53 protein-coding genes, 2 tRNA genes and 1 rRNA gene (1 of these 56 running past the window's edge) are annotated in these 57671 nt (G+C 55.0%); 25 read left to right on the top strand and 31 right to left on the bottom strand.

The window, feature by feature from the left end:
• The 5 genes from EDF82_RS10930 to EDF82_RS10910 form a co-directional block, all read left to right on the top strand.
• A protein-coding gene (locus tag EDF82_RS10930; protein WP_123755590.1) for a LysR family transcriptional regulator crosses the window boundary here: on the top strand, positions 1-565 show its 3' portion. 329 nt of this gene lie to the left of the window's left edge; 565 of the gene's 894 nt are visible here — the last part of the coding sequence; the start codon falls outside the window, past its left edge; it ends in the stop codon at positions 563-565.
• 648 nt (positions 566-1213) lie between these two features.
• On the top strand, positions 1214-1762 hold the full coding sequence (locus tag EDF82_RS10925) for a fimbrial protein (protein ID WP_123755589.1): 549 nt from the start codon (positions 1214-1216) through the stop codon (positions 1760-1762).
• 64 nt (positions 1763-1826) lie between these two features.
• Positions 1827-2510 (top strand): molecular chaperone, encoded by a 684-nt coding sequence (locus EDF82_RS10920; RefSeq protein WP_123755588.1) that lies wholly within the window; start codon positions 1827-1829, stop codon positions 2508-2510.
• An 8-nt stretch (positions 2511-2518) separates the two neighbouring features.
• Complete coding sequence (locus EDF82_RS10915; protein WP_123755587.1) at positions 2519-5032, top strand: fimbria/pilus outer membrane usher protein; 2514 nt, start codon at positions 2519-2521, stop codon at positions 5030-5032.
• A complete protein-coding gene (locus EDF82_RS10910; RefSeq protein ID WP_123755586.1) occupies positions 5032-6102 on the top strand; it encodes a fimbrial protein in 1071 nt (356 codons plus the stop codon). The genes EDF82_RS10915 and EDF82_RS10910 overlap by 1 nt, the downstream gene beginning before the upstream one ends.
• Before the next feature lie 69 nt (positions 6103-6171).
• Here EDF82_RS10910 and EDF82_RS10905 read toward each other — a convergent pair whose 3' ends face one another.
• Positions 6172-7161 (bottom strand): aldo/keto reductase, encoded by a 990-nt coding sequence (locus EDF82_RS10905; protein WP_123755585.1) that lies wholly within the window; start codon positions 7159-7161, stop codon positions 6172-6174.
• Between the two features lie 25 nt (positions 7162-7186).
• A complete protein-coding gene (locus EDF82_RS10900; RefSeq protein ID WP_123755584.1) occupies positions 7187-8038 on the bottom strand; it encodes an aldo/keto reductase in 852 nt (283 codons plus the stop codon).
• Positions 8039-8384: 346 nt separating this feature from the next.
• On the opposite strand from EDF82_RS10900, the gene EDF82_RS10895 reads away from it, so the two are divergent.
• Positions 8385-8789, top strand: a complete 405-nt coding sequence (locus EDF82_RS10895; protein WP_123755583.1) for a hypothetical protein — start codon at positions 8385-8387, stop codon at positions 8787-8789.
• The gene (locus EDF82_RS10890) at positions 8786-10102 is read left to right on the top strand and encodes an FKBP-type peptidyl-prolyl cis-trans isomerase N-terminal domain-containing protein (RefSeq protein WP_123755582.1); all 1317 of its coding nucleotides are present in this window, start codon (positions 8786-8788) and stop codon (positions 10100-10102) included. Before EDF82_RS10895 ends, EDF82_RS10890 begins: the two co-directional genes overlap by 4 nt.
• Before the next feature lie 22 nt (positions 10103-10124).
• Here the strand turns inward: EDF82_RS10890 and EDF82_RS10885 are convergent, their stop codons facing one another.
• Positions 10125-11591 (bottom strand): heavy metal sensor histidine kinase, encoded by a 1467-nt coding sequence (locus tag EDF82_RS10885; RefSeq protein WP_123755581.1) that lies wholly within the window; start codon positions 11589-11591, stop codon positions 10125-10127.
• 15 nt (positions 11592-11606) lie between these two features.
• Complete coding sequence (locus EDF82_RS10880; RefSeq protein WP_123755580.1) at positions 11607-12296, bottom strand: heavy metal response regulator transcription factor; 690 nt, start codon at positions 12294-12296, stop codon at positions 11607-11609.
• Positions 12297-12667: 371 nt separating this feature from the next.
• Here EDF82_RS10880 and EDF82_RS10875 point away from each other — a divergent pair, with 371 nt between their 5' ends.
• Positions 12668-13717, top strand: coding sequence for a LacI family DNA-binding transcriptional regulator (locus EDF82_RS10875; RefSeq protein WP_123755579.1), 1050 nt, complete (start codon positions 12668-12670; stop codon positions 13715-13717).
• A 33-nt stretch (positions 13718-13750) separates the two neighbouring features.
• Here the strand turns inward: EDF82_RS10875 and EDF82_RS10870 are convergent, their stop codons facing one another.
• The 4 genes from EDF82_RS10870 to EDF82_RS10855 form a co-directional block, all read right to left on the bottom strand.
• A complete protein-coding gene (locus tag EDF82_RS10870; RefSeq protein ID WP_123755578.1) occupies positions 13751-14170 on the bottom strand; it encodes an RbsD/FucU family protein in 420 nt (139 codons plus the stop codon).
• A gap of 192 nt (positions 14171-14362) precedes the next feature.
• Positions 14363-15127: an SDR family NAD(P)-dependent oxidoreductase gene (locus tag EDF82_RS10865; protein ID WP_123755577.1), complete on the bottom strand. Its 765-nt coding sequence runs from the start codon at positions 15125-15127 to the stop codon at positions 14363-14365.
• Between the two features lie 208 nt (positions 15128-15335).
• Positions 15336-17210: a TRAP transporter large permease subunit gene (locus tag EDF82_RS10860; protein ID WP_123755576.1), complete on the bottom strand. Its 1875-nt coding sequence runs from the start codon at positions 17208-17210 to the stop codon at positions 15336-15338.
• Between the two features lie 74 nt (positions 17211-17284).
• Positions 17285-18241 (bottom strand): TRAP transporter substrate-binding protein, encoded by a 957-nt coding sequence (locus EDF82_RS10855; RefSeq protein WP_227540124.1) that lies wholly within the window; start codon positions 18239-18241, stop codon positions 17285-17287.
• Positions 18242-18837: 596 nt separating this feature from the next.
• Between EDF82_RS10855 and gabD the strand changes: the two genes are divergently transcribed.
• On the top strand, positions 18838-20286 hold the full coding sequence (gabD, locus tag EDF82_RS10850) for an NADP-dependent succinate-semialdehyde dehydrogenase (RefSeq protein ID WP_123755574.1): 1449 nt from the start codon (positions 18838-18840) through the stop codon (positions 20284-20286).
• Positions 20287-21310: 1024 nt separating this feature from the next.
• On the opposite strand, the gene crl is transcribed toward gabD, so the two are convergent.
• From crl to gpt, 3 genes are all read right to left on the bottom strand, one after another.
• Entirely contained in the window at positions 21311-21709 is a 399-nt protein-coding gene (gene crl, locus EDF82_RS10840) for a sigma factor-binding protein Crl (RefSeq protein ID WP_123755572.1), read from the bottom strand.
• 57 nt (positions 21710-21766) lie between these two features.
• Entirely contained in the window at positions 21767-23011 is a 1245-nt protein-coding gene (gene frsA, locus EDF82_RS10835; RefSeq protein WP_123755571.1) for an esterase FrsA, read from the bottom strand.
• Between the two features lie 106 nt (positions 23012-23117).
• Positions 23118-23576 (bottom strand): xanthine phosphoribosyltransferase, encoded by a 459-nt coding sequence (gene gpt, locus EDF82_RS10830; RefSeq protein ID WP_004858267.1) that lies wholly within the window; start codon positions 23574-23576, stop codon positions 23118-23120.
• Between the two features lie 257 nt (positions 23577-23833).
• On the opposite strand from gpt, the gene pepD reads away from it, so the two are divergent.
• A complete protein-coding gene (pepD, locus tag EDF82_RS10825; protein ID WP_123755570.1) occupies positions 23834-25291 on the top strand; it encodes a cytosol nonspecific dipeptidase in 1458 nt (485 codons plus the stop codon).
• A gap of 34 nt (positions 25292-25325) precedes the next feature.
• Here pepD and EDF82_RS10820 read toward each other — a convergent pair whose 3' ends face one another.
• The 9 genes from EDF82_RS10820 to EDF82_RS10780 form a co-directional block, all read right to left on the bottom strand.
• Positions 25326-25781, bottom strand: coding sequence for a GNAT family N-acetyltransferase (locus EDF82_RS10820; protein WP_123755569.1), 456 nt, complete (start codon positions 25779-25781; stop codon positions 25326-25328).
• 2 nt (positions 25782-25783) lie between these two features.
• Positions 25784-26839 (bottom strand): DNA polymerase IV, encoded by a 1056-nt coding sequence (gene dinB / locus EDF82_RS10815; protein WP_123755568.1) that lies wholly within the window; start codon positions 26837-26839, stop codon positions 25784-25786.
• Positions 26840-26974: 135 nt separating this feature from the next.
• Positions 26975-27190 (bottom strand): (Na+)-NQR maturation NqrM, encoded by a 216-nt coding sequence (nqrM, locus tag EDF82_RS10810; protein ID WP_195723683.1) that lies wholly within the window; start codon positions 27188-27190, stop codon positions 26975-26977.
• Between the two features lie 2 nt (positions 27191-27192).
• Positions 27193-28416 carry an NADH:ubiquinone reductase (Na(+)-transporting) subunit F gene (gene nqrF / locus EDF82_RS10805; RefSeq protein ID WP_123755566.1) on the bottom strand — a complete coding sequence of 408 codons (1224 nt, stop codon included), beginning with the start codon at positions 28414-28416 and terminating at the stop codon, positions 27193-27195.
• 11 nt (positions 28417-28427) lie between these two features.
• Positions 28428-29024 (bottom strand): NADH:ubiquinone reductase (Na(+)-transporting) subunit E, encoded by a 597-nt coding sequence (gene nqrE, locus EDF82_RS10800; protein WP_123755565.1) that lies wholly within the window; start codon positions 29022-29024, stop codon positions 28428-28430.
• Between the two features lie 6 nt (positions 29025-29030).
• Positions 29031-29669 (bottom strand): NADH:ubiquinone reductase (Na(+)-transporting) subunit D, encoded by a 639-nt coding sequence (locus EDF82_RS10795; RefSeq protein ID WP_123755564.1) that lies wholly within the window; start codon positions 29667-29669, stop codon positions 29031-29033.
• Positions 29662-30456: a Na(+)-translocating NADH-quinone reductase subunit C gene (locus EDF82_RS10790; protein ID WP_123755563.1), complete on the bottom strand. Its 795-nt coding sequence runs from the start codon at positions 30454-30456 to the stop codon at positions 29662-29664. The genes EDF82_RS10795 and EDF82_RS10790 overlap by 8 nt, the downstream gene beginning before the upstream one ends.
• A complete protein-coding gene (locus EDF82_RS10785) occupies positions 30449-31687 on the bottom strand; it encodes an NADH:ubiquinone reductase (Na(+)-transporting) subunit B (RefSeq protein WP_123755562.1) in 1239 nt (412 codons plus the stop codon). Before EDF82_RS10785 ends, EDF82_RS10790 begins: the two co-directional genes overlap by 8 nt.
• A gap of 3 nt (positions 31688-31690) precedes the next feature.
• The gene (locus tag EDF82_RS10780) at positions 31691-33034 is read right to left on the bottom strand and encodes a Na(+)-translocating NADH-quinone reductase subunit A (RefSeq protein ID WP_123755561.1); all 1344 of its coding nucleotides are present in this window, start codon (positions 33032-33034) and stop codon (positions 31691-31693) included.
• A gap of 412 nt (positions 33035-33446) precedes the next feature.
• Between EDF82_RS10780 and dpaA the strand changes: the two genes are divergently transcribed.
• Positions 33447-34187: a peptidoglycan meso-diaminopimelic acid protein amidase gene (gene dpaA, locus EDF82_RS10770; protein ID WP_123755559.1), complete on the top strand. Its 741-nt coding sequence runs from the start codon at positions 33447-33449 to the stop codon at positions 34185-34187.
• On the opposite strand, the gene EDF82_RS10765 is transcribed toward dpaA, so the two are convergent.
• Both EDF82_RS10765 and lpcA read right to left on the bottom strand, forming a co-directional pair.
• Positions 34158-34925 carry a class II glutamine amidotransferase gene (locus tag EDF82_RS10765; RefSeq protein ID WP_123755558.1) on the bottom strand — a complete coding sequence of 256 codons (768 nt, stop codon included), beginning with the start codon at positions 34923-34925 and terminating at the stop codon, positions 34158-34160. The genes dpaA and EDF82_RS10765 overlap by 30 nt on opposite strands.
• A 127-nt stretch (positions 34926-35052) precedes the next feature.
• On the bottom strand, positions 35053-35634 hold the full coding sequence (lpcA, locus tag EDF82_RS10760) for a D-sedoheptulose 7-phosphate isomerase (RefSeq protein ID WP_123755557.1): 582 nt from the start codon (positions 35632-35634) through the stop codon (positions 35053-35055).
• Positions 35635-35871: 237 nt separating this feature from the next.
• Between lpcA and fadE the strand changes: the two genes are divergently transcribed.
• The 7 genes from fadE to EDF82_RS10725 all read left to right on the top strand — a co-directional run bounded on the left by fadE (position 35872) and on the right by EDF82_RS10725 (position 44824).
• Positions 35872-38316, top strand: a complete 2445-nt coding sequence (gene fadE / locus EDF82_RS10755; RefSeq protein ID WP_123755556.1) for an acyl-CoA dehydrogenase FadE — start codon at positions 35872-35874, stop codon at positions 38314-38316.
• A 152-nt stretch (positions 38317-38468) separates the two neighbouring features.
• Positions 38469-39239, top strand: coding sequence for an amidohydrolase (locus EDF82_RS10750; protein ID WP_123756211.1), 771 nt, complete (start codon positions 38469-38471; stop codon positions 39237-39239).
• Positions 39240-39628: 389 nt separating this feature from the next.
• Complete coding sequence (locus EDF82_RS10745) at positions 39629-40756, top strand: AI-2E family transporter (protein WP_123755555.1); 1128 nt, start codon at positions 39629-39631, stop codon at positions 40754-40756.
• A complete protein-coding gene (locus tag EDF82_RS10740) occupies positions 40746-42269 on the top strand; it encodes an efflux transporter outer membrane subunit (protein WP_123755554.1) in 1524 nt (507 codons plus the stop codon). The genes EDF82_RS10745 and EDF82_RS10740 overlap by 11 nt, the downstream gene beginning before the upstream one ends.
• The gene (locus EDF82_RS10735) at positions 42266-43360 is read left to right on the top strand and encodes an HlyD family secretion protein (protein ID WP_123755553.1); all 1095 of its coding nucleotides are present in this window, start codon (positions 42266-42268) and stop codon (positions 43358-43360) included. The genes EDF82_RS10740 and EDF82_RS10735 overlap by 4 nt, the downstream gene beginning before the upstream one ends.
• 8 nt (positions 43361-43368) lie before the next feature.
• A complete protein-coding gene (locus tag EDF82_RS10730; protein WP_123755552.1) occupies positions 43369-44397 on the top strand; it encodes a DUF2955 domain-containing protein in 1029 nt (342 codons plus the stop codon).
• A gap of 1 nt (position 44398) precedes the next feature.
• Positions 44399-44824 (top strand): ion channel, encoded by a 426-nt coding sequence (locus EDF82_RS10725; protein ID WP_123755551.1) that lies wholly within the window; start codon positions 44399-44401, stop codon positions 44822-44824.
• Between the two features lie 74 nt (positions 44825-44898).
• Here EDF82_RS10725 and EDF82_RS10720 read toward each other — a convergent pair.
• A tRNA-Asp gene (locus EDF82_RS10720) sits at positions 44899-44975 on the bottom strand.
• Between the two features lie 132 nt (positions 44976-45107).
• A complete protein-coding gene (gene dnaQ / locus EDF82_RS10715) occupies positions 45108-45839 on the bottom strand; it encodes a DNA polymerase III subunit epsilon (protein ID WP_195723679.1) in 732 nt (243 codons plus the stop codon).
• On the opposite strand from dnaQ, the gene rnhA reads away from it, so the two are divergent.
• On the top strand, positions 45793-46371 hold the full coding sequence (gene rnhA / locus EDF82_RS10710) for a ribonuclease HI (protein ID WP_187042133.1): 579 nt from the start codon (positions 45793-45795) through the stop codon (positions 46369-46371). The two genes, dnaQ and rnhA, sit on opposite strands and share 47 nt — an antisense overlap.
• On the opposite strand, the gene EDF82_RS10705 is transcribed toward rnhA, so the two are convergent.
• Positions 46368-47090 carry a class I SAM-dependent methyltransferase gene (locus EDF82_RS10705; RefSeq protein ID WP_123755548.1) on the bottom strand — a complete coding sequence of 241 codons (723 nt, stop codon included), beginning with the start codon at positions 47088-47090 and terminating at the stop codon, positions 46368-46370. The genes rnhA and EDF82_RS10705 overlap by 4 nt on opposite strands.
• 33 nt (positions 47091-47123) lie before the next feature.
• On the opposite strand from EDF82_RS10705, the gene gloB reads away from it, so the two are divergent.
• Together gloB and mltD are read left to right on the top strand one after the other, a co-directional pair.
• Positions 47124-47879, top strand: coding sequence for a hydroxyacylglutathione hydrolase (gloB, locus tag EDF82_RS10700; protein WP_123755547.1), 756 nt, complete (start codon positions 47124-47126; stop codon positions 47877-47879).
• 72 nt (positions 47880-47951) lie between these two features.
• Positions 47952-49316, top strand: a complete 1365-nt coding sequence (mltD, locus tag EDF82_RS10695) for a murein transglycosylase D (protein WP_123755546.1) — start codon at positions 47952-47954, stop codon at positions 49314-49316.
• Between the two features lie 48 nt (positions 49317-49364).
• Here the strand turns inward: mltD and EDF82_RS10690 are convergent, their stop codons facing one another.
• The 3 genes from EDF82_RS10690 to EDF82_RS10680 all read right to left on the bottom strand — a co-directional run bounded on the left by EDF82_RS10690 (position 49365) and on the right by EDF82_RS10680 (position 52308).
• Entirely contained in the window at positions 49365-50135 is a 771-nt protein-coding gene (locus EDF82_RS10690) for a class I SAM-dependent methyltransferase (protein WP_123755545.1), read from the bottom strand.
• 84 nt (positions 50136-50219) lie between these two features.
• Complete coding sequence (locus tag EDF82_RS10685; protein ID WP_123756210.1) at positions 50220-51017, bottom strand: endonuclease/exonuclease/phosphatase family protein; 798 nt, start codon at positions 51015-51017, stop codon at positions 50220-50222.
• Positions 51018-51120: 103 nt separating this feature from the next.
• Positions 51121-52308 carry an MFS transporter gene (locus tag EDF82_RS10680; protein WP_123755544.1) on the bottom strand — a complete coding sequence of 396 codons (1188 nt, stop codon included), beginning with the start codon at positions 52306-52308 and terminating at the stop codon, positions 51121-51123.
• 104 nt (positions 52309-52412) lie between these two features.
• Between EDF82_RS10680 and yafC the strand changes: the two genes are divergently transcribed.
• Complete coding sequence (gene yafC, locus EDF82_RS10675; RefSeq protein WP_123755543.1) at positions 52413-53306, top strand: DNA-binding transcriptional regulator YafC; 894 nt, start codon at positions 52413-52415, stop codon at positions 53304-53306.
• 47 nt (positions 53307-53353) lie between these two features.
• Here the strand turns inward: yafC and dkgB are convergent, their stop codons facing one another.
• Positions 53354-54157, bottom strand: coding sequence for a 2,5-didehydrogluconate reductase DkgB (gene dkgB, locus EDF82_RS10670; RefSeq protein ID WP_123755542.1), 804 nt, complete (start codon positions 54155-54157; stop codon positions 53354-53356).
• Between the two features lie 450 nt (positions 54158-54607).
• Here dkgB and EDF82_RS10665 point away from each other — a divergent pair, with 450 nt between their 5' ends.
• From EDF82_RS10665 to EDF82_RS10655, 3 genes are read left to right on the top strand one after another with little or no spacing between them, the layout of a single operon-like run.
• Positions 54608-55588, top strand: a complete 981-nt coding sequence (locus EDF82_RS10665; RefSeq protein WP_227540123.1) for a C4-dicarboxylate TRAP transporter substrate-binding protein — start codon at positions 54608-54610, stop codon at positions 55586-55588.
• Between the two features lie 52 nt (positions 55589-55640).
• Positions 55641-56111, top strand: a complete 471-nt coding sequence (locus tag EDF82_RS10660; RefSeq protein WP_123755541.1) for a TRAP transporter small permease — start codon at positions 55641-55643, stop codon at positions 56109-56111.
• Positions 56108-57388, top strand: coding sequence for a TRAP transporter large permease (locus EDF82_RS10655; RefSeq protein ID WP_123755540.1), 1281 nt, complete (start codon positions 56108-56110; stop codon positions 57386-57388). The genes EDF82_RS10660 and EDF82_RS10655 overlap by 4 nt, the downstream gene beginning before the upstream one ends.
• A 64-nt stretch (positions 57389-57452) precedes the next feature.
• Here EDF82_RS10655 and EDF82_RS10650 read toward each other — a convergent pair.
• Both EDF82_RS10650 and rrf read right to left on the bottom strand, forming a co-directional pair.
• Positions 57453-57529 (bottom strand) — tRNA-Asp (locus tag EDF82_RS10650).
• Between the two features lie 55 nt (positions 57530-57584).
• Positions 57585-57671 (bottom strand): 5S ribosomal RNA (gene rrf, locus EDF82_RS10645); the annotation flags it as partial.

Here is a 57671-nt window from a genome sequence, read left to right as displayed (position 1 = left end):
GCCGAAGCTGAAACCGTTTCTGCGGGAATACCCGGAAATCAATGTCGAGCTGGTGGTGGATAACGGCTTCGTGGATATCGTGGATGGCCGTTTCGATGCCGGTGTGCGGCTAGGGGAAAGCGTCGATAAAGACATGATTGCCGTCAGAATCGGCCCGGATATGCGCATGGCGGTGGTGGCTTCCCCCGACTATTTTGCCGCCAACGGCACCCCGGAAACGCCCCATGATCTGCAGCATCACCGCTGTATCAATATGCGCCTGCCTACCGCCGGTGGCCTGTATCACTGGGAGTTCGAGCGCGAGGGTAAACCGCTGCGCGTGCGGGTTGAGGGACAGCTGACCTTCAATCTGCTGTCAGAAAGGATTGATGCGGCGCAGTCCGGCTTTGGCATCGCCTGCGTACCGGAAGATGTGATTGCAGAGTCGGTCCGTTGCGGAGCGTTGGTTCAGGTACTGGAGGCATGGTGCCCCGCTTTCCCCGGCTACTACCTCTACTACCCCAGCCGAAAGCAGCATCCGCCGGCGTTCGCGCTGATGATTGATGCGCTGCGCTATAGCGAGTAACGATGACGAATACCGGGCCGACGGTGACCCGCCAGCCCGTTGCGACTACCGCCCTACCCGCGCCTGAAGCTCTGCGGGATAGCGCTCGCTGCAATGTTTATCGTATCAGCCACGGAGTAATCTACTGCAAATCATCCGGTGAAAGAATCATGTATTTTGATAAAAAACACGGGAGTTCATGTTAATATTTTCGTTCCTTTAATCCTCCCAGTAAAAAAATACCCCCCATTCTGAAACACCGCACCAATTTAATTGGTTAAATATCAGCCAAAACAATATCATCCAGGGCCAAAACATTTAAATTCTGTACCTTTTATTTTATGAACAGGAAGAACTGGCTCATCTCAACTTGTGCCACAGAAAAGCCACTCCCATCTTCACTTAAGTTCGAACCAACAAACAAAACCCATACATATCAATGCAATAAATAAAACACCAAACAAAAAATAAGATTTCATAAGATCTGAGTTAACCCCACCCCACCTGAAGTTAATTGAACTAAAAAGAATAAATATTATTTCAGTTTCAATTTAACGCACCAACCGTATCCTAGGTGACGAAAACAATATTAATTGTTGTGTTTGCTTTGTGCAGATACGCATTAATGATTAACCAGCACCATTAATAGCCTCGAAGGAAATATATCGAATGAAATTATACCAATTTGGCAAAATTGCCTTAGTGCTCGCCGCTGCGGGTTTATCAAGTGTCGCGAATGCAGCAGACGGTACTATTAATTTTATCGGCACCATCTCAGCCGCTGCGTGTTCTGTAAATAATACTGCAGGGACCTCTTCAACCAGCGGAACCGTGGATTTTGGTCAGGTCAGCAATATCACTCTGGCCACGGCAGGAGCATCGACGGTCAGTACGCCATTCAGCATTGAGCTGACCGAGTGTGCCGTTGAGAACGCACCTAAGATCACCTTCACCGGGACTTCTCTGGGCTCTTCTGCCCGACCTGAACTCTTTGCATCCGGCATCACCGGCGTCGGTATCCGTATTGAAGACGCCGGCGCCAGCGGCACCTACTACACCACCGACGTATCGAACAGCAACACCGGCCTCTCCTTACTGGGCGAGGATGTAGTGTCAGCAACCGGCAAATTCAACGCCTATCTGGTCAGCGATACCGCCACGGCAAAAACCGGTGGAGATATCGATACCAACGTGACCTTCACTATCGATTACAGCTGATAACGTTCGGTGATGGCCGGTAATAACCTTGCTTTACCGGCCTTTTTTATTCCGGAGCCAGACAATGACCTTAAAATACGCAATGTGCCTCTTTGGTGCCGCACTTCTTCCTTTATCTGTACTTGCTGACGGACTCACTCTGGGTGGCACCCGCCTTATTTATGATGCGGCAAAAAAAGAGGCCAGCATTGCCCTTGAAAACCGAGGGAAAAGTACGCCTCAACTGGTACAAACCTGGGTGTCCGACAAGAACCGCAACACCCAGGCGATTCCTTTCGTCACCACGCCACCGGTCTCCAAGCTAGGGCAGAACGACACTATCGCTATACGCGTGGTCTACGTCGGGCAATCACTGCCCAATGACCGTGAAACGCAGTTCCAGCTTAACGTTCGTGCCGTCCCCGCCACAGAGCGGAAAAACAACCCGCAGCGAATGGTGATCGCCACACAGAACATTATCAAGCTGATTTATCGCCCGGTCGGACTGACGTCTGAAGCGGCTTCCCGGGCCGGGGAAAGTCTGAAGGTGAATTCGGTCAGCGGCGGAGTGCGTTTTGATAACCCGACGCCGTATGTCGTCTCTCTCGCAAGCGTCGTCATCAACGGAAAGAAAGTTGAACGCCCGGGGACAATTCAGCCCTATAGCCAGCTTCTGGTGCCCTCACCAGCAGGCACGCCTTCTACGGTTATCTGGCGCACCATTAATGACTTCGGCGGCATCACACAAGACGTCAAGTTCACGTTCTGAGGACGACCATGCGCAAACTGTTATCCGCAGGGCAACTCACAGCCCTGACGGCAGCCATCTTTTGTGTGCTGTACGGGAGTCGGAGCGTCCGGGCCGAACTCTATTTTAACGTCAACTCCCTTAATCTTACGGATGAACAGAGACAACAAATCGATCTGGATCTTCTGTCACGTACCGATATCCAGATGCCCGGAGAGTACGACGTAAACGTGCGCGTCAACCGCAGTGACGCTGGCCGATACCGGATGAATTTTGTCGCCTGTGATAACCGATTATGCCCCGAACTCACCCCCGAGCTGCTCGGCACGCTGGGTGTCAAAACGCAGGTTATTCCCGGCATCAAGAACCTTGCTCCGGACGCCATTATTACCCACCTGGAGGCGTTACTTCCCGGAGCGGAGACACCGTTTGATTTTGGACGCGGTATTCTGGATATCAGCATTCCTCAGGCGGCGATGGATAACCGTGCTCGTGGGTATATTCCCCCGGAGCAATGGGACGATGGCCTGCCCTTTCTGTTTACTTCCTACAGTGCCAGCGGGTCGGAAAATCACAACAGAAACCTCGGACAAAACACCAGTACCCAGTATGTGAATTTCCGCAGCGGGGCCAATTTTGGCGCATGGCGTCTGAGAAACACAGGCTACTATCAGGCCAACGCTGCCCGCGGCCAGTGGCAGAATCTGGAAACCCGGCTTGAGCGCGACATCCGCAGCCTGCGCTCGCGCTTAGTGATGGGCGATACCAGCAGCCCCGGGATTATCTTCGACAGTTTCAGCTTTCGGGGCGTCAGCCTGAGCACACAAGACAGTATGCTGCCCGACAGCCAACAGGGCTATGCGCCGCAGATAACCGGCGTGGCGGTGACTAATGCCACGGTGGAAATCAGACAGAACGGCAACCTGCTTTACCAGACCTTTGTCTCTCCGGGGGCATTTATCATCGATGACCTGTATGCCACCTCTACCTCAGGCGACCTTCAGATAACCGTACGCGAAGAGGATGGTTCAGTCCGCAGCTGGACACAGTCCTTCGCCTCACCGCCGATATCAATACGCCAGGGTGCGCTTAAATATTCGGCTACCGCAGGCAAGTTTGGCGCACATTACTATCACAGTCGCGATACGCAAGCGCAGCGCTTTATACAGGCTGAATTTCTGTATGGCGTACTGAACAGTACATCGTTGTATGCAGGCCTTATCGCAGCGGAACACTACCGTTCCGGTATGCTGGGCGTGGGACAGGCTCTGGGAATTTTGGGAGCACTGTCGCTCGATGTTACCCATGCGCAGACTCATTTTTCCAGCGGAGAAAAGCAGACAGGGCAATCTTGGCGCGCCCGCTACAGCAAGCGTTTTGAAGTCACAGGCACCAGTATGACGCTCGCCGGATACCGTTATGCTACGGATGGATATTATGACTTTGATGAGGCCAGTAACAGTTACCACACCGCAGAGAGAGTCAACCGAACGATACTCAAAAGTCGGGCACAACTCAGTCTCAGTCAGGATCTTGGTCCTCTGGGTTCCCTGGCGTTGTCCGCTAATCAGCAGGAATACTGGAACGGATACAGCCGTAGTCGCAGTCTGACTGGCGGCTGGAGCAAAACGTTCAACGGCGTAACGGTAAACCTTAGCCAGACCCAAAGTAAAAGCTGGCGCTCCGGGAAGACGGATAACGTGACCTCCTTCAGCATCAGCCTGCCCATTGGTCAGTGGCTCTCTGGCCACGGCAGTTCCATCAGAATGAATACCAGCTACACACGCTCTGATTCCGGCAGCGCAACCCTCAATAGCACCCTGTCAGGCACGGCGCTGGCAGGACGAAATTTATCCTGGGCGGCCTCGCAGGGTTACCGCCAGGAGGGGAGCCAGGAAAGGAACAGCACCGCACTCTCTGGCACCTACCGTGGCGGATTGGGCTCATTAAGTGTTGGCTACTCTAACTATTATGGCGAGAGCCGCCAGTTTAACTGGGGAGCTCAAGGAGCCGTCGTGGTGCACCCTCACGGCGTGACTTTATCTCCCCCTCTCTACGAAGGCAGCGCCTATGCCCTCGTTCGCTCGCCCGGAGCGGATGGCGTCAGGGTGAAAAATCAAATCGGTCTGACCACCGACTGGCGCGGATATGCGGTAGTCCCTTCAATGATGGCCTACCGGGAAAACCGCGTCGGTCTGGACACCGCCACTCTGGGAGAAAACGTGGACCTGAAACAGGCCGAGGTCAAAGTAGTACCGACCCGAGAAGCGCTGGTACTGGCCGACTTTAACACCAGCAAAGGTTACCGCAGCCTGTTGACACTGAAGCACGCAGGCCAGGCCGTTCCGTTCGGGGCGATGGTCAGCGCCGGCGACAGCCAGGGCATTGTCGGCGACGGTGGTCAGGTCTACCTGTCCGGTATGGCCGATGGTACAGCGCTGACGGTGGTGTTATCGGCCGATCGCAGTTGCTCCGGGATTTTTGAGGAGAAAAAGGCGATGAAAGTGAACGGATTAATGATGGCAGAGACGGAGTGTCTGTAATGAAAATAAAACGATATCTGCCGCCAGCGCTTGCCGGCATAGCGTTACTGACCTTGAGCAACCAGGCGCTAGCTGAATGTCAGTGGTTAGCAGGGAAATCGGCGGCGGCCTATACCTATTCACCGCCCATTGGCCTGGTGGGTAGTTCACTACTCAGTTACATTATTCATCAGGATTATATCTCCGGCCCCACTCTTGCAGCAATGACAGGCGCAGCCAATGTTTATACTGACATTATTCAGTGTACCTCTGAGGAGGACCTGATAACATTTGAAGGTGGAGATTTTCCTACCGGGGAATTAGTCGCTAACTCACAATTTAAATTTATCCGCCCGAATAATAATGTCCGTGTCGGTTTCGTATTTCGCTCGTCTAAATCTGAGGGTTACTGGGTGTACCCTGACAGAACGACGGGAGCCCCAACCGCACAAACTCTGGCCCAGCTTTACGCTCTGAATGGGACCAGCTTTTCTGAACGAAACGGACGTCTGTCGTGGTCAGAGATCATTGTCAAAGGAGGCTATAATATTAATATCTATGCCTTTAAAGCCGGTGGCTCTGTTAATTCCGGGCATCTGCCTGCCGGGCTCTTCGGTAGTATAAAAGTCGGTTTGTTAACCGTATTGAATATAAATTTCAGCGGCGTTGACGTGACCGCGGCATCCTGCGAAATAAAAGATTATCCTGCTGAGGTGCCGCTAGGGATAGCCTATAAGCAGCGCTTTCCCAATCCGGGCGATACGCAGAATGAAACAACATTCAGTATCAGTCTGGCCTGTGAAGATACGCGACTTTTACCGGCTCTCGCCTTTGAAGGGGCGACAGACAGCACCCACAAGACGGTATTTAGCAACACCACAGGCGAAGGTTATGCGGCAAATGTGGGGGTTCAACTTATGCGAAACGGCAGCGTAATCACCCCTGGCGCGTTAACGCCAGCCACGCTTGGTAGCGTCACGTCGACTGCCGCTATGGCATACGACTTCAGCGCCCGTCTGTTTCGCTTAAATGGCAACATGACTTCCGGGGCGGTGGAAGTACCGGTCACATTTACCATCACCTATGAATAGACTCAGCGTTCTGATGTCATCAATAAGCCAGGAATAACGGGCCGACGGTGACCCGCCAGCCCGTTGCGACTACCGCCCTACCCGCGCCTGAAGCTCTGCGGGATAGCGCTCGCCGACAATCTTCACCGTATCGAGCGCCTGGGTAATCTGCTGCAGATCCGCTGGCGAAAGGACAACATCTGCCGCCCCCAGGTTCTCCTCCAGACGATGCAGTTTAGTGGTCCCCGGGATCGGCACGATCCACGGTTTTTGCGCCAGCAGCCATGCCAGCGCGATTTGCGCCGACGTCACGCCTTTCTCTGCGGCCAGCTCGCCGAGCAGCGCAATCAGCCGTTCGTTCGCGGCGATTGCCTCGGCGGCAAAACGCGGCACTTTACTGCGGAAATCATCGGCCCCGAAGGTCGCCCCTGGCTTAATCGCGCCGGTCAGGAACCCCTTTCCTAGCGGGCTGAAGGGAACAAAGCCGATCCCCAGCTCTTCCAGCAGCGGTAAAATCGCCTGCTCAGGCTCGCGCCACCACATCGAATATTCACTTTGCAGCGCGGCAACCGGCTGGACGGCATGCGCCCGGCGAATGGTCTCCACCCCGGCCTCGGACAGGCCAAAATGCTTAACCTTCCCTTCCGCGATCAGCATTTTTACGGTGCCGGCGACATCCTCGATCGGCACATCCGGATCAACCCGGTGCTGATAGAGCAGATCGATAACATCCGTTTTAAGGCGGCGCAGCGACCCCTCGACCGCCGCGCGAATATGCTCCGGACGGCTGTTGAGGATCTGCTGCTTGTTGTCATCGCCGAAGGTAAAACCGAATTTGGTGGCGATCACCACCTGGTCGCGAAACGGTTTCAGGGCTTCGCCGACCACCTCTTCGTTCAGATACGGCCCGTAGACTTCCGCGGTATCGAAAAAGGTCACGCCGCGCGCCACCGCGGCACGGATCAGTTCAATCGACTGACGGGTATCCGTCGCCGGGCCGTAGCCATGACTGAGGCCCATGCACCCCAAACCCAAGGCCGAGACTTCCAGACCTGATTGACCAAGAAAGCGTTTTTGCATGTGCCTGGTTCCTCTGTTATTGGGTTTAGACGTCGAGTTTACGGCCGGTCAGCCACTCCACCATCGCCGGATCGCGATGCGAGAAGAAGGCGCTGGTGGCGGTATCCATGGCGGCAATGCGCACCATGTCCTCTGAGCTCAGTTCAAAATCGAGAATATTGATGTTCTCTTCCATTCGCGCTTTGCGCACGGATTTGGCCAGCGAGACAATGCCGCGCTGGTAGATCCAACGTAAAACGACCTGGCCGACGCTTTTGCCATATTTTTCCCCGATCGCGGTCAGCACCGGATGCTGGAACAGGCCATTTCGCCCTTCGGCAAAAGGCGCCCATGCCTCTGGCTGAATACCGCGGCTCTGCATCCACGGCACCGCCTGCAGCTGCTGGTGGAACGGGTTAACTTCAATTTGGTTGACCGCCGGTGCCACCTGATTAAAGGCCATCAGGTCCGCGAGCCTGTCCGGGTGAAAGTTACTCACGCCAATCGCGCGGATTTTGCCAGCCTGCTGTAAGGCTTCCATCGCCCGCCACGCCCCGTGCACGTCGCCGTAAGGCTGGTGGATCAGGTACAGGTCGACGTAATCCAGCTGCAGGCGGTTCAGCGAGCGTTCAAACTGCGCTTTCGCCCCTTCATAACTGGTGTCCTGCAGCCACAGTTTGGTGGTGACGAAAAGCTCATCGCGCGCGATGCCGCTCTGCCTGAGCGCGTTGCCCACCTGGGTTTCATTTTGATAAGAGGCGGCGGTATCAATCAGGCGATAGCCGGTATCAAGGGCATCCAGCACGGCACGCTCGCACTCTGCGGCATCCGTCATCTGGAAGACACCAAAGCCCAACAGGGGCATCTCAATACCGTTATTTAGTTTTACCGTTTGCATGACGTTATCCTTCAGCTGTTGTGTGAGAGAAGCATAGCGCAGAGTGATTTATTCGATTAGATAGCGGAATAAACTAGGGTTTATTAGATTGATTCATTAATCCGACAGGTGCCTGCCGCCCCGCCCGCTGACGCGCTCCGGCCACGCATCTGGCGTGGGGAATATCAGGATAATAACGTTATTGTATTTCGCCAGGATGATTCTCACCATTTGGTTAAAAAAACAACCTTTGAAGTGCTTAATCTGAATTAAGGTAAAAGCAAACCTGCATCGTTGTGAGTTAAAATTCTTTCTGCTAGTGTCGATAAATATAACTTATCAAATAGTATTTATTATGGTGGGAATCATGACAAGGAATAACCTGTTGGCGTTAGTTTGTATTTCCGTGGGGGTATTACAGGGCTGTGCCAATATAAAAAAAACAGACAGTGCGTTAATCAACACGCCTGCCACGCAAAAAGAACAACCGGCCCAATTACCCGCCCTGCAGCAGTGTATCCAGGATGCCGATGCATTGGTTAAGTTAGATAAAAAATTCCAGAAAGACTCCAGTGAGCTGTATGGTTTAATTAACGATGCGAAATTCTATGCTTCAGTCTCAGGGCAAACGTCGGCCAGCGTGAAATCAACCATCACCCCGCTGTTTGAATACAAGATCAACGATAAATGTAATAGCATTTCGCAGAAGCTAATAAAAGAGTTTGAAAGCCGGGCTAAAAAAGCCGATCTCAATGACGGGATCGCCAGATGATCCACCATCCGGGGATAGTGAAAACATACCCGCGTCGCCCGCTGACGATCGCCGTTGTGCTCTCAACCCTTTTTGTTTTACCCCCTGCGCATTCTGCGGGGGAAGACTTCCTCGATAATATTTCGAAACTCGAGATCCAGCATCCGCCGCCCTCAGATAACGGGAAGGCAGAATCGTCCGCGGGCCAGCAGCGCCCGGATGACGGCAGTACTACCAGCAAACAGGCCCCTCAGAAGCCAGCGGTCGTCAGAAAGGCCGCCAACCAGAATAATAAAGCAGATAACACGATTGCGGCCCTGCGCAAGCAGAATGCGGAGCTGAGTGCCGCGGTCAAAGCGGCAGAGAAAACGCGTGACGAGACCACCCGCACGCTGACGGCGCAGATCGCCGCGCTGGAAGCGCGAAACACGGCGCCTGACGTTGACCAGAGCGCAAGCCTGAATGCGCTGAACAAAAAAAATGCGCAGCTGGCGGCCGCCGCTGAAGCCGCACAGAAAAAGCTCGAAGAGAGCGCCCGCACTCTGAATGCGCAAATCACTGCGCTGAAAACTCAGGGAGCGCAGAGTGATAGCGAGCAGAAAAGCGCCCTTGCCGCGTTAACGAACAAGAATACGCAGCTGACGGCCGCCGCCGAAGCCACGCAGAAAAAACACGAGGCTGCGGTTGCCGCATTAACCGATAAAAATAAGACGTTACAGTCAGCCCTCGACCGAGTGGCGGTAAAAGACGACAAACTCAACCTTGCAGATAAAAACAATAAAAACGCCTATGCGTTAGGGGTTTTCTATCTGACCCAGGCCTTATCGGCAATGGAAAAAATGACCGACAACGGGATGAAGCTCGCCCCAGCGGCATTGGTCTCCGGATTTAACGATGCTTACCAGCAAAAACTGAAAATAAAAGAGAGTGAGATTGAAAAAACCGTCAACGCCCTGAACGACCATATGTCGGCAAAGTTTGTTGATATCGACAATAAAATCATGGCGAAAATAAAGAATAAAAAATACGAAATTTTGCCGAACGGCGTCTATTTTGTGGTAGATAAGAAAGGAAAAGAGAAATATAAGCTCGACGAATCGCTGTCCATGAATATTCTGGAGAAGAAACTGGACGGCACGCCGATATTAAACACCATGAACTCCAGCATGATGTATGACAAACAGACCGATCCGCTGATGGATAAAATCCTGTCGTCCGGCTTTAAAGGCGGCACGGTCACACTGTATGGTCAGGCGGGTTCCCTGTATAACCCGCCGCCTGAGGCGATCAGCCCCACCACGTTAATATCGATCACCTTCGAGCTGCTGCCGTAGCAGCTCAATGCCCTGCCGGTGATCAGGCAGAGGTATGCCGGGCAATGGTGTCGGCCGGGTCCGGCACCGCGGCGATATTCGAATAGGGCACGCGGTTTCGCGCGGCGTCAGGGTTCGGCAACATCGCAAAGGTGATCCCAAAGGTATTGATGCCCCCTTCGCTGCGGGCAAACACGTCCCCGTGATGCATAATCGCGACCGCCCGCACGATAGACAGCCCAAGGCCGTGATGGGTATCGCTTTTCGCCCGTGAAGAATCCACCCGGTAAAAACGCTCAAACAGGCGATGCAAATGCCCGGGCGCGATCTGTTCGCCGGGGTTCGATACCGCCACGCAGGCCCGGTTGTCCTGTTCGCTGAGCCTGACGGTCACCGTACCGTGCGGCGGCGAATGTCGGGCGCTGTTCTCCAGCAAATTCGCCAGCGAACGGTGGAACAGGCGGCGGTCTATATGGGCAATGGCCTCGCCTTCAACCTCCAGCGAAAGCTGCTTTTCAGCAAATGAAGGTTCGACATACTCTGCGGTTTTCAGCGTCTCTTCACGCAGGGAGACGCGGGTCAGCTGCGAGGCATGTTCCCCCGCATGAGCGTGCGACAAAAACAGCATGTCGTTGACGATGGAGGCCATACGTTCAAGCTCCTCCAGGTTGGATCCCAGCAGCTCCTCCAGCTCTTCAGGCGAACGCCGCCGCGACAGCCCCAGCTGGGTCTGACCGATCAGATTGGTCAGCGGCGTGCGCAATTCGTGGGCCACATCGGCATTAAAACTTTCGAGCTGCCGCCAGGCAATTTCCTGGCGCTCAAGCACGCCATTAAAGGATGAGGCCAGCGGCTGGAGCTCTACCGGTAATGTTTCGGTATCCAGGCGTTGACCATGATCTCCCGGCACCAGATGCCGCGCCTGATGGCTCAACGCGCCCACCGGTCGCAGGCCAATTCGGCAAGCTGCATAGCCCAGCCCGGCGACAATCAGCACCCCCAACACGGTGATGATCAGCAGCGTATGGGTAAAGGCATTGAGGGTGCCCATATAACGCGTGGAATCGATAGCGACGACGAAGCGCAGAGCGGGCCGTTCGCCGTTGGCAGGAATGGTTTTCACCAGCAGGGATAATGAACAGGCGTTTTCCGTCGCCCCGGGCACGGTGTTGAAGCCCTCTTGCAGCGACGCCCACTGCACCCCGACCGGCGGCGTGCCGCCCACGCTAAAACGGGGATTATCGCTGACGATCCAGTAACGTACCCGCTCACCTTCCGAACTGGCGAGCACGGTAAATTTACTGGCCAGCGTCGACCAGCCGTCCGCCGACGTTCGCGCAGTGATCCACGGGCTCATCAGCGACTCGCGAAAATGCAGCTCGTTATGCATCTGCCGTCGCAAAGAGTCGTGCAGCGAACTTCTCAGCAAAATGCCGATGGCCACGACAATCAGTAAGGCGGATAACGCAAACATCAACGCCATATGGACGGAGATAGAACGCCTGGACATGCTTAACTCCTGTGCTTAACTCTGTGGTTCTGCCCTGACTTCAAGGACATACCCCATGCCGCGAACGGTATGCAGCAGTTTGACGTCGAACGGCGCATCGACCTTGGCGCGCAGCCGCTTGATGGCCACTTCCACCACGTTGGCATCGCTGTCGAAATTCATATCCCAGACCTGCTCGGCAATCATCATTTTGGATAAAATCTCGCCCTGATGGCGCGCCAGCAGGCTCAGCAAAGTGAACTCCTTCGCCGTCAGCTCCAGCCGGACTCCGGCACGAAATACCCGGCGGGCCAGCAGATCGAGCTGCAAATCGTGAATGTGCAACTGCGTAATATCGGCGCCATCTGTGGCACGCCGGCGTACCAGCGCCTGAATGCGGGCCACCAGCTCAATCAGCGAAAACGGTTTGGGGAGATAATCATCCGCTCCCAGCCGCAGTCCTTTAACCCGCTCGTCGACGGCGCCGCGGGCGGAAAGCATCAGTACCGGCGTCTGTTTACTGGCCCGAATGCCTTCCAGCACCCGATAGCCGTCCATGCCGGGCAGCATGACGTCGAGGATGATCGCGTCATAATCAAATTCTAGTGCGTAATGCAGACCTTCCGCGCCATCCGTGGAGACATCAACCGTAAAGCCTGACTCACCCAGTGCGCGATTGAGGTAACTCGATGTTTTTTCTTCATCTTCAACTAATAACAAGCGCATCTTATTCCCTCTCGTTGAGTCCAGCCCGAGAACACAAGCAATGTTAACGTTTCACACCCGTCATCTGGCTGACATTTTTCTGACATTCCTGTCAGGAATGTGTTTCTGAATTATAGTAACCCGGAGATAACGGGGGATAATCCCCACAACCAGGATAAGGACTATGAGCAGGATTCATAAATGCCGTTAATGCCTGGCTCGGGGGCGATCGCAATCGCATTGACAGCGCCAACTGTAACGTTACACTAAACCGTTATTGTTGATGATCCCCCATATAAAAAAGCGATGTTGGATGAGGTTTGCAGAGGTCGTATAAAAAGACCGCAGACGATCGTTAGTCCGCCACTCACCCATTGCTACAAAGGAGATGTATGGCAAACATTCGCGATGTCGCTAAACACGCCGGCGTGTCCGTCAGTACCGTATCCAACGTGCTCAATGGTCGTACCGATCAGATGCGCGAGGAGACCCTGACGCGCATTCAGCAAAGCATGCAAACGCTGAATTACTTCCCCAATCGTGTCGCCCAGCAGTTGAAAACGGGCCAGGCTAAAATGATCGGGCTGCTGGTTCCCTCCATCGTTAACCCCAGCTTCGCCTCGCTGGTGCGGGAGGTTGATCTGGCGGCCAAACAGCGGCTCTATCGCGTGCTGATCGGCAACACCTATCGCCAGATTGAAGAGGAAGAAGCCTTTCTGGAAGACATGTTCGCCCACGGCGTGCGCGGCATTATTGTCGCCGCCGGCGATATTGAGAAACCGCACTTCGTCCGCGCCGCCGCGCAGGGAATGATCATGGTCAACTACGACGGTCGAATGCCGGCAAACGCCGGTTCCGGCGGCCTGGCGCTGGACAGCGTCTCCATGGATAACGTCGAAGCCGGTCGTTTAGCGACTGAGCATCTGATTGCCCGTGGCTGTCGGCATCTGATCTTCGCCACCGCCGCCGGTATGACCCCCAGCCGCGCCCATAAAATCGACGGTTTTCTCAGCGCAGTGCAGCAGCATGGAATATTTCGTGAGGGGATGATTATCGAAGAGCAGACGATAGCGGCCTACGGCGATACGGAGATGACCGAACTCGGCCGCTCGCTGGCGCACAAGATCTGCCGCCTGTCGCCCTGTCCTGACGGCATCGTGGCGATCAATGACGCGCTTGGTATTGGGCTGATGGCCGGCCTGCATGAAGCCGGAGTGAGCGTACCGGGGCAGATCTCCATTATCGGCATCGACAACATCCCGCTCTCGGGGCTGGTTTATCCCGGATTGAGTTCGGTGATGCCTCCGCTGGGTGACATGGCGGAGGTCATGGTGAAACGGCTGATTGAGCGAACCGAAAACCCGTCGCTTGCGCCGCAGGAGTTTCTGTTTACCCCTTCACTGGTGTGCCGTCAGTCAGTACGCGATGCTGCCGGAGGCTAAAGCCGGCCCGGTGGTGGGAGATCCGTCCCGCCATCACAACAGCGTCGGACCGACGGTGAGCAGAATATTGGCAAAGCGGCGGGTCTCGCCGGAGGCGATCACCAGCAGTGTATCCGACGATTTTGCCAGTGCGTAAAACGCATCGCGGGCCACATATTCCGGTTCGGTCATTTCAGAAAGCAGGCTGCGATATTCGCTGGCAATCGTATTGTCAAAATCATCCGGGCTGGACATCAGCAGCGCTTTTTCAACATTAATGTAGCCGAGTATCTTTTGTAAAATCACCACGCTGCTAATTAACCCCGGAGAAAAATTAAGATAAATAATCCGCGCCCGTGGTGACGAATTGGTTAACAATGAATAATTCGCATCAGCAATAAGAATATTGGCTTTATGGCCACACAGGGCCAGCGCCTGGAGTAGCTCCGGGTGAATAATGTCTGATTTGATCATCAATCGGTGTCCTTAGTTCATAGCCTATCCATTAGGCTATTTTATTTGCCATTTTGGACCTGGGCCGTGCTCACCATCCTCACGTACTGCATGTACGCTCCGGCTTTTCCGCGCTGCCCGTGTCCAGACTGGCTGCAACAATATACGCCTGGAGGGATAAGCTCTTCGGCGGGATATTCCCGCCCCTCGAAGTTATGCCCGATAAATACCGCCGTTAATATCAAGCGTGGCGCCGGAAATAAAACCATCGTATTCGGAGGCGAGGAAACAGATCGCCCGCGAAACATCTTCCGGCGTGCCGGCTCTTCCCAACGGGATCTCTTCGACAGTACGGTCAGCCGAGGCCTGGGTGGTATGCTGGTTATGAAAACGCGTGCCCAGAATCAGCCCTGGCGCCACGGCATTGACCCGAATGCCAAACTCACCCAGTTCGGCGGCAAGCGAGCGCGTCCACGTCAGCACCGCCCCTTTGGTCATGGAGTACACCAGCGAGCCGGAGTGCCCGCCGGAACGCCCGGCTAACGAGGCCAGATTGACGATGCTCGCGCCATCTGTTGCCTCTTTTAGCCACGGCAACGCCTGTTGCGTCACATTGAGCATCGTGGTCATGTTGACATCAATCACCGTGCGCCAGAACTGCGGGTCAATCTCCCCGAGCCATTTGCGGGCAATAATTCCACCGACGTTATTCACCAGAATATCGATCCCGCCTAAAAATTCCGCCGCCTCGGCAACGCACCGTGCCGCATCCTCTTCCCTGGTTAAATCCGCGTAGCCGCAGGTCGCTTTACCTCCGCGCTGCTGCGCAAGGGCGATTAATTCTCTGGGGCCTTCTTCACCACTGAAATAGTGAATATAGATATCACACCCGGCTTCAATCAGTCTTTTTGCGGTCTCTTTACCAATACCTTGCTCAGCACCGGTAATAAATACTTTTTTTCCTGTTAATGATCCCATTGTCTTCTCCTTTCATTAAAAATAAATCGCCACCAGCACATAACATTTATCACCGGCAAGAATTAAGCGTGTCGATATCCCCGCCGGCGAGCGTGTTAAATATCAGAACCTGAGCGATACGATGTTGACCAGGCACCCAGCCAATATGCCAGAGTGCCTTTTCAAAGGTGTTTAAATACGGCGACAGCCTGAACGACTTATGTCTAAATTAATACCCGGCCAGTCCCGGCAACCATGTAGTTAACGGGGGCACCATGGCCACGATAATAATTCCGATGAATACCACCGCCAGATATTTCGCCATGGGCCGAATAACGTGTTTCATCTCCACGCCGCATATCGCGCAGGTGGTATAAAGCCCGAGTCCGATAGGCGGGGAAAAGAGGCCGAACCCCATTGCCATAATCATAATGATGCCGAAATGCAGCGGGCTGAAGCCCAGCTGTACGGCGATCGGCACCAGAATCGGCGCAAAAATTATCAGCGCGGGAGCGCCTTCCAGAACCGCACCAAAAATAACCAGAATAACGATGGTTAATAGCAGGAACAGCCAGGCGCCCTGCTCAACCCCGATACTGACCAGTAATTCGGCTATTTGTTGAGGGATCATCTGTATCGTCAGCGCATAGGAAAGACTGGTAGCGCAGGCGACGATAAACAGCAGTACGCCGGACATGGCTGCGATATCGACGAACATTTTCACCGTGGCTTTGAACGTCAGCTCCCGAAAGGCGAGACGGCCAACGACGATGGCGTAAATCACCGCAAAGGCTGAAATTTCTGTCGAGGTGGCAATCCCCATCATCACGCCGCGGCCAATCATAAAGATCATCACCAGCCCAACGGCGGCGCCAAGATAGAGTTGCGTGCGTGGCCGTAACACCGGGTACGCTTCACTGACGTTAATTTTGCCGCCAAAGCGGTTGGCTGCGATCATCAGTAGCACCAGCAAGCAGGCGGCGGGCACCAGACCGGCGATAAATAACGCGCCAATAGAGATGTTTGCCACAAAGCCCATCACGATCAGGTTCACGCAAGGCGGGATCGTTTCGGCCATCACCGCTGAGGCGGCGAACACGCCCGCGGCCTCTTCGCCGTCCTGCTTAGCCCGACGTACCGCCGGCATCAGCACGCCACCAACCGCCGCCACATCCGCCAGCTTAGAACCGGAGATCCCGGAAAAGAAAGCCATCGACAGCACGGTCGTCATATTCAGGCCGCCACGAAAGCGCCCCATCCCGCGAACGATAAGCTCAACGAGGCGCGTCGACATCCCGTTAATCTCCATGGCGGCGCCGGCAAGCAGGAAGAACGGAATCGCCAGCAGGACAAAGTGGTCCACTCCCGCGGCAACCTGCTGGGAGAAAAAGACAAACGGTAATGACGGATCGCAGATAAAGAACACCATGGCAGACAGACCGAGGGTAAACGCAATCGGCACCCCCGCCAGAATGCCGAGCACAAAACAGATGAGCATCAGCCCCGCTGCGGCGCTGGCGGGATCGGCCATCAGCGAGAGTTTCATATAGCCAATGGCGGCGAGGGCCACGATGCCCAGGCCGCTGAACAGCACAACCCGCATGGACTCCCGCAGGGCAAGCTCCAGCGCCGCCACCATCATCACCAGCGAGCCTATCAATACCGGAATGACGTAGATGGTCTGCGGCAGCCCCGTTTCGGTGGTTTGCAGCCGCGCGGCCTGCACCAGATCATAGCTGGAAATGACCAAGCCGACCGCGACCAGGAATAAAATCCAGCGACTGGCATGGACGACATAGGGACGAACCCGTTCCGGCAAGTAGCGCAGGAACAGGTCGACCCCAATATGGCCGCCTTTCGCCGTCGACGTGGCGACCCCGAAAAACACCAGCGCAATCATCAGCGCACGGGCCACTTCTTCAGCCCAGTGGATGGGCGAGTGCAGCGCATAGCGCCAGATAACGGATGCAAACACCACCAGCACATTGATAAACAGCACCAACGCCCCGGCCCAGGCGGTCAGGGTGGTTAAAAACCGGCTCAGTTTGCCCAACAGCGCAAGGGCAACGCACTCATCCTTTGCTTTAATAGAGATATCAGCCATGTTGAGTCCTCTCCACAAGGTTGCTAACCTCACCGCCTGCCTCAGCCGTCACACCGCCGGGCAAGCGGTGCCGATCATGACGGGTCTTTTGCCGCCGCGGTAATTTCATCAACGATGGGCTTCATATCCGGGTACTGGTTGAGGAACGTCTGCCATACGGGCTGCACCTGCTGATAGAAGTACTGGCGATCGGTTTCGCGGAATGTCACCCCTTTCGCTTCGAGATTCTTGATGGCTTCCTGCTCTTTTTTACCGGCCTGCTGGCGCTCGTAGTCCGTCGCCTCTTTTGCCGCCGCCAGCACCTCTGCGCGCAGCTCCTGCGGGATTTGCTCAAAACTCTTTTTATTCATGGCAATCATCAGCGGATTGTAGCTATGGCGGGTCAGGGTGCCGTTTTTGACGATTTCATAATATTTGCTGGCATAAATCGTCGGGGCATCGTGCTCCACGCCGTCAATCACCCCCATTTGCAGACTGGAATAGACTTCGCCTCCCGGCATCGGGATCGCCACCACTCCCATATGATTCAGCGTGGCGATGAAATTAGGCACCGGCAGGACGCGAATTTTGAGATTTTTTAAATCCTCAGGCTTTTCAATCACCTTTTTGGTATAGATGTTGCGGGCGCCCAGGTTAAAGCCATAACCGAGCACCATCACGTTGGCTTTATCCATCATGAGTGCCGAGAGTTTCTCCCCCGCTTTGCCATCCAGCGCTTGCCCGACCTGGTTGTAGTCTTTAAATAAATACCCGAGATCCAGCACGCCCATTTCCGGCACCAGCGTGGCCCAAATAGAAGTGCCGGAAATCATCATATTAATCGCCCCGATACGCACCTGCTGAGTGGCGTCCGCCTCTTTCCCCAGCATGCCGTTAGCAAAATAGTTGAGCTTAATTTGCCCTTTCAGTTTCGCATTATTGTTAAGGTTTTCCTGAAAGCGGCTGAACCAAATGTAATGCGCTGAGGATTCATCCGCCGGGAGCGAAGAGTAAACGCGGAAGTTGAGCGCCGCGTGGGCCAGGGTACTCACCGTACTCCCGACAAGCAGGGCCGAGCTTAAACAAGCCAATGCCAAAATACGTCTGGCCGAACAAAACTGTTTCATTTTCATCATTGTTATCCTTTCACAAACCGTAGGGGTGTCTGTTGCACCTTTGGGCCTCGCTAAATCGCCAGGGTCTTCAGTCATAACCGGAATTAAATTTCTTCTGTAACGTTTTAGTGTAACGTTACAGAACGTATCGACCCGGCCAGATAAAAGCAAGTTGCTTACCGGCTTGTGCGTGCACAACGTGTGAAATTTGTGGCGGGCATCGCGAATTTTGCTGCAGGTTTTGCAGCGCTAAAATCTGGCCGCCGCTGTTTAGTCACTGTTTAGAGCCTGTCCCAATGGGAGTCATTGTTGCAGCCAGTTTGTCACGGACAGCGCGGAACCACCGGAGCGTACACGCAGTCGTGAGGATGGTGAGTACGGCCCAGGGCCAAAATGGCAAATAAAATAGCCCAATGAGACAGGCTCTTAGTCGATGCCGTCCCTTCGGCTCAGGCGTCTACACTTAACAGAGAAGGGAGTGACAGACGACCCCACTCCCTTTCCCGTTAAACGCACTGAAACAGGACATCATCATGCAATTGAATGACCAGGATTTGTTTCGCCAACAGGCCTTTATCAATGGAGAGTGGCGAGATGCCACCAGCGGCGATGTGATTACCGTAACGAACCCCGCCAATGGCGAAACGTTGGGTTCAGTCCCGAAAATGGCGACCGAGGAGACCCGCGACGCCATCCTTGCCGCCAGTCGCGCCCTTCCCGCCTGGCGCCAGCTCACCGCCAAAGAGCGCGCGACGATCCTGCGCCGCTGGTTCGATTTAATCATGGCGAACCAGGACGATCTGGCACGGCTGATGACGCTGGAGCAGGGTAAACCGCTGGCGGAAGCCAAAGGCGAAATTGCTTATGCCGCCTCCTTTATCGAATGGTTTGCCGAAGAGGGCAAACGGATCTACGGCGATACCATTCCCGGCCATCAGGCGGATAAACGCCTGATCGTCATCAAGCAGCCGATCGGCGTGACCGCCGCGATCACCCCCTGGAATTTCCCGGCGGCGATGATCACCCGCAAGGCCGGTCCGGCGCTGGCGGCCGGCTGTACGATGGTGCTCAAACCCGCCAGCCAGACCCCCTTCTCCGCGCTGGCGCTGGCCGAACTGGCGACCCGCGCCGGGATCCCGGACGGGGTGTTCAACGTGGTGACCGGCTCCGCCAGCGCCATCGGCAACGAGCTGACCGGCAACCCGCTGGTACGTAAACTGACGTTTACCGGCTCCACCGACATCGGCCGTCAGCTTATGGCGCAGTGCGCCCAGGACATTAAAAAAGTCTCGCTCGAACTGGGCGGCAACGCGCCGTTTATCGTGTTTGATGATGCCGATCTGGATAAAGCGGTCGAAGGCGCAATGGCCTCCAAGTTCCGCAACGCCGGGCAGACCTGCGTCTGCGCCAATCGCCTGTACGTGCAGGATGGGGTGTATGAGCAATTTGCCGAGAAGCTACAGCAGGCGGTGAACAAGCTGCAGCCTGGCGACGGCCTGCAGGACGGGGTGACGACCGGGCCGCTGATCGATGAGAAAGCGGTGGCCAAGGTGCAGGAACATATCGCCGATGCCGTTGCAAAAGGCGCCCGGATTATCACCGGTGGCAAAGTGCATGCGCTGGGCGGTAACTTTTTCCAGCCAACCATTCTGGCCGATGTTCCCGACAGTGCAAAAGTGGCAAAAGAAGAGACCTTCGGCCCGCTGGCGCCGCTGTTCCGCTTCAAAGACGAAGCGGAAGTGATCCATCAGGCCAACGATACCGAATTTGGCCTGGCCGCCTATTTCTATGCCCGCGATCTGAGCCGCGTCTTCCGCGTCGGCGAGGCGCTGGAGTATGGGATCGTCGGCATCAATACCGGTCTTATCTCCAACGAAGTGGCCCCCTTTGGCGGAGTCAAAGCCTCCGGCCTGGGGCGTGAAGGTTCGAAATACGGCATTGAGGACTACTTAGAAATCAAATACATGTGTATTAGCCTGTAAAGTAGGCTGGTTTAACGCCGTATCTGAAGCCCAAAACGTGTTATTTGCCATTACGCTTTGGGCCTTTTTATGCGGTGGGAACGGCCCCACCAGGGAACGTTGCAGGCTTCATTAATCCAATAATACAGAAACTATCCGATGATGGTAAATAAAAAGAAACTTATTCATCATATAAATAATAACCAAACTCAAACTCAAACCCAATACACTAAATAAATAAAAATCAGATCTGTATAACAAAAATAAAAATATCTTTTTAATAATCTAATTAAGGCGCAAGAAGTTAAAGTGTCAAATAATAGATACTGATAACTCATAGGGATATACTATGTTAAATAAATTACTATACATTATTTCAATACTTATATTATGCTCAGCAACAACAGTTACAGCAGAGCAAAGCACAACACATGAACCAAAAACAAAAACCATGCGCAAGCCCAACGTTGACTGCCAGATAAAATACCAGCAGTGCACTGCGCGGCAAGGGATATATCGTGATGTCAAACAAAATCAATGTTATGATGCCTTCAGATATTGCCAGGCTCAAGGCGTTTTCCTCATTAGGTAACCGAATATGAAAGATACAAATCTTGATATTATCCATAAAAGGATTCAAAACATTGAATCTCAAGTGCAAGACCTTGCTGACCTATTGACGCATGAATATGATCTAAATCCAGACTTTACGCTCGTAGAGATAGCTAAAATATATTCATGTCTACTTAACATTAGCGCAAAAATTTATGTCCAAAGACCGGACCTGGTTCCCAGTCATCTTAAAGAGACAAAATGGGATGAATACGAACCCAAATAATCTTCCATTTTCCTAATGGTGAAAAGACGACTGTAAACATGGCAGCCGAATTACTGAAATTATTCGTCCTGTTAGCATAGCGTCCAAAAGCCCTTCGGGGCTTTTTTACCTGTGTGACCCGTCCTGGATTGCGCGTTAAACAGGTAACGAACGCATAAAAAATCCACGCTACATAGCGTGGATTTTTTTCATGTAACCGTTAGCGCGTCAGGCACGGAGTCTGAGGGGCTCGCTCACGTCGTCGGCGGCTTCCAGCTTCAGGCTGAATGTCACCAGTAATGCTTTAGCCCGGTCGTGGAAATCAAGCAGCGTCTTCTCAAGCTTCTCTTTAACTTCAGGATCGTCGATCGCCTCCGGGCGCCAGACCCCTTCTTTATCGAACAAGCCAAACTGATAGCTGTAGGTGAAGCGCGATGCCTGTGCTTCCATCTCCATCCACCATCCCCAGAACTCGCGTTTCTCCGGCGCCGGTTTTACATTGACGCAGACTGCCAGGCAATCGAAAAAGAAGCGGTTGTCTTCACACTGCTCTTCGCGAATATAAGGGCCAAGAGCCGTGAATTTCTTAATCAGCTTACTCTTCAGGTGTCCACTTGGTAACGTCATTGCGATCTCCTTTAGTGATGCAACTGTTTTACCAAATCAATAAAATTTAGCAATATATTAACTAAATCTATCACTGATCCACCGGGCGATCTGCTGCAGAGCGCGATCGAAATTGTGATAAACGGGCTTGAATGGGATCTCAAGCAGTTTGCCATCGGCCGAAGACGACGTAATTAAACGCGATTCCTCTTCCGGGCTGAACGGATCGTTTTTCCAGAAGCCGGACAGCATCGGGGTCGGACAGCGGCGCCCAAGCAGTCCCTGGGTTTTTAGCGAATAACGGTTCAGCTCAACGCGCAACGCCTCATCAGACGCATCGTGCATTCCCAGTCGCGACGCCAGAACGTCCAGATACATTTCCGGCACCCGCCCCTGACGCAGCGGATCCACCAGCAGGCTGTGCACCACCGGGCCAAGGCAGGCCACCGCCTTCAAACGCTGGGGTTCCAGATAGCCCAGGCGGACGGCGACGTTGGCGCCAAAACGAAAACCAAACGCCGCCACCCGGGTATGATCGACCCACGGCACGTTCGGCAGATACTTCAGCACATGCTGATGCAGCAGGCTGGTGTCCTGGGTCAGTTTCCATTTTGACGAGAAGCCAATCGAAGGCATATCCAGCGTCAGCATGGCGATACCCAGTGGCGCAAAATATTTCTCATACAGGCTGTAGTAGTCGGTCTGAAGCGCATCCAGCCCGCCGCACATCAGAACCACCGGATACGGCCCCTCACCTTTCGGCATATGCAGGAAGCCGGTCACCGGCGCGCCGCCGGGCACAGGAAACTCCAGCTCACGCATCTCGCCCGGTAGGCGAAGCACCGCCTCTTCATAAGCGCGATTGGCCAGCGCCTGGGCCTGCTCGGCCAGTTCATCACCTTTAATATGCGGATAGGCAGCAATACTGTAGAGGTTCGACGCATGAAGCCAGTGGCGCCCGCTGAGGAGCGGATCGGCCTCCTGACTGGCGGCCTGCTGCCAAATCATCGCCTGCTTCGCCCACTCGAAGATCCAGTTCCCGCCGCGGTAGCCGACGACGGTATCGTAAAGGTCGGGATCGGTACGCTCGGCATCGCTCATCACAATGCGCGCCTGCACGTCGAGGATCTCCTGAGGAGTGACGCCGCGCCAGATCCACATCAGGCGGTTGATCAGACGATACCAGTGATCAACGTTGGCACCGTCGAGTGCGGACTGGATCGGCTGCTGCGAGCCCGAGGCAAACCGGCGCACCAGCGTAGAAGTTTCTGGATGTTTGAATCGAGGTTTAAACAGCGTTTCACTAAGGTTAGCTTGTGACATGTGCAGTCTCCATCGTGTTGCCACTCTGGTCATTGTAACCTGCATACGGCGAAAAAAAACCACGCCCGGCATAACCGGGCGTGGTAATTAGCATTTCGTTTGGAAATTAACGACCAGAGATCGGCGGTACGAACACCACGCCCATATCCCACGGTTGTTCAATCCAGGTATCCTGCGGAATATCAACAACATAATCATCAACCAGCGGACGACCAGCCGGTTTAGCGAAAATGGTGACAAAGTGAGCTTTTGGATACATTTCACGAATGGCGACAGCGGTACCACCGGTGTCAACCAGGTCATCAATAACGATGAAGCCTTCACCATCACCTTCAGCGCGTTTCAGAACGGTCAGTTCGCGCTGGTTGTCGTGGTCGTAGCTGGAGATGCAAACGGTATCAACATGACGAATACCCAGTTCACGCGCCAGTAATGCGCCTGGTACCAGACCACCACGGCTGACGGCAATAATCCCTTTCCATTGTTCAGAAGGCATCAGACGATTGGCCAGTTTGCGGGCGTGAATCTGTAACATGTCCCAGGTGACGACGTATTTTTCGCTCATGTGAAGTGTCCCAGCCTGTGTAATACGGCTTAAATGATGTTCGAGGGGGAAAATGGTTGCGCGAGATTATAGAGATCTGACGCGCTAAAAACCAGTGTTAAGCGGCATTCGCGACGCTTTTTGCGCGGTTTACACTACCAGTCGCCGTGGAAAGTGGTATTCTCAACCCCACTGCGCAAGCCTGCGCTTGTTGTACTTTTTATTGCTAACCCTCGACCTGTAAAAGATTTTTGCAGGCGATCGTAAGGAGACTCATCGTGTCTGAATTGTCTCAATTATCCCCGCAACCGCTATGGGATATTTTTGCCAAAATCTGCTCCATTCCCCATCCGTCCTATCACGAAGAACAACTCGCTGAACACATCATGGGCTGGGCAAAAGAAAAAGGCTTACACGCAGAACGCGACCAGGTTGGCAACATTCTGATTCGTAAGGCTGCCACTGCCGGTATGGAAAACCGTAAACCGGTGGTCCTGCAGGCGCACCTCGATATGGTGCCGCAGAAAAACAACGATACCGTTCACGACTTCACCAAAGATCCTATCCAGCCGTACATCGACGGCGAGTGGGTCAAAGCGCGCGGCACCACCCTGGGCGCAGATAACGGCATCGGTATGGCGTCCGCGCTGGCGGTGCTGGCTGATGACAGCGTGGTCCACGGCCCGCTGGAAGTGCTGCTGACCATGACCGAAGAAGCCGGCATGGACGGCGCGTTCGGTCTGCAGGCTAACTGGCTGCAGGCAGACATCCTGATCAATACCGACTCTGAAGAAGAGGGCGAAATCTATATGGGTTGCGCCGGCGGTATCGACTTTACGTCGAATCTGGCCCTGACCCGTGAAGCGATTCCGGCAGGCTTCCAGAGCTTCAAGCTGACCTTAAAAGGGCTGAAAGGCGGCCACTCCGGTGGTGAAATTCACGTCGGTCTGGGCAATGCCAACAAGCTGCTGGCCCGCTTCCTCGCCGGTCATGCACAAGAGCTGGACCTGCGCCTGGTGGATTTCAACGGCGGTACGCTGCGTAACGCCATTCCGCGTGAAGCTTTCGCCACCCTCGCCGTGGCGGCTGACCAGGTACAGCACCTGACCGCGCTGGTGAATACCTACCAGGATATCCTGAAAAATGAGCTGGCGGCGAAAGAGAAGAACCTGGTGCTGCTGCTGGATGCGGTCACCAACGATAAAGCCGCGCTGACGGCGGCGTCCCGCGATGGCTTTGTCCGTCTGCTGAACGCCACGCCAAACGGCGTGATCCGTAATTCCGACGTGGCCAAAGGGGTGGTAGAAACCTCTCTGAACGTCGGTGTTGTGACCATGACCGATGACAACGTTGAGATCCACTGCCTGATCCGCTCGCTGATCGACAGCGGCAAAGACTATGTCGTCAGCATGCTGGATTCACTGGGTAAACTGGCCGGAGCCAAAACCCAGGCGAAAGGCGCCTACCCTGGCTGGCAGCCGGATGCTAACTCACCGGTGATGCATCTGGTGCGTGAAACCTACCAGCGTCTGTTTAACAAAACCCCGAACATCCAGATTATCCACGCGGGGCTGGAGTGCGGTCTGTTCAAAAAACCGTACCCGGAAATGGACATGGTCTCTATCGGGCCAACCATTACCGGTCCGCACTCCCCGGATGAGCAGGTGCATATCGAAAGCGTGGGCCAGTACTGGACGCTGCTGACGGAACTGCTGAAAGCGATTCCGGCAAAATAAGTTTTACCTGCGTCAACCTCGCCCGGATGAACGTTTATCCGGGCGACCTCACCTTCTCCATTCGGTAATTGATCAACGTCTCCCCGCGAACCTCCACGTGCTGCTGTTCCACCACCCTGAATCCATGACGCTCAAAAAACGGTTTGGCCGTGATGCTCGCCTCCACCGTCAGCGTACCGGACGGGATCTGCGCAGAAAGTGTCTCGAGTAACCGGCTGGCAATGCCCTGACGGCTATGGTCCGGGGAAACGAACAGTAAATCGATATAGTGGTCCACGGCGGTAATAAACCCTACCGGCTGCTGGTCAAGCAACGCCACCCATACCTGAGATTGCGCCATTTTTTGCCGCCAGCGCGCCTCATCCACCTGCGCCCAGGCGGCAATCTGCGGTGGGGAATAATCCTCGCTGGCGGTCTGTTGAATCGCCCGTAGAAACAGGGCGCACAGCGCCGCAAAGTCGTTTTCCTGATACAGCCTGATCGTCAGCATCGTTATAATCCTAATACCAGCTGTCGCTCGAGTTGCGGGTCGAGCAACGTGACGTGTAATCCCACCAGCCTGACCCCGCGGCCGCCCCGCCGCTCATGCCAGGTTTTATGGGCCGTTGAAATGAGATCGGCTTTGTTCAGCCGCGGCCAGACATGCTCCTGGGTGGTCAGCTGAAAATCATTAAATTTCAGCTTCACTCCCTGACGGGCGATCAGCAGGTCCGGTTTGACCTTCACCAGCCGCCGTTCCAGCTCCTGGTAGAGGTTTTCGATGATCGCCTCGCAATCGGCCCACTCATGAATGTCCTCCATCAGGGTACGCTCAACGCCCACCGATTTACGCTGCCGGGTATTGTTGATCTCGCGCTCGTCGATTCCCTGGCTGCGCTCCCACAGGATACGACCAAGTTTGCCAAAGCGCTGGAGCAGCATTGCCAGGTCGCTTTTCTGGACATCTTCGCAGGTACGCAACCCCATGCCTTCCAGCTTCGCGGCCGAGACCTTCCCCACTCCGGGGATCTTCGCCAGCGGCAACGTGCGCACAAATTCTGCGACCTGATGCGGCGCAATCACAAACTGGCCGTTGGGCTTATTCATGTCGGAGGCAATCTTGGCTAAAAATTTGACCGGTGCGATCCCGGCGGAGGCGGTCAGTTGGAGTTCGTCGAAAATGGTCCGGCGGATCTCTTCGGCCATCAGCGTGGCCGATCCCTGACAGTGAAGGCTGTCACTGACGTCGAGATAGGCTTCATCCAGCGACAGCGGTTCAATCAGCGAGGTGTAGCGTGAGAATATTTCGCGAATATGCGATGACGCGGCCTTGTAGGCATCAAAGCGGCCGGGCAGCAGCGTCAGATGCGGGCACAGTTTGAGGGCCATCGCGGTAGGCATGGCGCTACGCACGCCAAATTTACGCGCCGGATAGTTGGCCGTACTGATAACGCCGCGCTGTACCCGGCTGCCGCCGATGGCGATCGGGATATCCCGTAGCGCCGGGTTGTCACGCATCTCGACCGCCGCAAAGAAGCAGTCCATATCGACATGAATGATTTTACGCATAGTGAGCCCCCACTTACCACTGGACAAGTATACAGCATAAATGAGGTGAATGAGAAGTGTACGAGGATCGCGCTGACATAAAGAAAATGCCCGGCATCGCTATGCGCTGCCGGGCATCAGGGGAGCAAGAGACGCTTAGATAATACGGTTTTGCTGGCGTTGCGCCTCGCGGGCCAGGCGTTTTTTACGCGCATCGCACGGCTCAGGGCAATCACACACCTTTTCGATTCCCAGCGCAGTGATACCGCCACAGCTACCCTGGATGCTTTTACGCTTGATCAGATACCCCAGAGACATCCCGAGGATCACCAGCGCGAAAATCACAAAGGTTGCCACAAACACCGTCAACATCATCAACCTCCAAAGTCATCCAGCATGATGTTTTCATCCTCAACGCCAAGATCTTTCAGCATCTTGATCACCGCGGCATTCATCACCGGCGGCCCGCACATATAGAACTCGCAGTCTTCCGGGGCCGGGTGATCGCGCAGGTAGTTTTCATACAGCACGTTGTGAATAAAGCCGGTATGGCCGTTCCAGTTGTCTTCCGGCAGTGGGTCGGACAGAGCAACGTGGAAGGTGAAGTTCGGATTCTCACGGGCCAGCTGTTCAAACTCGTCATCGTAGAACATTTCACGCAGCGAACGCGCACCGTACCAGAAGCTGATTTTACGCTTACTGTGCAGCCGTTTCAGCTGGTCGAAAATATGCGAACGCATCGGCGCCATACCCGCACCGCCGCCGATAAAGACCATTTCAGCGTCGGTGTCTTTGGCAAAGAACTCGCCAAACGGCCCGGAAATCGTCACCTTATCACCGGCTTTCAGCGACCAGATATACGAAGACATAATCCCCGGCGGGGCGTCCGGAACCTTCGGTGGCGGCGTGGCGATACGCACGTTAAGCATAATTATGCCTTTCTCATCCGGGTAGTTCGCCATGGAGTAGGCGCGCAGCGTCGGCTCTTTGACGTCGGAAACGTAACGGAACAGGTTGAATTTATCCCAGTCAGAACGGTACTCGTCCGGCACATCGAAGTCCGCGTAGGCCACTTTGTGCGACGGGCACTCAATCTGGATATAGCCACCGGCGCGGAACGGAACGGCTTCGCCATCCGGTACCCGCAGCTTGAGCTCCTTAATGAAAGTTGCTTTGTTATCATTCGAGATAACTTCACACTCCCATTTTTTCACCCCGAAGATCTCTTCCGGCAGCTCGATCTTCATGTTTTGTTTTACCGCGACCTGGCAGGCCAGACGACAGCCCTCTTTCGCCTCACGCTTGGTAATGTGGGACAGTTCAGTAGGCAGGATATCGCCGCCGCCCTCTTTTATCGTCACCCGGCACTGGCCACAGGAACCGCCGCCCCCGCAGGCTGAAGAGACGAAGATGCCGTTACTGGACAGCGTGTTCAGCAGCTTATCGCCCGCCGGGGTACGGATCTGTTTATCCGCTTCATTGTTGATTTCAATGACCACATCACCGGCGTTGACCAGCTTCGATCGCGCCACCAGGATCAGCCCCGACAACACCAGCACGATCAGCGTGAACATCACTACGCCAAGAATAATTTCCATACTTTCCGCCCTTATAGCTGCACACCGGAGAATGACATAAAGCCCAGCGCCATCAGACCCGTGGTAATAAAGGTGATCCCTAACCCGCGCAGACCGGCGGGCACATTTGCGTACTTCATTTTTTCACGAATGCCCGCCATCGCGACAATGGCCAGCATCCAGCCGATGCCGGAACCGAAGCCGTAGACGATGGATTCAGGGAAGTTGTAGTCACGCTGCACCATAAAGGAGACGCCGCCGAAGATGGCGCAGTTCACGGCGATCAGCGGTAAGAAGATCCCCAGCGCGTTGTACAACGCCGGGAAATACTTATCGAGGATCATCTCCAGAATCTGCACCAGCGCGGCGATAACGCCGATGAAGGTGATAAAGTTCAGGAAGCTGAGATCGACACCGTCCGCCAGCGCGCCGTCGCGCAGCACCAGGTTGTAGACCAGATTGTTGATCGGCACCGCCAGCCCCAGCACCACCGTGACGGCAACGCCCAGGCCAAACGCCGTAGAGACCTTTTTCGACACCGCAAGGAAGGTACACATCCCGAGGAAGAAGGCCAACGCCATATTCTCAACAAACACGGCGCGCACAAACAGGCTAATGTAATGAGCCATAATCGGTTACTCCTTTTCCTGCTGTTCAGGCTTCCAGCTACGCAGCGCCCAGATCAGCAGACCGATAATGAAAAACGCGCTCGGCGCCAGCAAAAACAGCCCGTTTGGCTGATACCAGCCCCCGTTCTGTACCGTTTCCAGCACGGTGATACCAAACAGCTTGCCGCTGCCGATAAGCTCACGCAGGAAGCCAACAATCATCAGGATCGCGCCATAACCGAGGCCGTTGCCGATACCGTCCATAAAGCTGGCCATCGGCGGCGACTTCATGGCATAGGCTTCCGCACGCCCCATCACGATACAGTTGGTGATGATCAGCCCGACAAACACCGACAGCTGTTTGGAGATCTCATAGGCAAAAGCGCGCAGCAGCTGATCGACCACGATAACCAGCGAGGCAATAATGGCCATCTGCACAATGATGCGCACGCTGTTGGGAATATGGTGACGGATCATGGAGATAAACATGCTGGAGAACGCCGTTACCAGCGTCACCGCGATGGTCATCACAAATGCGGTCTCAAGCTTAGTGGTCACCGCCAGTGCGGAACAGACGCCCAGCACCTGCAATGCAATCGGGTTATTCGCGACGAGCGGCCCGACCAGCACCCGCTTCATCTCTTTCATTTCGCCCTGTTCAGCCATTATTCAGCACCCCCTCACGAACCTTTTTCAGGAACGGGCCAAAACCCATTTCGCCCATCCAGAAATCAAAGCTATGCTGCACGCCATTTGAGGTCAGCGTCGCACCGGACAGCCCGTCAACGGCGTGAATATCACCCGCTCGTGCTCCGCCTTTCACCACTTTCAGCGCAGGGTGACCGTTGTCATCCAGCGCCTGCTTACCGACGAACTGCTGGCGCCAGTTCGGGTTTTCGACTTCGCCCCCGAGCCCCGGCGTTTCGCCCTGATCGTAATAAGTGATGCCTTTAACCGTGCGGCCATCGGTGTCCATCGCGACGAAAGCGTACATCATCGACCACAGACCGTTGCCGTAGACCGGGAGCACCACTTCCTGAACCTGCTGCTTTTCATCGCGCACCAGGTAAATTTCCGCCAGATTGCTGCGGCGCTTAATCCCAGCCGGATCCTGGCTGGCATCAAGCGCGATACTTTGCTCCGGGTCTTTCAGCGCCTGCGACTGATTAAATTTACCCGGGTCCTGATCCAGCAGCTCGCCGGTGGTTAAATTCACCAGCCGCGGGGAGATTCGGGCAGCAAAGACGGCGGCCACTTCATCTGTAGTCATGTCCGGTTTCATCAACCCGGAGACCGCCAGAATGTTGCGTTGTTTATCCAGCGCGCGCTGCTCCTGCTGACGCGACTTCAGGCCAACCGCAGAGCCGGCGACCACGATAGAGCAGACCAGGCAAAGCACCAGCACCACCAGCAGCGTTTTGCCGATGCTATCGTTACTTTTTTTCTCAGCCACGCGATTTCCTCCGCTTAATATTGGCCTGCACCACCAGGTAATCAAACAGCGGCGCAAAGAGGTTGGCGAAGAGGATCGCCAGCATCATCCCTTCCGGATAGGCCGGGTTGACCACGCGGATCAGCACGCACATCACGCCGATCAGCAGGCCATAGCTCCATTTCCCTTTATCGGTAAATGACGCCGACACCGGGTCTGTCGCCATAAACATCATGCCGAAGGCGAAACCGCCCAGCACCAGGTGCCAGTACCACGGCATGGAAAACATCGGGTTAGTGGACGAGCCAATGAAATTGAACAGCGTCGCCGTGGCGATCATGCCAATCATGACCCCGGCGACGATGCGCCAGGAGGCGATGCGTCCGAAAATAATAATCGCCCCGCCGATCAGGATCATCAGCGTCGACACTTCACCAATAGAGCCGGGAATATTGCCCAGGAAGGCGTCCATCCAGCTAACGGGTTGGCCGCTGGTGACATTTACTAATGCCTCGCCACCGCCGCTCGCCCACTGGGACAGCGGCGTCGCACCGGAGAAGCCATCCGCCGCGGTCCACACCAGGTCACCGGAGATTTGCGCCGGATAGGCGAAGAACAGGAACGCACGCCCCGCCAGCGCCGGGTTGAGGAAGTTACGCCCGGTACCGCCGAAAATTTCCTTGGCGATGACAACACCGAAGGTAATCCCCAGCGCCGCCTGCCACAGCGGCAAGGTTGGCGGAACAATCAGGGCGAACAGAATCGAGGTGACGAAGAAGCCTTCGTTGATCTCGTGCTTACGCACGATAGCAAACAGCACTTCCCAGAACCCACCGACCAGGAATACCGTGATATAGACCGGGAAGAAAAACACCGCGCCCAGCGTCATCATGCTGAGCCAGCCCGCGTCTGCGCTGAAGCTTACCCCCAGCCACTGGGCCACGCTGTAGTGCCAGTTGTTGGCGATAACCTGCTGCAGCTGTTCCGCGCCGTACAGTTTGTCCAGCGCCGGAATAGTTTGCAGGCCGACGTTGTACATCCCCCAGAACATGGCCGGGAACACCGCAAACCAGACCAGAATCATCATGCGCTTGAGGTCGATGGCATCGCGGACGTGCGCCGCTCCCCGGGTCACCTGGCCTGGGGTATAGAACAGCGTCGCCGTCGCTTCGAACAGCGGGTAGTATTTTTCCAGCTTACCGCCATGTGTAAAGTGCGGCTCAATTTTGTCGATCAGTTGCTTCAAGCCCATCACTTATCCTTCCTGCTCAATCTGGGTTAACACGCTACGCAGCGCCGGGCCATATTCATACTTGCCGGGGCAGACGTAAGTGCACAATGCCAGATCTTCTTCATCCAGCTCCAGGCAGCCCAACGCCTGCGCGCTGTCGGTATCACCCGCCAGCAGGTCACGCAGCAATATGGTGGGCAGAATATCCAGCGGCATTACTCGCTCATAGTTGCCAATCGGCACCATGGAGCGCTCGCCACCGTTGGTATCGGTCGAGAAGTTGAACAGCTTGTGCTTGAGGAAATGGCCAAGCGTGGTGCGGGTAATCGAGAATTTGTCTTTGCCTGGCATCACCCAGCCAAACAGCTCTTTTTCTCGGCCCTCTTTGACCACGCTCACCTGCAGGTGGAAGCGGCCAAGGAACGCATGCGGCCCCTGTGCGCGGGTCCCGCTCAGAACCGAGCCTGAAATAACGCGGTTCTCGCCGTCGAGCAGCTCCCCTGCCAGCAGTTCATCAAGGCTCACGCCGCAGCAGGTTTTTATCAGCCGCGGCTCTTTGACCTGCGGACCGCCAAGCGCAATTACCCGCTCGCTGGAGAGCTCCCCTTCAAGGAACAGCCGGCCGATGGCGATCGCATCCTGATAATTCAGGTGCCAGACCTGCTTTGTCAGGCTGACTGGCTCAAGGAAATGGATATGGGTGCCCGCCAGCCCCGCCGGATGCGGCCCGGCGAACTGGTTAAAGGTCACCTGCCCCGAGCGGTGGCCGCCAAGCTTGCCGCCGCTGGCCTGGCAAACATGCACTTTGCCGTCCGTCAGGCTCGCCAGCAGGGTGAGGCCGGCGTCGAAGGCTTCGCGCTGGGCGAAAATAATCGGTTGAGGATCGGCGGCCAGCGGGTTGGTATCGATGGCGGTAACGAATATCGCCGCCGGAACGCTGTTCGGTGCCGGGGTTTTACTGAACGGACGCGTCCGCAGCGCGGTCCACATCCCGGAAGTCAGCAGCTGCTGCTGCACCGTTTCCCGCGACAGCCCGGCAAGATCGTCAGGCGCATAACGGGGAAACTGAACGGCATCGTCGCCGTCAACATCGATCACAATGGATTGCAGAACCCGGCGCTCGCCGCGATGGATGGCGCTAATCACGCCAGCGGCTGGCGCGGTAAAGCAGACGCCGGGATTCTTTTTGTCCTCGAACAGCGTCTGCCCTTTTTGCACCCGGTCACCTTCACGGACGGCTAATGAGGGACGCATGCCGACGTACTCTTCGCCCAACAGCGCGACGCGTTTAACCGCAACCTGTGAAGTTATCTGCTGTGATGGCATGCCAGCTATGGGCAAAGTCAGCCCTTTCGTGATTTTAATCATATCGTTAGCAGGTATCCGTAACCTAAACCCCGGTATCAGACCGAGGCCAGCAACATTGATGGGAAATCAGAGAAATAAGGAGAAGCGTGGTCCTGGCGATTCACAAGACGGGAGAGAAGCATCCTTTCTTACCCTGATCGTTAAGCGGGGGAAGTGTAACATTTCATACGTACCTGCTGTAGATAAACTGTGACAGCGTAGCTACAAAATGAGACATGTTGCGCAAAGTTCTGACTGCGCTTTCATCCGGGATTAGTTATAAAGGGGAACTAAATTGTAAAAGCAGCAACGCTGCGCTTGCGAAAAACTGCCGTGATGCTAATGTGAGCGCTCTAAATCCAGACAAGTCTGATTTCGGGTCTCTCTTGCCGTCCTGGCAATATTGTTTTTGGTTTATCAAGGAACATGCAGTATGCGCAAAATCGCATTGTTTATTGCGATGCTTCTGTTGCCGTGCGTTTCATTTGCTGGGTTACTCAGCAATGGTGGCTCGACGACGCCGGTTAGCAAAGAATATAAGCAACAATTGATGGGCTCCCCGGTTTACATCGAGATCTTCAAAGAAGAGCGCATGCTCGATCTTTACGTCAAAATGGGTGAAACCTACCAGCTCCTCGACAGCTACCGAATCTGTAACTATTCCGGTGGTCTTGGGCCGAAGCAGCGTCAGGGCGACTTCAAAAGTCCTGAGGGTTTTTACAACATCACACGCGGCCAGCTCAAACCGGATAGCCGGTTCTATAAAGCGATTAATATCGGCTTCCCAAACGCCTACGATCGCGCGCATGGTTATGAAGGCAAGTACCTGATGATTCACGGTGCCTGTGTGTCGGTGGGTTGCTATGCCATGACCGATGACGGTATTGACGAGATTTTCCAGTTTGTCACCGGCGCGTTAGTGTTTGGCCAGTCAAACGTCCAGGTCAGCATTTATCCTTTCCGCATGACCAACGCCAATATGGAACGCCATAAATACTCTTACTTTGCCGATTTCTGGAAACAGCTGAAGCCAGGCTACGACTATTTCCAGCAAACCCGCAAACCACCGGTTATCTCGGTGATGGATGGCCGTTACGTGGTAAGCAAACCGCTTAGCCATGAAGTTATCCAGCCGCAGCTGGCATCAAACTACACGGTCCCCCAGGCAAAATAACGCCCACTCGCCTGGCATGATTTTATTCCAGGTCTCATTGCCGGTCAGCGGCTGAGTCGCGATAACAGAGACCACATCGTTCGGTGTGGTCTCTCGCTGAAAATCGATTTCCACATCCTGATCCAGCAGCGTGGCCACGCCAAACGGCGCGCGCCGCGTAATCCAGTACAGGTTCGTTGAGCAGAACGCCATCACGTATCGCCCATCCGACAGCAGCATATTGAATACGCCTTTTTCCCGCAGCGTACCCGCCAGCGTAGCGATGTAACTGAACGCTTCAACCATGTCATCCGGCGTCCCCGAATAACGTTCCGTGAGGCAGTGCAGTAACCAGCAAAACGCTTTTTCGCTGTCGGTTTCCCCTACCGGCTGAAGGTTGCCCGTTTCCAGGGATTCATAACCTTCTAACTGGCCGTTATGCGCATAGGTCCAGTTGCGACCCCACAGTTCACGGGTAAAGGGATGGGTATTTTCCAGCGCGACAATACCGCGGTTTGCCTGACGAATATGGGCAATCACCGAGCATGATTTGATGGGATAGTCTTGCACCAGTTTCGCGATGGGCGACTGGAAGCTTGGCTGAGGATCTTTGAATGTACGACAGCCTTTACCTTCATAGAAGGTGATACCCCAGCCATCTTTATGCGGGCCGGTTCCGCCACCGCGCTGGACCAGCCCGGTAAAGCTAAAACAAATATCTGTGGGCACATTCGCGCTCATCCCGAGCAATTCGCACATACATCACCTCATACCACGCAGCTTACACACAAAAGGGCGGGTTCTTTCCATCCGGATGCGGCCAGGCTTGTTGCCCGTTCGCGGCCAACAGCACTGCCCGCAAGAGCATGGCGAACCCACTCGCCTTTTAAGCTTTAACCATCTCTTTTTCGATCAGCATGATCAGAATATGGATCACTTTGATGTGAATTTCCTGAATGCGATCGGCATAACCAAAATGCGGCACGCGGATTTCAACATCGGCGGACCCGGCCATTTTGCCACCGTCTTTGCCGGTCAGGGTGATGACTTTCATCCCCTGCGCACGCGCCGCTTCAATGGCCTTGATAACGTTGCCGGAGTTACCGGAAGTGGAGATCCCCAGCAGTACATCGCCGGAGCGACCCACGGACTCGACGTAACGGGAGAAAACGTACTCATAGCCAAAATCGTTACTGACGCAGGACAGGTGGCTGACGTCTGAAATCGCAATCGCCGGGTAGCCAGGGCGATTCTCACGATAGCGCCCGGTCAGTTCTTCCGCAAAGTGCATCGCATCGCAGTGGGAACCGCCGTTACCGCAGGAAAGGACTTTACCGCCGGCCTTAAAGCTATCTGCCAGCAGTACCGCAGCACGCTGAATCGCGTGGATATTAGCGTCATCCTGCAGAAAGTTAGCCAGCGTTTCCGCTGCTTCGTTCAGTTCGTTACGAATAAGATCCTGGTACATGAGGATAATCCTTCAGTATGAGTGGAATAACCCTGGCAGTGTACCGGATAGCCGGCGAGGCGAGAAGCAGCAGGCAGCGTAATCCACCGTGCTTTTGATTTTACGTGCCGCTTTTACGAACAACAATGTGAGCGAGGTTGTAATTATTTTGTAAACACATTGCTAAAGAGAATCACATCCACTACAACCATATCATCACAAGTGGTCAGACCTCCTACAAGACAGGGGCATTTCTCTATGATGATTTTGAGTATTGTTGCAACCGTTGTTCTGCTCGGTGCGCTGTTCTACCACCGGGTCAATCTCCTGCTGAGCAGTGCAATTTTGCTTGCCTGGACCGCGGCGCTCAGCGTTGCCGGCCTGTGGAATATCTGGCTGCTGTTGCCGCTGGCGATTATTCTGCTGCCGTTTAACTTTGCGCCAATGCGCAAATCACTGTTCTCGGCGCCGGCATTCCGGGCGTTCCGCAAGGTCATGCCGCCGATGTCACGGACCGAGAAAGAAGCCATCGATGCCGGGACCACCTGGTGGGAAGGCGACCTGTTCCGCGGTACGCCGGACTGGCAGAAGCTGCACAACTATCCGCAGCCGCGTCTGACCGCTGAAGAGCAAGCGTTCATCGACGGTCCGGTCGAAGAAGCCTGCCGCATGGCGAACGACTTCGAAATCACCCACGAGCTGGCCGACTTACCGCCGGAGCTGTGGGCCTATCTGAAAGAGCATCGCTTCTTTGCGATGATCATTAAAAAAGAGTACGGCGGCCTGGAATTCTCCGCTTACGCTCAGTCTCGCGTGCTGCAAAAGCTCTCCGGCGTTTCCGGCATTCTGGCGATTACCGTCGGCGTACCGAACTCCTTAGGCCCGGGCGAACTGCTGCAACATTACGGCACCGACGAGCAGAAAAACCACTATCTGCCGCGTCTGGCGCGTGGTCAGGAAATTCCGTGCTTTGCCCTCACCAGCCCGGAAGCGGGTTCTGATGCTGGCGCCATCCCGGATACCGGCGTGGTCTGCATGGGCGAATGGCACGGCGAGCAGGTGCTGGGTATGCGCCTGAGCTGGAACAAACGCTATATCACCCTCGCGCCTATCGCCACCGTGCTGGGGCTGGCGTTTAAACTTTCTGACCCGGACCGCCTGCTCGGCGGCGAAGAGGAGCTGGGCATCACCTGCGCCCTGATCCCTACCACCACCCCAGGCGTTGAAATCGGCCGTCGCCACTTCCCGCTGAACGTCCCGTTCCAGAACGGTCCGACTCAGGGTAAAGACATTTTCGTCCCTATCGATTACATCATCGGCGGCCCGACCATGGCCGGTCAGGGCTGGCGGATGCTGGTCGAATGCCTGTCCGTTGGACGCGGCATCACCCTGCCGTCGAATGCTACCGGCGGGCTGAAATCCGTCGCCATGGCGACCGGGGCCTATGCCCACATTCGTCGTCAGTTCAAAATTTCCATCGGTAAAATGGAAGGTATTGAAGAGCCTCTGGCACGTATTGCCGGTAACGCCTACGTCATGGATGCCGCCGCATCCCTGATCACCTACGGCATTATGCTCGGCGAAAAACCGGCGGTGCTGTCGGCTATCGTGAAGTATCACTGTACTCACCGTGGACAGCGCTCGATCATCGACGCGATGGATATCACCGGCGGGAAAGGCATCATGCTCGGCGAAGGTAACTTCCTGGCCCGTGCCTATCAGGGGGCGCCGATCGCCATCACCGTGGAAGGGGCCAACATTCTGACCCGCAGCATGATGATCTTCGGCCAGGGGGCGATTCGTTGCCATCCGTATGTGCTGGATGAAATGGCCGCCGCGCAGAACAATGACGTGACGGCTTTCGACAAGCTGCTGTTTAAGCACATCGGCCATGTCGGTAGCAATAAAGTCCGTAGTTTCTGGCTGGGGCTGACCCGCGGGCGCACCAGCAGCACCCCGACTCGCGATAGCACGCGTCGTTACTACCAGCACATGAACCGTCTGAGCGCCAACCTGGCGCTGCTGTCCGACGTTTCCATGGCGGTACTTGGCGGCAGTCTGAAGCGTCGCGAACGTATTTCTGCCCGTCTGGGTGATGTTTTGAGCCAGCTCTATCTCGCCTCGGCGGTGCTGAAACGCTATGACGATGAAGGCCGCAATGAGGCCGATCTCCCGCTGGTTCATTGGGGCGTTCAGGATGCACTGTATCAGGCAGAACAGGCCATTGATGAACTGCTGAAAAACTTCCCGAATCGTCTGGTGGCCGGTGCCCTGCGCCTCGCTATCTTCCCGACCGGTCGCCACTATCAGGCGCCGTCCGATAAGCTGGACCATAAGGTAGCAAAAATTCTGCAGGAACCGAGCGCTACCCGTTCTCGCATCGGTCGTGGTCAGTACCTGACGCCGGACGAGCACAACCCGGTTGGTCTGCTGGAAGCCGCGCTGCTGGATGTGATGGCCGCCGATCCGATTCATCAGCGTATCTGTAAAGAGCTGGGCAAAAACCTGCCGTTTACGCGCCTCGATGAGCTGGCTCGCAACGCGCTGGCCAAAGGATTAATCGATCAGGATGAAGCCAACACGCTGACCCGTGCGGAAACCAGCCGTCTGCGCAGCATTAACGTTGACGATTTCGCCCCTGAGGAGTTAGCCACCAGGCCGGTAAAGCAGCAACAGCAGTTCCGTAAGACTGAAGCAGCATAAAATAAGACACTAACCACATCACGAGCACCACCAGGGCGGGGGATTTCCCCCGCCTTTTTTCATTTTTTTAACAAAAAATTCCGCAAGATATCGAGAGACTGATATGGTGTTAAAATTACCCTGATGCCCTAATGATGATGGAGTTCACCACTGTGCCTGGCCTGAAAATTACGTTGTTACAACAACCGCTGGTATGGATGGATGGTCCAGCCAACCTGCGCCATTTCGACCGTCAACTGGAAGATATTACCGGACGTGACATCATTGTTTTACCGGAAATGTTCACCACCGGATTTGCCATGGAGGCCGCAAAGCAGTCGATGCCGCAACACGAGGTGGTTGACTGGATGCAGGCCAAAGCGGTGCAAACCAACGCCCTGATTGCCGGCAGCGCCGCCCTGCAAACCGAACGCGGCCCGGTCAACCGTTTCCTGCTGGTAACCCCTGACGGCACCCTCCACTTCTATGATAAACGTCACCTGTTCCGCATGGCCGAAGAACATCATCATTATGAGGCGGGCAACGAGCGGGTGGTATTTGAATGGCGCGGCTGGCGGATTCTGCCGTTGGTCTGTTATGACCTGCGTTTCCCGGTATGGTCGCGTAACCATAACGACTATGATTTAGCGCTCTACGTTGCCAACTGGCCAGCCCCGCGCTCGCTGCACTGGCAGTCCCTGCTGGTGGCTCGCGCCATCGAGAATCAGGCTTACGTTGCCGGTTGCAACCGCGTCGGCACGGATGGCAATGGTCACCACTACCGTGGTGATAGCCGTATTATCAGCCCACAAGGTGAAATTCTGGCTACCGCAGATCCCCATCAGGCCACCCGCCTGGATGCCGAACTGTCACTGACGGCGCTGAAAGAGTATCGCGAGAAATTTCCTGCCTGGCAGGACGCGGATCCGTTTACCCTGAACTGATCCCCCGCATCCCCCCGCTGGCCGGGGGGAAACCACCATATCACCACTCCCCTGCCCGGCATTTTTCTTCCCCGGCGACAACAATAATAAAATTCAAGTTGCATAAAGGCGGCAAGGCCGTGCATCCCCAGGATGCTTACACAGGTAAGTGACTGGGGTGCGCGGGTACCGCCAACACCTATGCAGCTTGAAGTATGACGGGTATAAATAATATTTTTCTGGACGGATTATTTCTGTTCTACACTCATTAAGTGGATAAAATTCAACAAGAACGTGCCCCATTTTTCATGACTTTCAGTTTTTTTTAAAATGATTCCATCTCAGTCCTGGTCCGGCTTTGCCCCTGGCCGGCTCGGTTGTGCGCGCATGCTCAGCGAGAAAAAACCATTATGGAAAATAATAATCTGCTTATTGTTGAAAAAAGACTGGTTGCCCGTTTTATGGATATGTTCATCCGCTTTGGACTTATCCTGGCATTAGCCTCCTTCTGCTATACCGTATTTTCACCGTTTATTAATATGATGTTGTGGGCGGTGATCCTGGCGGTCACGCTCTATCCGCTGCACCAGTATTTTGCCGTGAAGCTGGGCGGGAAACAGGGCTGGGCCTCGACGCTGATTGTGCTGCTCGGCATTGTATTGATCGTCGCGCCAACGGTGCTGATGATTAGCTCCCTCGTCGAGAGCGCCAGCACGATGATCGATAAACTTAGCGGTCAATCCTTCGCCGTTCCGCCACCGCCTGAAAAAGTCGCCACCATACCTATCGTCGGGGAAAAAATAAGTGCGTTGTGGTTGAAAGCCTCCAGCGATCTGCCGGGTCTGATTAGCAACTACCGCACTCAAATCGGCGACGTCGCCAAAGGCATCCTCAGCGTGCTTGCCAGCATGGGCGGAGGCATCCTGGGCTTTATTCTCTCGTTTATCGTGGCCGGTATCATCATGGCGTGGGGCGCTGCCGGTGCGAACAGTGCCAGACGCATTGCCATCCGCCTGACGGATGAGAGAAAGGGCCAGTCATTAGTGAAATTGTGCTCCAGCACCATTCGCGCGGTGGCCCAGGGCGTCATCGGCGTCGCGCTGATCCAGGCGCTGCTGGTGGGCGTGCTGATGATCGTGGCGGGCATTCCGGCGGTGGGGATCTTCTTTGTGCTGGCGCTGATCCTTGGGATCGCCCAGATTCCGGTGATTCTGGTGACGGCACCGGCCATCGCTCTGATGTGGAGCTTCGGCGATCACGGCACCGTCATGGATATCGTCTATACCGTTTTGCTGATTATTGCCGGGATGGCCGATAACGTGCTGAAGCCTCTGATGCTCGGGCGCGGCGTGGATGCCCCGATGCCGGTGGTGCTGCTCGGCGCCTTAGGGGGGATGGCCGCCAGCGGTATTCTTGGGATGTTTATTGGCGCGACCTTGCTCTCTCTTGGCTACCGTATCTTCATGTCCTGGGTCGACGACGGGCAGATTGCCGATAGCCAGACCGTCGTCATACCGGACGACAAAGATGCCCCGTGACGGCCATGCCAGGCGCCTCCTGTACACCGGAGGCGCCTGCCTTCTCATCAGCGCATGCACGACGCTGGGACCCGACTATCATCCGCCGAAAACGCCGGAGCTGACGCAATGGCAGCCGGCGACCCAGCGGGTCACCTCCCGCTCAACCTACGCCGATTACGCCCAGTGGTGGACTCAGCTCAACGATCCAACCCTGACGGCGCTGATCAACGAGGCCTTGCGCAAAAACCCGGATGTGAAAATCGCCGGTTTGCGCCTGCTTGAATCCCGGGCGCAGCTGGGTATCGCGGAGAGTTTACTGGGGCCGCAGGCGACGATCGCCAGCGGCGATCTGCTTCGCACCGGGCAGCAACGCTCAGGCGATTACCGCTCGGGAAGTCGCTACAGCGCCGGCGTTAACCTCGGGTGGGAAATTGACTTCTGGGGCAAGTTTCAGCGCGGCGTCGAGTCCGCTGACGCCAGCTATTTTGCCACCCTCGCACAATACGACGATATTCAGGTGCTGATGGCCGCCCAGGTGGCACAATGGTACGTCAATATCCGCATGCTGGAAGCCCGGCTGCAAATTACCCGCAGCAACGCGAAGATCCAGCAGCGCAGTCTGCAGATCACCGAACGGTTATTCCTCAGCGGCAACAGCGCTGAGCTGGACGTCCAGCAGGCAAAAACGCAATACCTCTCGACGCTCTCCACCCTTCCCCAGTTGGAAACCGCCCTGGCGCAAAGTCAGAATGCCCTGGGCGCGCTACTGGCACGTAAACCGGGCCCGCTGCCTGAGATGGCAACCCGGACCGGCGAGATCCCGCTGGGAGAACTCGCTTTAGTCTCCGAAATTCCGGCCGATCTGCTGCGTCGTCGCCCCGATGTCAGGGCTGCGGAACGTCAGCTGGCTGCCCAGTCGGCGCTGATCGGCGTCGCGGAAAGCGATCTTTACCCGTCGATTTCGCTAATCGGCAGCGTCGGGATCAGCGGGCAAACGCAGACCAATAGCACGCTGAGCTGGGCGGTCGGGCCGACCTTCAGCTGGAACCTGCTGGATCGCGGCAGGCTCGGCAATCAGGTGCTGGTGCAGGATGCCCGCTTTCTTCAGCTTCACGAACGCTATCGCGATACCGTCTTTCAGGCCGCCCGCGAGGTCGATGATGCGGCCATTGCCTACGCCAATGATAAAGATGAGATCGCCTTGCTGATCCAGACGGGGAGCGCCGCCAGCCGCTCTCTGGCGATTGCCAACACGCAATACCGTGAGGGAATGGCCGATTTTCAGCGCGTGCTCGATTCGCAGCGCGCGCTGTTCAACCAACAAGAACGCCTGGTCAGCAGCCGCGGCGCGGCGATGCGCGACCTGATAGCCCTGTATAAAGCGCTGGGCGGCGGATGGGAAAAAGGGCGAGAGCGCCCGCTCGTCGATGCCGAAACTGAATCGCACCTGCGCCAACGTGATAACTGGCTGCCGCTGCTGAATACCCCGCTTCCTTCCGCCACCGCCCCTACAGAAGGTTTTTCGCCATGAATGCCTCATCCTCTTCAGCGGGCCGGGCCAGCCGCCGCACGGCTATCGGCCTGGTTATCCTGATCGTGTTGCTCTTGTGCGGATATTTAGTCACCGACAGGCTGACGCCCTATACCTCCCAGGCCAGGGTCCAGGCCTTCGTGATCCCGGTGGCGGCAGAAGTCACCGGGCAGATCAAGAAGGTCTATGTTCGGGACAATCAGCGGGTTAGCGCAGGTGAGCCGTTATTTGAAATTGACCCAGAGCCTTATGATATCGCCCTGGCGCGGGCGCGCTCGGACTACACCACGGTGCTCAGTTCGGTGAAAGCCGGCAACCAAAGCGTCGTGGCGGCAGAGGCCGGTCTGCAGGCCGCCACCACCGCTTACCAGAATGCCGCCAAAGATGCCGAGCGTCAGGAGCGACTCTACCGTGAAGACCCCGGTACCATTTCCGTACGCCGCCTCGAAATTGCCCAGGCCACCCGGGAGACCGCCCGCAGCCAGATGGCCGCCGCGAGCGCCGACGTGCGTCGGGCCATCGAAGCCGCTGGCGCTGCCGGAGATGACAACTCGCAGCTGTTAAGCGCCGTCGCAACGGTGCGTAAAGCCGAGCTGGACCGCAAAAAAAGTACCGTGCTCGCCGGCAGCGGCGGGCTGATTACCGATTTACGCAGCGAAGTCGGCCAGTTTGTGGGAGCCGGTGCCCCGGTCATGACGCTGATCGCCATCAATGATGTCTGGATCAACGCCGACATGACCGAAAATAATCTCGGACACATCCGGCCCGGTAACGAGGTGGCTATTCTGCTCGACAGCATGCCAGGGCAGCTTTTCAAAGGGGAGATCGTCAGCATCGGCTATGGCGTCAATGCCTCACAAACCCAACCGGCTGGCGTGCTCCCCACGGTGGAGAACAACCGCGACTGGCTCCGCCAGGCGCAACGCTTTCCGGTCAAGATAGCTTTCGTCAGCAATGATATGCCCCCGTCCACCAGCCTGCGGGTTGGCGGGCAGGCCGATATTGTGGTGTACACCAGCACCAACTGGTTGCTCAACGCTCTGGGCTCGCTCTATATCCGCCTGATGAGCCTGTTCTCCTGGCTCTATTAAGGTGAATCATGCATAACGCAGACCGCGCAGTACTGAGGATTGGCGGAGGTAGCGCAGTGGCGGCGCTGGTCTGCTTCGCCAGCGCGCTACCTATGCCGCACCTCGGCTGTATCATGGCCTGGATTGTGCTGTGCCAGGGGAAACCATTGCCGCTGAAAAAGGGCATCGTCATCGGCTGTGCGCTGATCGTCACCATGGTGGGCGGCGTTCTGATGGTGCCACTGCTCACCTATTATGCCTTGCCCGCCGTCCTGCTCACGGCGCTGTTGCTGTATCAGCTTATGATCATGGGGTTGAGCGGCAAGACCACGCTGTCGATGCTGCTGGTGGTGGCGGTCGCAATCATTCCTGTCGCCGGGCTGGCCGATCAGGCTCTGGCGATCGGTCTGGCGCAGATGCTGGGGATCGGCTTTATCACCGGGACGCTGGTTAATGGCCTGGCGGTGGCGCTATTCCCTCCGCGGCCACAGCCTGATTCGGCTCCGCCCGCCCCGGCATCCCCGGCGGTCAGCGCAGTACACCCCAGAGCATTACGTGCGGTGATAATTGTGCTGCCGGTGTGGCTGCTGGCATTGAGTCACCCGACGTTTTATATCCCGGCGGTGATGAAAACCGTCATGCTGGCACAGCAGGCGACGACGCTTGAGACAAAGGCATCGGGAAAAGAACTGGTGCTGTCAACGCTACTGGGGGCGCTACTGGCGCTGGGGTTATGGTTCGGCCTTAGCCTCTGGCCATCGCTGCTGATGCTGGTCCTCTGGCTGGGGCTGGCAAGTCTGTGGGTCGCCCGCCGTCTGGTACGCCTGGCCGTGAGCCGCTTTCCCCCCTCTTTCTGGAGTAACGTCTGGATAACCGCGCTGATCCTCTTCGGCCCGGCGATCCAGGATAGCGCCTCCGGCAAGGATGTCTGGACCGCTGCCGCCATGCGTTGCGCACTGTATATCATCATCGCGCTGTATGGCTGGGCCTGTATCGCCCTCCTGGAACGCTGGCGTCCTCTGCCCTCCCCTTCAACAGCACCGCATCCTGGAGAGTAATATGTTGCTTCCGCTGCTGACGGGCATGCCCGTCATTCTGTGTAATATGCTTCTGCAATCGCTGGTTTCCGTGTGGTGTATCCGCTTTTATCTCAAGCGGTTTCAGCGCAAAGAGGGGTTATTTGCCGGGGTACTGGCGCTCTTTGGGACGATCATCATTATTTTGATGGGCAATCTGCTGCAAATTTTGCTGTGGGGAGTCTTGTTTGTCTGGCTGGGCGAGTTTCCGACGCTGCTGGAGGCGGTGTATCACTCCGGCGTTAATTTTGCGACGCTGGGGTACGGCGATGTGGTCATGAGTGTCAGATGGAAACTGCTGGGCCCGCTGGAGGCGGTCAACGGCGCGCTGATGATCGGTCTGTCCGGCGCCTGTATGCTGGCGGTGATGCAGCATCACATTCGTAAGCAGTTGAAATATATGAAATGAGATTGATCAATTCAGATATCAGGGACTGAAACGACGAAAGCCTGAATCATTGCTGATTCAGGCTTTCTGAATAGTGGCGGAACGGACGGGACTCGAACCCGCGACCCCCTGCGTGACAGGCAGGTATTCTAACCGACTGAACTACCGCTCCACTTACTGTTCCCTTGGGAACGAGGCGAATATTACGGATTCCCCGTAATCTCGTCAACGCTTTTTCTACACTTTTGAATCGGTTGCTGCAAAAATCGCCCGACAGATGATTTTTACAGCATTTTCCAGTGCATCAGGCACGCCACAGGCAGCTTCCGCCTTTCTTCTGCACCAGATCGAGTCGGGATTCGTGGTTTACGATCTCGTCATCGGTGGCATAAACGACGCGCAATTTACTGGCCGCACGGACAACCCGCTGTATTCCCATTTCACCGGCCTGCTGCTGCCCCTCGCCTTCCATTGAAAATGCCATGGTCGTCTGACCACCGGTCATCATCAGATACACGTCGGCCAGGATCTGGGCATCGAGTAATGCCCCGTGTAGCGTTCGCTTGCTGTTGTCTATTTCATAGCGGGAGCATAACGCGTCAAGGCTGTTACGCTTGCCGGGGAACATTTTCCGCGCCAGCGCGAGGCTATCGGTGACTTTGCAGAAGGTATTTGTTTTCGCAATACCGCGATTCAGCTTGCTGAATTCATAATCCATAAAGCCGATATCAAACGATGCGTTATGGATGACCAGCTCCGCGCCGCGGATATAGTCCATAAACTCGTCGGCCACATCCGCAAACAGCGGTTTATCCATCAGGAATTCGTCGGCGATCCCGTGGACGCCGAAGGCTTCCGGATCCACCAGCCGGTCCGGCTTCAGATAAACATGGAAATTGTTCCCGGTGAGGCGGCGGTTAATCACCTCCACCGCACCGATCTCAATGATCTTGTGTCCCTCGTAGTGCGCACCGATCTGGTTCATACCAGTGGTTTCAGTATCGAGAACAATCTGTCGTGTAATTGCAGTGCTCATATCGGTCATTTATGTCAGACTTGCCGTTTATCTATCGATATCAATTACAGGAAGTCTACCAGAGATGCTTAAACAGGTAGAAATTTTCACCGATGGTTCATGCCTGGGAAATCCAGGACCTGGCGGCTACGGTGCGATTTTACGCTATCGCGGCAAGGAAAAAATTTTTAGTCAGGGCTATCACCTCACCACCAATAACCGGATGGAGATGATGGCGGCGATCGTCGCGCTTGAAGCGCTGAAAGAACAGTGCGAAGTCATCCTCAGTACCGACAGCCAGTACGTGCGCCAGGGAATTACTCAGTGGATCCACAACTGGAAAAAGCGCGGCTGGAAAACCGCCGACAAAAAACCGGTCAAGAATGTCGATCTGTGGAAACGCCTGGACACCGCGCTCGGCCAGCATCAAATCCGCTGGGAATGGGTCAAAGGCCACGCCGGACACCCGGAAAATGAGCGCTGTGATGAGCTGGCGCGGGCAGCCGCCTCCAGCCCGACTCAGAGCGATGTTGGCTACCAGCCGGAAAGCTAATTCTGCCCGTTACGCCACTGCCGCGTGGCGCCGACCGTCTGGCGCAACTGGGTTTTTGCCTTCCCTGATTTCATCGGGTTTAAGGTCAACGGGATGGTACGTTTACGGGCAATAATGAGCTGCAGACAGCCAAGCGCCGGCAGGTGCGCGCTGAGCAGCTTGCCGCCGTGCCGGGACCAGGGCAGAACCTGATAGCGACCATAGTGCAGCACTTCAAAATTCAGCAACGCCAGCCAGTCCAGCTGGCGGGTTAGCGTAAACATCCTGCTGTTATAAGGCGTGGCTTTACGTAATACCGGCATCACCTTGCGCAACCCCATCAGGCTCACGGGGTTAAAACCGGTCAAAATCATCCAGCCATCATCAATCAGCACCCGGTCAGCTTCGCGCAACAGTCGGTGCGGATCGTTGCACCACGGCAGCGTGTGCGCCAGCAGGCAGGCATCCACCGACTTTTCAGCAAAGGGCAGATGGAGCGGATCGGCCTGCACCTGCATCGGGTTACCCTGCAGGGAGACATTAACCTGATGAGAGATCGCGCAGGATTCCGTGTTGATTTCAGCGCTCAGATTGCCAATCTTAAGTAAATGAAAGCCATATAATTTAGCCAGCCACGGTTTCATCTGCCGTTCCAGCGATTCGCGATAGTACTCGCCCCAGGGCATACTCGACCAATGCTCTGGCGCTGTGACAGTCTGAGGTATCCTTGCCGGCTTCATCGCCACCTTCCGCTTCGCTTTGAGAGGTAATTAATGAATCTTATCAGCATTCCCGCATTTCAGGACAACTACATCTGGGTTCTTAGTGAGGAGAGCGGCCGTTGCCTGATCGTCGACCCCGGCGACGCGGCACCAGTGCTGGCCGCCATCGCGGAAAATCACTGGCAGCCGGAAGCCATTTTGCTGACCCACCACCATCACGATCATGTTGGCGGCGTCAAACAGCTGCGCGATGCCTTCCCAGGGATAGTGGTTTACGGACCGGCAGAAACCCTGGATAAAGGAACAACCCGGCTGGTGAACGATGGCGATCGGCTGACTATCCTGGGCCACGAATTTTCTATTTTTTCCACGCCAGGTCACACTTTAGGACACGTCTGTTTCTACAGTGAACCTTATCTGTTTTGTGGCGACACTTTATTTTCAGGCGGTTGCGGCAGGCTCTTTGAAGGAACGCCAGAGCAAATGTATCAATCACTTACGAGAATAAACTCACTTCCAGAAGAGACGCTGATTTGTTGCGCGCATGAGTATACTTTAGCAAACATGAAGTTTGCATTGAGTGTCCTGCCACATGATGTGGACATAAATGATTACTATCATAAAGTTAATGAGTTACGTGCAAAAAAACAAAATACACTCCCCGTTACTCTGAAAAATGAGCGACGTATAAATGTATTTTTACGTACAGATGATGATGATTTAATTAAAGAAATTTCAAAAGAAACAAATTTGCAACACTCTGTACAGAGATTTGCATGGTTAAGGTCAAAGAAAGATAACTTCTGATATTTAACGCTTGTCATTCGTAGCCTTCGCCGTTATTCTTGCTCGTCTTTTAAGCAACTATTGACCACACACATGAAGGCACGAGCGATATTACTCGCCTCTGTCCTGCTTGTAGGTTGCCAGGCCAATCGGGATGGTAACGTACAACAGCACGCACAGAGCCTTTCTGCGGCTAGTCAAGGGGAAGCAGGTAAGTTCACAAGTCAAGCGCGCTGGTTAGATGATGGAACCTTCTACGCGCAAGACCAGGATCTGTGGACTTCGATAGGCGACGAGCTAAAGATGGGAATTCCGGAAAATCCCCGGATTCGCGAACAGAAACAGAAGTATTTACGTAATAAGAGCTATCTCCACGATGTAACTTTACGGGCAGAGCCGTATATGTACTGGATAGCCGGGCAAGTTAAGAAACGTAACATGCCAATGGAACTGGTATTACTACCCATAGTGGAGAGCGCTTTTGACCCGCACGCAACGTCTGGCGCCAATGCCGCAGGCATCTGGCAGATCATTCCGAGCACCGGGCGCAATTATGGTTTGAAACAGACCCGCAGCTATGATGCGCGTCGTGATGTTGTCGCTTCTACTACGGCGGCACTGGACATGATGCAGCGTCTGAACAAGATGTTTGACGGCGACTGGTTATTAACCGTCGCGGCGTACAACAGCGGCGAAGGTCGGGTTCTGAAAGCAATGAAGTCGAACCGTTCGCGTGGTAAACCCACCGATTTCTGGTCGCTTCCGTTGCCGCGAGAAACCAAGGTGTACGTACCAAAAATGCTGGCTTTGAGCGATATTCTCAAAAACAGCAAGCGTTATGGCGTGAAGCTGCCGACGGCAGACGAAAGCCGTGCGCTGGCACGTGTTCGCCTCGACAGTCCGGTTGATATTAGCCAGCTGGCAGATATGGCGGGTATGCCTGTCGGTAAGCTGAAAACGTTCAACGCGGGCGTCAAAGGTTCAACGCTGGGCGCAAGCGGGCCAAAGTACGTTATGGTGCCGCAGAAGCACGCCGAACAGCTGCGTGAATCTCTGGCATCAGGTGATATTGCCGCCGTACAGCCCACAGAGCTTGCGGACAACACGCCGTTGACCAGTCGGAGCTATAAAGTCCGTTCAGGCGATACCATGTCCGGGATTGCATCTCGTCTTGGTGTCTCGACGAAAGATCTGCAGCAGTGGAACAACCTGCGCGGTTCTGGGCTGAAAGTTGGTCAGAATCTGGTGGTGGGCGCGGGCAGCAGTGCTGAACGTCTTGCCAGCAACAGCGATAGCATCACCTATCGCGTGCGCAAAGGTGATTCGTTGTCGAGCATTGCAAAACGTCACGGCGTGAATACACGCGATCTGATGCGCTGGAATAACGGCACTGACGATCTGAAGCCTGGCGATCAGCTGACGCTGTTTGTGAAAAACAGCAACCGGCCTGATTCCTGATACGGCTGATTGAAAAGAAAGGCACCGGATCCCGGTGCCTTTTTTGTTTTATACCGCTTTATGCGCCTCAAACATGATCGTATCGCTGGTAAATGAGCCATCTTCCTGCAACGCGAAGTAGGCTTTTACCTCTGCGGATGCACTCTCCTGATATAAACGAATCGCTTCCACCAGCGGTGCCGGCGTCCGCATACGCGCCACCCATGACGTGAATTCCAGCGGCAAACGGTCGGTCAGCAGGTGATTGGTCACCAGCCCGGCGTCATTGGTCAGCGCCAGCCACTCCCCGCTGGAATAGTTACGCACGTGAGAGGTATCGCGCAGTGCTTCAACGGTTTGCAGCCACACGTCACGCACCGGATGGCCAGGCGACATGACGTCCATCATAATCACCACCCCGCCAGGCTTCAGGACGCGTTTTACCTCGCGCAGCGCCTGGCCAACATCATGCCAGTGGTGCGCAGAATAACGGCTTATCACCACCTCAAAGCTGGCATCCGCAAACGGCAGCGCTTCGGCATAGCCCTGCTGCGTCACGACATTCGACAGCCCTTTATCCTGAGCGGCCTGGGTGACCACCTCCAGCATCTGGCTGGATAAATCATACGCCGTGACTTTGGCTACCTGACCCGCGGCGGCAAAGCTGGCATGCCCGGCACCGCATCCCATATCCAGCACATGGGCATGGGGGAAATCAGCCAGCCGTTCGGCCAGGCGTTGCAGATCGCGTCCGGATGCATGGACGGCGCTGGTCAGGTAGGCATTGGCCTGTGAACCAAACTGCTGTTCGACGTTGTCATGATGAGAGCGTGTTGTCATGGTGTTGTCCTTCGGTTGTTTGAATAATAAAGGCGGACGACTGGTGGTGCAGGTCCGCCCCATGGCAGACCTGACGTACCTCTATTAATCAGGTTTGCCGGGACTGAATTCGACTAGTAGTGGGTTGTGGTCTGAGGCGCGGGTCACCAGCACGGAAGCATCGTGCACGCTTAACCCACGGTAGAACACAAAATCGAGCGGACGACCAAACGCACGGCGGCGCTGATCGTCAGGGAAACGGACTTCGCGCAGCGACATTTCGCGCGCAAAGCGATAGAGCGCGTTCATTCGCGGACGGCTCCAGGCATTAAAATCACCGGCCATAATTACCGGTCCACTGTGGTGGGCAATCTGATCGCCAATGGGCAGCAACTGCTTGCTGTAGACATCGACGCCCAGGCTGAAGTTAACCGCATGAATATTGACGACCATCAGCAAACGCATGTCCGGCAGCGGATAAACGGTGACTAACGCAGATTTCGCCAGACGCAGAATCGGCTCGCGCTCGCGCAGGGGGCAGCAATAAACCGGATGAGCCGAAGCCAGCGTCATTACGCCGGAGGGATGCTGCGGCAGGACCAAAGCAGGCACCTGATCGGCAGCCAGATAATTCGTCGTGGCGAACCGCACCATTTCAGGGGTGGTTTGCGCTTCCTGTAACAGCACCAGATGAGCGTCTTTGCCGAAGTTATTGAGAACGGACTTCCACTCAGCGCGCTGCTGCTTGAAGATATTCCACACCAGCACGCGGATTTTTTCATCAGTGCTTAACGGCACGCCGCTAGAGAATGCCGGAGTCACGCCAGCGAACGACCCCGGAGGCAAAATTCTCTCCGCGGGCTGTCCGGCGACGTAGCGCATGGCATAAGTATTCTTTCGCAATTTAGGCATCAAACCTCAATAACAGGGAACCAGCCTGACTGCGGCTGGCTCTTCTGTTATAGGGACTTTCGCAGGCACTTTCAATGCAATTCGCGAGAAACCTTTACCCTTCGACCGTCGCAACCTTTACCGGCTGGGACTTATCCAGGCGCCCGCTCAGGGCAACCAGCAGCAACGCAGCAAGTACTATCACCGCGCCAATCCACGGCGTCTCTGCCAGGCCATAACGTTCAACGGTTTGTCCACCAATAAGCGAACCTAAGGCGATACCGATGTTAAACGCCGCAATATTAAGACCTGAGGCAACGTCAACCGCCGCTGGGGTATATTGCTCCGCTTTCTGCACGACATACACCTGCAGCCCCGGCACATTACCGAAAGCAAAAATGCCCATCACCAACACCGTCGCCAACGCCGCGTACTGAATGCTGGCGGTAAACTGGAATACCAGCAGCAGAACCACCAGCGCGGCAAAGATAAGCTTCAGCGCCGCTACCGCCCCATGTTTATCGGCCAGTTTACCGCCCCAGACGTTACCAATCGCGACAGAGATACCGTAGCCGAGCAGGATCCAGCTCACCGTCGACGGGCTAAATCCGGCCAGTTCCTGCATCATCGGGGCGAGGAAAGTAAACGCCGTGAAGACGCCACCATACCCCAATGCCGTAATGGCATAGATCATCAGCAAACGCGGTTGGGTCAGGACTTTAAGCTGATCTCGCAGGCTTGCGCTGGCGCGGGCAGGGATGGTATTCGGCACCAGAATAAGGCTACTCACCAGCGCAATAACGCCGAGGATCGAGACCGCCAGGAAGGTTTCACGCCAGCCAAAATGCTGGCCGATAAAGGTCCCGACCGGCACCCCGGTAACCAGCGCGACGGTTAATCCGCCAAACATAATGGCGATGGCCGACGCGGCTTTCTCTTTCGGCACCAGGCTGGTGGCGATCGTGGAGCCAATGGAGAAGAACACGCCATGCGCCAGGCCGGTCAACAGGCGGGCAAAGACCAGTGTTTCATAACCAGGCGCTTGCCAGGCTAGCAGATTACCGGCGGTAAACAGCACCATCAGCGCCAGCAGCAGTTGCTTACGCGGCATACGCCCGGTCAGTGCGGTCAGCACCGGGGCACCAATCGCCACACCCAGGGCGTAAATAGAAACCAGCAGGCCGGCAGAAGGCAGCGAGATCGCCAGTTGTTGTGCAATGGTGGGAACCAGGCCCACAATCACAAATTCGGTGGTACCAATAGCAAAGGCACCGATAGTTAAAGCAAGTAGCGCCAGTGGCATAATTCACTCCGTATCATCAGGATTAAGATGACACGCAGTATGCGACGATGTTTAAATAACAAAAACCATCAAAATCTCAATAGATTTTTGTCACAGGTGCAACAATGCGAGCCACGTCAGAAGAGATCGCCATCTTTATCGCCGTCGTTGAAAGCGGCAGCTTTAGCCGGGCGGCAGAGCAGTTGGGTCACGCCAATTCCGCCGTCAGCCGGGCGGTCAAAAAGCTGGAATCGAAACTTGGCGTCAGCCTGCTAAACCGGACGACTCGCCAGCTTAGCCTCACCGAGGAAGGAGAGCGCTACTTCCGCCGCATGCAGGTGGTTCTGCAGGAAATGGCGGCAGCAGAGAACGAACTTCTGGAGACCAGGACGACGCCGAGAGGCTTGTTGCGTGTCGATGCCGCCACGCCAGTCATGCTGCATTTTCTGATGCCCCTGATTAAGCCTTTTCGTGAACGCTACCCGGAGATGACGCTGGCTCTGGTGTCGTCGGAAACCTTCATTAACTTGATTGAGCGTAAAGTTGACGTGGCGATCCGCGCCGGTACCTTGACGGACTCCAGCCTTCGGGCGCGTCCGCTGTTTAGCAGCTACCGAAAAATTATCGCCTCGCCGGACTATCTGGCGCGTCACGGCAACCCGCTGCGGGTTGCTGACCTGAAGGATCATCAGTGCCTGGGCTTCACCGAGCCTGTCTCGCTGAATACCTGGCCCGTATCCTGCTGCGACGGCCAGCTGCTGGAAGTCAACTGTGACATCGCATCAAATAGTGGGGAAACCGTTAAGCAGCTATGCCTGGCGGGAAATGGCATTGCCTGCCTGTCGGATTATATGGTGAACGCGGAAATTGCGAGCGGGGAGTTTGTTGAACTGCTGGCGGAGCACCGGCTACCGGTGGAGATGCCCTTCAGCGCGGTCTATTACAGCGACAGAGCCGTCAGCACGCGCATCAGAGCCTTTATCGACTTTCTGAGCGAGCATGCAAAACAGCTCCCGTAGGAGCTGTAATCACGTTGTATTCAGATGATTGCGCGCGGTCTTAACGATCAGTCCCAAGCGGGAGCCAGGCTTTCCGGGCTCACCAGCCGATCGTTGCACTCCAGCCCGGCGATCGCCTGACGATCGTCCTCATCCAGATGCAGATCCTGCGCGAGCAGATTACTGGCCAGATTTTCACGCTTCGTCGATGAAGGTATAACGGCGTAGCCCTCCCCCATTGCCCAGGAGAGAATGACCTGTGCCGGGGTCGCATTGTGTTTGGCTGCAATCGCGTTAATCACCTCATCTTTCAGCGCATGACCATATGCCAGCGTCATGTACGACGTGATATGAATGCCGTGCGCTGCTGCCCACTCCACCACTTTGCGGTTTTGCAGATACGGGGAGAGTTCTATCTGATTGGTCGCGATATGTTCCGCACCAACGGCCGCTATCGCGCGTTCCATCAGTGGGATCGTAAAGTTGGAGATACCGATCTGGCGAGTCAGGCCCAGCGTTTTCGCTTCCAGCAGAGCGGGCATAAACTCTTCAACGGCCACCGCATCATTCGGTGACGGCCAGTGGATCAGAGTCAGATCGACATAATCGGTCCGCAGCTTTTGCAGACTCTCTTTGAGGCTGGCAATAAGCTGATCTCTGCCCAGGTTTTCAATCCAGATTTTGGTGGTGATAAACAGCTCATCGCGGGCAACACCACTTTCTTCAATAGCCTGACCGACAGCCGCTTCATTTTCATAAATCTGAGCCGTATCGATCGCACGATATCCCAGTTCCAGAGCCGTTTTAACCGACGCAATAACAACCTCATCTTTAAGACGGAAGGTTCCAAGACCCAATGCAGGGATAGTCATAAATGTCCTCGTTTTTTCTTTATGCAGGCGAATTAAGGCCATTATGTTCACGATAATGTCGCAGAAAAAGATCGTTAAAAGCAGAAGTTTTTTGCGAATACAGCAAAAGTCAGGTGATTTTAGAAACAACGAACCCGGATAAATATACCAGCTACAAATAATTGATGAGATGAATTGGATGACAATGAATAATTCATCACATTGAAAATAAATAATATTTTACACGCTCAATTTTACCTTAAAAAAACCATCCGCCCTAAATTCATATTCAATGGTATCCCGTTAAAGACAGGTTCAATTGATCTTCTAAATAAATAATCCAGAACAAGAGTATCGCCATGGATCGTATGTGACTTGTTTCAAAGTTACGCTAAAACATTCTTGTATGGTAGTAACTTCACCATTACTTTCAATTCAAAATAAACCTGATTAAAGGCAAGGATAAATAAAGTGAAGCTGAAAACATCTCTGTTTAAAACCCTGATACTCTCTGCCGTTATTTCCTCTTTCCCGGCCATGGCTGCAGATTATTCTCTGAACCTGTCTACCTCTCTGTCACCGGATGACCCCATTTATAAAGGGCTTGAATCGTTTAAAAAGCAGGTTGAAACGCGTAGCGGCAAGAAAATTCGCATCAAACTGTTTTCCTCGGGTCAGCTGGGGGCGGACAATGAATTATTACAGCATGCGCAGTCAGGCAGTAATGTCGGGATAATTGTCGATGGTGCTCGGCTGGCCTCATTTGTTCCAGAATTATCGATTCTCCCGGCGCCATTTGTGTTCCCGGATTATGCCTCCCAGAAGAAATTTACGGAGAGTGAAATTTTCCATTCCTGGGAGCAGCGTCTGGCGGATTCCTCCGGTCTGGTCCCACTCTCTTTTAACTGGTACCAGGGCGCCCGTATGCTGGTAACCAAAAAACCGGTGCAAACGCCTGCCGATCTGAACGGCGTCAAGGTTCGGGCGCTGGAGGCGCCGGTCACCATTGAGACCATAAAATGCATGGGTGGCGAGCCTGTGCCACTTTCCTGGTCAGAAATCTATTCGTCTATCCAGACCGGTATTGTTGATGCCGCAGAAGCCCAGCCAACGGCGGTATATGGCTCGAAACTCTATGAAATCACGAAGAATATTACCAAAACAAATCATATCCATCTGATGACCGGCATCATCGTGTCACAGAAATGGCTCAATGCCCTACCTGACGATCTGCGGACCATTCTGCACGAAGAGGCTGAAAAACAGGGTAACCAGGCCTCTGAAAACACCATCAAAAAAGAACAGGAGCTGCTGACGCTGATGGCTCAGCACGGTGTCAGCGTGGATCCAGTCGATGCCACCCCCTTTAAGCAGGCCTGTGCTTCCGTTCCTGAAAAACTGGGGCTGCAAGATGCCCTGGCAGAGGTTCAGAAAGTCATTTCCAATAAATAATGCAATCCGAGGTATGCCCAGGCGTACCTCTTCTTTTGTGCAAGGACTGATTATGTATAACCGCTTTCATCAGGCCGAGCTTGCTATTGCAAGGATCGGGCTGGCTTCTATTGTCATTATTATTCTGGCAGGTGGTGTCGGACGGGCCGTCGGGCATCCACTGATCTGGTCTCTGGAAATAGCGATGGTTATTTTTGCCTGGATTTCAGTGCTGGCCATCGATTATGCCCTTCAGGTCCGCAGGCATATTGGCGTCGATGCGGTGGTGCGTCTGCTGTCAGAGAACGCCCGTCGCTGCTGTACCTGGTTTAACGAAACATTGATCCTGATTTTCCTGGGCTGCGGCGTCTGGTACGGCTATAGCTTTACCCTCGCGACCGCAGCCAGCCAGCTGCCGGTCACCGGCCTGTCATCCGCCTGGCTGAACAGCGCGGTGCCTACCGGATGTCTCCTCATGTTCATCAATACCGCCCTGCATATGATGTCAGGGTGTCCGGAATCTGCCGAGGTGTCGGAATTATGATCCTGCTGACCTGTTTCCTGTTTGTCGTCTTGCTGATTATCAGAATGCCCGTCGGGTTTGTGATTGCCATTTCCGCGCTGAGCTTTTTCTTTTTTGATGACTTTATGCCGCCAGGCATCGCATTTCAGAAATTCTCGGCCCCGACGCAATCATTCCCCATCATGGCTACCCCGTTGTTTTTACTGGTGGGAAATCTGCTGAATAAAACGGGGGTCACGACTCGCCTGCTGGATTTTGCCCGAATTATTTCTGGCTGGATGATCGGCGGAATGGCGCAGATTAACGTGCTGCTTGCTTGCCTGCTGGGCGGAGTATCTGGCTCAGCCACCGCAGATGCCGCAATGCAGGCGCGGGTTCTCGGCGTGCCCATGGTAAAACAGGGATACCCTAAACCCTTCACCGCCGTAGTTATTGCCTTCAGCTCGCTGATCACCGCGACCATTCCTCCCAGTATTCTGCTTATTCTGTATGGTTTCGTGGGTAATGTTTCGATTGGCAAACTGTTTATGGCCGGCGTGATCCCCGGGCTTCTGCTGACGGTGATTCTGATGGGGACAAACTATGTCATGGCTAAACGAATGGGGATCAAGCCGGAAATGACCCGCCTGCCGACGCGTCATGATGTCTGGATAAGCTTTAAGAACGGATTCTGGGCCCTGATGTTCCCAGTGGTTCTGATTCTGGTGATCCGCATGGGCTTTTTCACCACCACGGAGGCCGGGGCCTTCATTGTGCTGTATGCCTTTATCATCGGTCGTTATATCTATAAGGAACTGGATAACCAGGCATTTTGGGAAGTGCTGAAAGAGACCATCTGCGATATTGGCGTGGTGATGCTGCTTATCATGTCTGCCGCTATTCTCGGTCATATCACGATCATCGATCAAATCCCGCAGTCTCTGGCAGAAGTCCTGACGTCGCTGACAGACAACCGCTACGGTATTCTGCTCCTGCTGCTAGTATTTATCGCCGTAGCCGGCATGATTTTCGATGGCAGCGTGATTATTTTGCTGCTGACCCCGATATTGTTGCCAATAGCCACTGAAGCGGGATTTGATCCGATCCACTTCGGGATCATCTTCGTGGTGCTCACGTTACTGGGCGCGAATACCCCGCCGGTGGGGATCTGTATGTATACGGTATGCGGCATACTAAACTGTAATACCGTGGCTTTCGTCAGAGCCTCGCTGCCCTATCTGATCGCCTTTTTCCTGTTTATTGGGCTTCTGGTTATCTTCCCGTCGTTGATCCTGTTTTTACCTGAAGCACTGATGTAAGCAGGGGTCGAATTTCAGACGAAAAAAGCCGTATCGCTTTACAGCGATACGGCTTCTAAATAAGTGGCGGAACGGACGGGACTCGAACCCGCGACCCCCTGCGTGACAGGCAGGTATTCTAACCGACTGAACTACCGCTCCACCGAATTTCTTTACAACAACCGGTTTATTGCCCCGGTTTCACTGCTAATTTGATGCCTGGCAGTTCCCTACTCTCACATGGGGAGACCCCACACTACCATCGGCGCTACGGCGTTTCACTTCTGAGTTCGGCATGGGGTCA

This window comes from Klebsiella sp. BIGb0399, from assembly GCF_003752615.1.
GTDB lineage: Bacteria > Pseudomonadota > Gammaproteobacteria > Enterobacterales > Enterobacteriaceae > Klebsiella > Klebsiella lignicola.
This window is presented reverse-complemented; position numbering and strand designations above follow the sequence as displayed.

Coding starts and splice junctions, on each gene's coding strand:
- EDF82_RS10820 (WP_123755569.1), bottom strand. CDS start 25,781: ATGCTGACGATCAGGCTGTATCAGGAAAACGACTTTGCGGCGCTGTGC.
- crl (WP_123755572.1), bottom strand. CDS start 21,709: ATGACGTTACCAAGTGGACACCTGAAGAGTAAGCTGATTAAGAAATTC.
- nqrF (WP_123755566.1), bottom strand. CDS start 28,416: ATGGAAATTATTCTTGGCGTAGTGATGTTCACGCTGATCGTGCTGGTG.
- EDF82_RS10745 (WP_123755555.1), top strand. CDS start 39,629: ATGGAAAATAATAATCTGCTTATTGTTGAAAAAAGACTGGTTGCCCGT.
- EDF82_RS10870 (WP_123755578.1), bottom strand. CDS start 14,170: ATGATCAAATCAGACATTATTCACCCGGAGCTACTCCAGGCGCTGGCC.
- EDF82_RS10765 (WP_123755558.1), bottom strand. CDS start 34,925: ATGTGCGAATTGCTCGGGATGAGCGCGAATGTGCCCACAGATATTTGT.
- EDF82_RS10660 (WP_123755541.1), top strand. CDS start 55,641: ATGTATAACCGCTTTCATCAGGCCGAGCTTGCTATTGCAAGGATCGGG.
- fadE (WP_123755556.1), top strand. CDS start 35,872: ATGATGATTTTGAGTATTGTTGCAACCGTTGTTCTGCTCGGTGCGCTG.
- EDF82_RS10895 (WP_123755583.1), top strand. CDS start 8,385: ATGACAAGGAATAACCTGTTGGCGTTAGTTTGTATTTCCGTGGGGGTA.
- nqrE (WP_123755565.1), bottom strand. CDS start 29,024: ATGGCTCATTACATTAGCCTGTTTGTGCGCGCCGTGTTTGTTGAGAAT.
- EDF82_RS10925 (WP_123755589.1), top strand. CDS start 1,214: ATGAAATTATACCAATTTGGCAAAATTGCCTTAGTGCTCGCCGCTGCG.
- EDF82_RS10915 (WP_123755587.1), top strand. CDS start 2,519: ATGCGCAAACTGTTATCCGCAGGGCAACTCACAGCCCTGACGGCAGCC.
- EDF82_RS10920 (WP_123755588.1), top strand. CDS start 1,827: ATGACCTTAAAATACGCAATGTGCCTCTTTGGTGCCGCACTTCTTCCT.
- dnaQ (WP_195723679.1), bottom strand. CDS start 45,839: ATGAGCACTGCAATTACACGACAGATTGTTCTCGATACTGAAACCACT.
- EDF82_RS10875 (WP_123755579.1), top strand. CDS start 12,668: ATGGCAAACATTCGCGATGTCGCTAAACACGCCGGCGTGTCCGTCAGT.
- EDF82_RS10865 (WP_123755577.1), bottom strand. CDS start 15,127: ATGGGATCATTAACAGGAAAAAAAGTATTTATTACCGGTGCTGAGCAA.
- EDF82_RS10860 (WP_123755576.1), bottom strand. CDS start 17,210: ATGGCTGATATCTCTATTAAAGCAAAGGATGAGTGCGTTGCCCTTGCG.
- EDF82_RS10680 (WP_123755544.1), bottom strand. CDS start 52,308: ATGCCACTGGCGCTACTTGCTTTAACTATCGGTGCCTTTGCTATTGGT.
- gloB (WP_123755547.1), top strand. CDS start 47,124: ATGAATCTTATCAGCATTCCCGCATTTCAGGACAACTACATCTGGGTT.
- EDF82_RS10655 (WP_123755540.1), top strand. CDS start 56,108: ATGATCCTGCTGACCTGTTTCCTGTTTGTCGTCTTGCTGATTATCAGA.
- EDF82_RS10890 (WP_123755582.1), top strand. CDS start 8,786: ATGATCCACCATCCGGGGATAGTGAAAACATACCCGCGTCGCCCGCTG.
- EDF82_RS10885 (WP_123755581.1), bottom strand. CDS start 11,591: ATGTCCAGGCGTTCTATCTCCGTCCATATGGCGTTGATGTTTGCGTTA.
- EDF82_RS10880 (WP_123755580.1), bottom strand. CDS start 12,296: ATGCGCTTGTTATTAGTTGAAGATGAAGAAAAAACATCGAGTTACCTC.
- frsA (WP_123755571.1), bottom strand. CDS start 23,011: ATGTCACAAGCTAACCTTAGTGAAACGCTGTTTAAACCTCGATTCAAA.
- EDF82_RS10735 (WP_123755553.1), top strand. CDS start 42,266: ATGAATGCCTCATCCTCTTCAGCGGGCCGGGCCAGCCGCCGCACGGCT.
- dkgB (WP_123755542.1), bottom strand. CDS start 54,157: ATGACTATCCCTGCATTGGGTCTTGGAACCTTCCGTCTTAAAGATGAG.
- EDF82_RS10705 (WP_123755548.1), bottom strand. CDS start 47,090: ATGAAGCCGGCAAGGATACCTCAGACTGTCACAGCGCCAGAGCATTGG.
- EDF82_RS10780 (WP_123755561.1), bottom strand. CDS start 33,034: ATGATTAAAATCACGAAAGGGCTGACTTTGCCCATAGCTGGCATGCCA.
- gabD (WP_123755574.1), top strand. CDS start 18,838: ATGCAATTGAATGACCAGGATTTGTTTCGCCAACAGGCCTTTATCAAT.
- EDF82_RS10900 (WP_123755584.1), bottom strand. CDS start 8,038: ATGCAAACGGTAAAACTAAATAACGGTATTGAGATGCCCCTGTTGGGC.
- gpt (WP_004858267.1), bottom strand. CDS start 23,576: ATGAGCGAAAAATACGTCGTCACCTGGGACATGTTACAGATTCACGCC.
- EDF82_RS10905 (WP_123755585.1), bottom strand. CDS start 7,161: ATGCAAAAACGCTTTCTTGGTCAATCAGGTCTGGAAGTCTCGGCCTTG.
- mltD (WP_123755546.1), top strand. CDS start 47,952: ATGAAGGCACGAGCGATATTACTCGCCTCTGTCCTGCTTGTAGGTTGC.
- yafC (WP_123755543.1), top strand. CDS start 52,413: ATGCGAGCCACGTCAGAAGAGATCGCCATCTTTATCGCCGTCGTTGAA.
- EDF82_RS10690 (WP_123755545.1), bottom strand. CDS start 50,135: ATGACAACACGCTCTCATCATGACAACGTCGAACAGCAGTTTGGTTCA.
- EDF82_RS10740 (WP_123755554.1), top strand. CDS start 40,746: ATGCCCCGTGACGGCCATGCCAGGCGCCTCCTGTACACCGGAGGCGCC.
- dpaA (WP_123755559.1), top strand. CDS start 33,447: ATGCGCAAAATCGCATTGTTTATTGCGATGCTTCTGTTGCCGTGCGTT.
- EDF82_RS10730 (WP_123755552.1), top strand. CDS start 43,369: ATGCATAACGCAGACCGCGCAGTACTGAGGATTGGCGGAGGTAGCGCA.
- dinB (WP_123755568.1), bottom strand. CDS start 26,839: ATGCGTAAAATCATTCATGTCGATATGGACTGCTTCTTTGCGGCGGTC.
- EDF82_RS10725 (WP_123755551.1), top strand. CDS start 44,399: ATGTTGCTTCCGCTGCTGACGGGCATGCCCGTCATTCTGTGTAATATG.
- nqrM (WP_195723683.1), bottom strand. CDS start 27,190: ATGTTGACGGTGTTTGTGGCAACCTTTGTGATTTTCGCGCTGGTGATC.
- EDF82_RS10795 (WP_123755564.1), bottom strand. CDS start 29,669: ATGGCTGAACAGGGCGAAATGAAAGAGATGAAGCGGGTGCTGGTCGGG.
- EDF82_RS10910 (WP_123755586.1), top strand. CDS start 5,032: ATGAAAATAAAACGATATCTGCCGCCAGCGCTTGCCGGCATAGCGTTA.
- lpcA (WP_123755557.1), bottom strand. CDS start 35,634: ATGTACCAGGATCTTATTCGTAACGAACTGAACGAAGCAGCGGAAACG.
- EDF82_RS10785 (WP_123755562.1), bottom strand. CDS start 31,687: ATGGGCTTGAAGCAACTGATCGACAAAATTGAGCCGCACTTTACACAT.